Here is a 57671-nt window from a genome sequence, read left to right on the forward strand (position 1 = left end):
CGCAGGAGCTAGCGTTTTTTGCTTACTTTTTTTGGCGCTTGTAAAAAAGTAAGTCGCCGTCAGGCGAAACCGCCAGCAGCCGCTACCGAAGCAACGGATATTCACCCAATCTCAAGAGCCCGCGCAAGCGCCCCACCCACCCGCAAATAAACCTCCAGAACCCCAGGCACCACCGTCCCCAACCGCAACAAATCATGAGTCAACCCGGCACAAACCTCGACCTCGACCTCGACCCCCTGCCCGCGCAGCCTGTCGACATAAGCCTGCCCCTCATCCAGCAACGGATCAAACCCGGCAAGCAGCACAATAGCCGGCGCAACCCCGCGCAGATCCTCCGCCACCAACGGCGAAAAACGCCAATCCAGATAATCCTCCGGCCCTCGCGCATAGTGCTGATAAAACCACTCCAGCGTGTCGTTCTCGAGCAAATACCCCTCGCCAAACAACAGCCGCGAATCATGCACCCGCGAAGCATCCGTCACCGGATAACACAACAACTGCGCCTTCGGCGCGATAGCCACCGTGTGCGGCTGCCGCACAGCCTGAATCGCCAGCACCGTCGCCAACGTGGCACCCGCGCTATCACCGCCAAACGCAACGCGCGAACCATCCAGGCCGAGGCTCGCAGCCTGTTCCGCCAGCCAGGCCAAAGCGTCCTCGCCATCCTCCAGCGCCGTCGGAAAGCGATGCTCCGGCGCCAGTCGATAACCGACCGAGAGCACCGCACACGGCGTGCGCTGGCAAAACTCGCGGCAGACGCCGTCGTGGGAATCCAGACTGCCGACCACAAACCCGCCACCGTGGAAATACACCAGCACCGGCAGCGGCGATTCAACACCGTTGGGCCGATACAAACGTAACGCCAGCGCCGCACCGTCACGGGCCAGTGTCTCAATCTCGCTGACTTCAAGATCCTGCGGCGCCGGCCAGCGCAGTTGCGCGGTGGTCTGTTCGAAGGTGGCGCGGGCCTCGCTCGGGGTCAGTTGGTGCATGGCCGGCAGGCCGGCGTCCTGGCTGTCTTGCGCCAGGTCGAGGAAAGCTTCCAGATCAGGGTGTAACGACATCGTTAAAAATCCTTGTATCCGCAATAAGACGGGCGCGCCTGGGCAGCGCCCGCGCAAAAGACCGGGCGATCAACCCACCCGCGCCATGCAATGTTCGATCAACGCTTCAAGCTCGCGCTGGTAATCGCTCATCAGCGCATCCATGGTGCCGGCGCGGTAACGCTGGCTGCTGTAAATGCAGCGCAAGGCCATTTGGCCGTCATAGACCTGGCCGACGATTTCCAGCCAGTTGCCCAGATTCGCCTTGAGGCTGTAGTTGTCCCCGGTCTCTTCCAGTGCCGGCACCAGCAACGCCTGTTCATCGAAGCTCTGGTCGAACTGCCCGAGGTAATTGAACGTCACCCGTGCCTGCGGCAATGCAGCCAGTTGCGCGGAGATTTCCGGCCCGGCCAGATGACGCAGCACGCCATAGCCGATGCCCTTCTGCGGTACGCCCGCCAGTTGCGCCTGCACATCGATGATCGACTGGCCGATGTCGTCGCCGTCCGGGCGCAAACGCACCGGGAACATGCTGGTGAACCAGCCGAGGCTGCGGCTCAGGTCGATCGATTCGAAGAGGTCTTCGCGCCCGTGCCCTTCGAGCAGAATCAACGCCGACGGTTGCTCGCTCCAGCGGCACAGGGCGCGGCTGAGCGCTGACAACAGCAAGTCGTTGATCTGCGTGCCGTACACCGCCGGGGCCTGTTTGAGCAGTTGTTCGGTGTGCTCGCGGGACAGTTTGAGCCGTGCCTGCGCCTGTTGCCGCACGAGGTTCTTGCCGCGCGGGTTGTCGCACGGCAGATCAACGCCGGGCTGATCCAGTTGCTCCAGCCAATAGCTCAATTCCTGCTCGGCAATCACCGGCGCCTGCGCCTGCAATGCCTCGGCAAACGAACGATAACTGCTGGTGCGAATCGGCAGTTGCGGCGCCAGCCCCTGCACGCACGCCTCATAAGCGACTTTCAGATCGTCGAGCAGAATCCGCCACGACACGGTGTCGACCACCAGGTGATGAATCACCATCAGCAACCGCGCCTGACCATCCGGCAAGGCTACATGCATGACCCGCCAGACCGGCCCGTCGTCGAGTTTGAGGCTGCGCTGCGCGAGGTTGGCCAAGGCTCCGACCTCTTCGCTGCTTTGCGCTTCACGGCGCCACAGCACAGCCTCGTCGGATGCGCTGGTGCTGTAGCGCTGCAACCAGCGCCCGCCGTTGTTGGAAAAACGCAGGCGCAGCGAATCGTGATGTTGTTCGATCAAGCCCAGTGCCTGTTCCAGTGCATCAAGATCCAGCGGTTGACGTGCGCTGAGCAGCAACGACTGGTTGTAGTGATGCGCCTCGGCCATGCCTTCGGCGAAGAACCATTGCTGGATCGGCAGCAAATTGAACGCGCCCTCTGCGGCAACCTGAGTCAGGTCCGGCAGCGCTTGCCCAGCGCCCTCCTTCGCCACTTGCTGCTCGAGAATGCCGGCGATGGTTTGATAGCGCATCAGATCACGCAACTTCAGCTCCATCTGCAGCGTCGGGTGGTTTCTCACCCGCGAGATCACTTGCAGGCTGAGGATCGAATCGCCGCCCAGTTCAAAGAAGTTATCGCTGATACCGACCTGCTCGACCTGCAACACTTGCGCCCAGATTTCCGCCAACAGGCGTTCCTGCTCGGTGCGCGGGGCAACATATTCGTCGCTTTTGAACTCCGGCTCCGGCAGGGCCTTGCGATCGAGTTTGCCGTTGGGCGTAACCGGGAACGCGCTGAGGCAGACGATCTGCGCCGGCACCATGTATTCCGGCAGCGAAGCACGCAGCCCGGCCTTGAGTTCATCGCCGATATCATCACCCGTGGCGGTGACCACATAACCGATTAGTTGCTTGCCGGAGGCATTGTCGCGGGCAATCACCAGCGCATCGCTGACCGCCGGCAACTGACGCAGGCTGGCCTCGACTTCGCCCAGCTCGATGCGGAAGCCACGCACCTTGACCTGATGGTCGATGCGCCCGACGTAATCGACCACGCCGTCCGCGCGGCGGCGCACCAGATCGCCGCTGCGGTACAGGCGCTCGCCCGGGGCAAACGGGTTGGGCACGAAGCGCTCGCCGGTCAGATCGGGGCGGCCGTAGTAACCGCGAGCGACGCCGTAACCGCCGATGTACAACTCACCGGCAAAACCCGGCGGCAGCGGATTCAGATCGTCGTCGAGCACGTACAACGAACGCGCACCGACCGCGCGGCCGATCGGCGCATACGCCGCTTCGCAGTGCTGGCTGATGGCGACTTTCCAGAGCATCGGCGTGACCACGGTTTCGGTCGGGCCGTAGCCGTTGGTGAAGAACTGCGGACGCAACGCGGCTTTGACCTGTTCGAAGGTCTGCTCCGGCACCGCATCGCCACCGAAGCAGTAGATGCGCACTGGCGGTGGTGCGATGCCGCTGGCGGCGGCGTACTCGGCGAGTTGTTTGAGATAGGCCGGCGGGAAGCAGGCGATGGTCACGCCGTAATCGTGCAGGGCCTGATAGGTCTGCTCCGGGGTCCACAGGCATCCGTCGCGAATCACCAGACGACCGCCGCTGTACAAGGTACTCAGCCAGCGTTCGTGAGCGCCGTCGAAAGCGAACGACATAAAGTGCAATTCGCAACTGCTGGCGTCCATTTCGTACAACTCGGCGATCGCCTGGCAGTGCATGCTCAGCGGGCCTTGAGTAACGGCCACGCCTTTCGGCCGTCCGGTGGAACCGGAGGTGTAAACCAGATAGGCCAGGCTCTGCTCGTGAACATCGCAGACCGGGGCAGCATCGCTGTAGAGACTGCGATCGAGTTGATCGATTTCCAGACGCCGCACGCCGTTAGGCGCCGGCAACGTCGCGCGCAGGCTGGTTTGCGTCAGCAGCAGGGCCATGCGCGAATCTTCGATCATGTACGCCAAGCGCTCGGGCGGATAATCGATGTCCAACGGCACGTACGCCGCACCGCTCTTGAGCACGGCGAGGAAGCTCACCAGCATTTCCAGCGAACGCGGCAATGCCACGCCGATCACCACTTCCGGACCGGCGCCGTGGGCGATCAGGCACTGCGCGAGTCGATTGGCCTGCCGCTCCAGCTCTGCGTAGGTCAGGCTTTCGCCAGCGCATTGCACTGCGATCGCGTCGGGCTGCTGTTGCGCATGACGGCTGATCAGCTCCGGCAACAGGCGAGGCTCATGGCGGTGCGCCGGCTCGGCACTCCAGGTCTGCGCCGCTTGCCATTGTTCGGCGGACAGACGCTGCAAGTTGCCCAGCCGCTCATACGGCGCGGCCATCATCGCCGCGAGGGTGTTTTCCAGGGTCAGGCGAATGCCTTCTACCGCCTCGGCGCTGAAGTGGCTTCGCAGGTACAGGTACTCGATCGACAACTCATCGCCGAGCATCACCGCAAGGTCCATCGGCACGTTGGTCACGCCGTGGCCGATTGATTTGCCGAAGGTCAGCTCGGTGTCGGTTTCTTCCTGCAAGCGTTCGTCGATCGGGAAGTTTTCGAACACCACGATGCTGTCGAACAGCGCCTGACCACCGAGGTTCGACCAGCGCTGCACATCGGCCAGCGGTGCCTGGGAGTAATCGCGAATGTCGAGGTTGTAGGCCTGCACTTCACCCAGCCAGTCGGCCAGACGCTGATCGGCCTGTGGGGTCTGAATGATCGGCAAGGTGTTGATGAACAGGCCGAGCATGTTGCCGACGTTCGGCAGACTTTCCGGACGCCCCGATACGGTGGCGCCGAAGGTCACCGTTTGCTGGCCGGTGTAGCGTTGCAACAGCAGCAGCCACGCGCCCTGGATCAGCGTGTTGGGGGTGATGCGCAGGTCGCGGCAGAACTCCAGCAGGCGTGAGGTTTGCGCTTTGTCCCAGTTCGAATAGATAGCATCGTGACCGGTAACGTCGGCGCTGTGACGCGGGTGCATCGCCTGACTCAGCGCGGTCGGTTCGTTGACCACCGCCAGACGCGCCTTCCAGAACAGCTCCTGGGCATCCTGATCCTGCGCCTGCAACCAGGCAATGAAGTCGCGATAGCGGCCGTTTTCGCCAGTCACCTCGCCCGTGGAGTAGTACTGCAAGACCTCGCCGAACAACCGCGAACTGCTCCAGCCGTCCATCAGGATGTGGTGGCTGGTCCAGATCATCTGGTACTGCTCGTCGCCCAGCTGCAGCAGGGTCACCCGCTGCAATCGTGCTTCAGCCAAGTCGAAGCCCAGCGCACGATCAGCGCTGGCGAACTCGGCAATCGCCGCCTCGCTGCAGTCCTGCTCACGCCAATCGAGCACCTGCATCTGCAGCGGCGCCTGGCGATGGACGACCTGCAGCGGTTTGGCCAGGCCGTCCTGCCAATGGAAACTGGTGCGCAGGATCGCCTGACGCACAATGATGAACTCCCAGGCCCGGCGGAAACGCTCAACGTCGAGGCCCTTGATCGGCAGGCTGACCTGTTGCACGTAAAGGCTGCTGCCGTTATCCGACAGGGTGTGGAAAAGCATGCCTTCCTGCATCGGCGACAGCGGATAGACGTCTTCGATCAGCTCCGCCGGCACCGGCAAGGCATCGAGCTGCGCCTGATCCAGTTGCGCCAACGGGTAGTCGGCAGCGCTGGCGGATTGCGCGTCTGCAAGCGAAACCACTGCGGCCAGTTTCTGCACCGTCTGCTGCTGGAACAGGTCTTTGGGCGTGAAGCAAATGCCCTGCTGACGCGCGCGGCTGACCAGTTGAATCGAGATGATCGAATCACCGCCGAGGGCGAAGAAATTGTCGGTCACGCCGACCTGCTCGATCTTCAGAATGTCCTGCCAGACCTCGGCCAGCTGCTGCTCCAGCGGCGTCGACGGCGCGACGTAATCGCGTTGTGCCTGGCTGGCATCCGGTGCCGGCAAAGCCTTGCGATCAAGTTTGCCGTTGGGTGTCAGGGGCAATTGTTCGAGGAACAGCCACTGCGCCGGCACCATGTAGTCCGGCAGATGCGCCTTGAGCGCGGCTTGCAACTCAGCACTCAGCGCGTCCAGTTGCGCGGGGCTTTGATCGGCCTCGGCCGGTACCACATAAGCCAGCAGTTGCTGGCCGCCAACGCCGTCGACCGCCAGCACCACGCCTTCGCGCACGCTGGCCTGGGCCAGCAGACGCGCTTCGATTTCACCCAGTTCAATACGGAAGCCGCGCACCTTGACCTGATGGTCGATGCGGCCGACGTATTCGATTCGGCCGTCATCCAGCCAGCGCGTCAGGTCGCCAGTGCGGTACATGCGCTCGCCGTTACTCGCCAACGGGTTGGGCACGAAACGTTCTGCAGTCAGGCCCGGGCGCAACAGATAGCCACGGGTGATGCCCTCACCGGCCAGATACAGCTCCGCTGCGATGCCGACCGGCGCTTGCTGCAATTGCTCGTCGAGCAGGTACGCAGTGGTATTGCGCAATGGCCGGCCGATATTGGCCTGGCCACCGAGTTCGCGGCGGGTCCAGGTCGAATACGTGGTGTCTTCGGAAGGCCCGTACAGGTCGTAAACGTGGGCGACCGAAGTTTCGCGGTACAAGGTGTCGACCAGCGCCTGCTTGAGCGGCTCGCCGGCCAGATTGATGATGCGCACGCCCAGCGGGATCTGGCCGATGCGTTGCAACGCGGCAATCGCCGACGGCACGGTGTTGATCAGGCGCACCTGATCACGCTCGGGCAAGTCCGGCAGCTCCAGGGCATTGCGCGCCATGACCATGGATCCGCCGCGCGCCAGGGTGACGAAAATCTCCCACACCGACAAGTCGAAGCACACCGACGTCGAGGCCAGCACGCCTTGCAGATCGTCCTCGCTGTAGACCTCGGCGGACCAATCAATCAGCGCCTGTACGTTGCGATGGGCGATGGCCACGCCTTTCGGTTTGCCGGTGGAACCGGAGGTGTAAATCACGTAGGCAAGATTGGCCGAATCGGCGCGCGCCGGCAGGTTGTCCGGTGCCTGCGCGGCGAACGCCTCGCCACCGGCCTCGACCAGCACCACGTGTGCTTCGCTGGACGGCAGTTGCACCAGCAACGCATGCTGGGTCAGCAGGACTTTCGCCTGACTGTCATCGAGCATATAGGCCACGCGGTCGGCCGGGTAGTCCGGGTCCAGCGGCACGTAGGTGCCGCCGGCCTTGAGCACTGCCATCAGGGCGATCACCAGTTCCGCCGAACGCGGCAGCGCCACGCCAACGCGCACTTCGGCGGTGACACCCAGCGTCACCAGATGCCGGGCCAACTGGTTTGCCCGCCGGTTCAATTCGCCGTAGCTCAGGGCCACGCCGGCATGACTCAACGCCAGTGCCTGCGGATGTGCTGCGACCCTTGCTTCAAAGCTCTGCGAGATCAAGCGCTCGGCCGGATAAGCCGCGTGATTGTCGTTCCACTGCGCCAGCGTCTGCCGTTCGGCCAGCGGCAGCAGACCGATCTCGCCAAGTGCCCGCTGCGGCGCTGCGATAAATTGCTCGAGCACTTCACGCAAATGCGCCGCCAGAGCGAGCACGCAGCGCTCGGCAAAGTGCTCGGTGAGGTAGTTGAAATCGAGGTTGAGCACTTCGCTGGCGCCGGCAATCAGGGTCAGACCGTAGTTGGTCTGCTCGCGATGCTCCAGACCGGAAAAACGCAGCCCGCCCGGATTGGCCTCCAGCGCTTCGGACACCGGATAGTTCTCGAACACCAGCAAGGTGTCGAACAGCGCTTCGCCACTCAACGCCGCCAGACGCTGAATGTCCTGCAACGGCGTCTGTTCGTAGTCGCGCAACAGCAGGTTCTTGTCCTGCACGCTGCGCACCCAATCGCCAACGCTGAGGGTGGCCTGCGGGCTGGCGATCACCGGCAAGGTGTTGATGAACAGGCCCAGTTGCTCCTCGATGCCCGGCAAATCCACCGGACGCCCGGATACCGTGGCACCAAACGCAACGGTGGCCTGCCCGGTGTAGCGCTGCAACACCAGCAGCCACGCGGCCTGCACCAGACTGTTGAGGGTCACCTGTTGCTGACGGGAGAAGCTGTTCAGACGCTGGGTCAACGCTTCATCGAAATGCAGACGATGCATCCGTTTGCCCGGCCCCGGCACGGTGCGTCCGTGACAAGCCGACGCCAGTCGGGTCGGCTCGTCGAGTTCGGCCAGTTGCCCGCGCCAGAAGTCCTGCGCGGCTGCCTTGTCCTGGCCTTGCAGCCAGACCAGAAAATCGCGGTAGCGGCCCTGTGCGCTCGGCACCGGCTGGCCGGCGTAATCCTGCAGCACCTCGCCGAACATCCGCGAGTTGCTCCAGCCATCCATGAGAATGTGGTGACAGGTGAAAATCAGTCGATGGCGATCGTCGGCAGTGCGCAACAGGCACAGGCGCAGCAGCGGCGGATTCTGCAGATCGAAGCCGCGCTCGCGGTCGGCCTGCGCCCGCGCCTCAAGCACCGCCGGCAGATCAGCGGCATCGCGTACATCAACTTCCGGCATTTCCAGGGTCAGTTGGCGATTGATCACCTGCAACGGCGCGTCAAGGCCATCTCGGCCCCAGATGAAACCGGCGCGCAGCACTTCGTGGCGATCGACCACCCTCTGCCAGGCTTGCTGAAACCGCGCAACGTCGAGGCCGTCGATGTCCAGCAGCATCTGATAGACGTAGGCGCTGGCGTCGGCGTCGTACAGGCTGTGGAACAGAATGCCCTGCTGCATCGGCGCCAGCGGATAAATGTCCTCGATGCGCTGGGCGGCGATCGGCAGGCTGTCCAGATGCGCCTGGGACAAACCGGCCAGGGGCACATCGGACGGAGTCAGCCCCCCGGAATGACTAAGGCAGTGGTCGATCAATTCGCTCAGCGCCACTTCGTAGGCGCGGGCCAGCGCGGCGATGGTCGTCTCTTCGAAGACGTCACTGCTGTAGGTCCAGGTCAGGCTCAACTGGCCCTGATAAACCCGGCCATCGATGGTCAGCCAGTTGGCCATCGGCGCGTTTGCGTCCTGACCGGCGCCCTTGTCTTCGGTGGCAGGCCGCCACAAGGCGTCTTCATCGAAGTTGTTATCGAACTGGCCGAGGTAGTTGAACGTCACCTGCGGTTGCGCCAGTTCACGCAGTGCCGCTTGTGCTTCGGCGGTGCCGAGATAACGCAGCAAGCCATAGCCGATGCCCTTGTTGGGGATCGCGCGCAGTTGCTCCTTGATGCCTTTGATCGAGCTTTCCAGACTTGCATGTGGCGTCAGGCGCACCGGGAACATGCTGGTGAACCAACCCACGGTGCGGCTCAAATCGATGTCATCGAAGAGGTCTTCGCGGCCATGGCCTTCGAGCTGCACCAACGCGCTGTCGCTAGCGGTCCACTCGCAGAGCACCCGCGCCAGTGCGGTCAGCAGCAGGTCGTTGACTTGAGTGCGGTAGACCGCCGGGGCCTGTTGTAGCAGCTGGCGAGTGCGTTCGGCGTCCAGCCGCGTGTCGACGCTGCGTTCGAAGCGGTTGTTCAATTGGCCCTGCGGATTATCCAGCGGCAAACCGAGCGGCGCGTCGCGCAACTGCTCGCGCCAGTAGCTCAGTTCGCTGCCCAGCGCCGCGCTGCGCGCATGCTCTTCCAGGCGCAAACCCCAGCCCTTGAACGCGCTGGTCTTGGCCGGCAGGTGCACGCGCTGTCCGCTGCTGATCTGCTGATAGGCGCTTTGCAGGTCTTCGAGCAGGATTCGCCACGACACGCCATCGACCACCAAGTGATGAATCACCAGCAGCAGACGCTGACTGGCGTCCGGCAAATCGATCAGCGCCGCGCGGATCAGCGGGCCGTTGTGCAGGTCGAGGCTGCGTTGCAGGTCCAGGCACAGCGCTGGCAACGCCGCGCTGTCGTCCAGCGTGAAAGTGCGTAACAACGCTTGTGGCTGATTCGCCGCGCCGTGGCTTTGCTGCCAGCCCTGCTCGGTTTGGCGATAACGCAGACGCAAGGCGTCATGCTGCTTTTGCACCTGCGCCAGGGCCTGTTGCAGCGCCGCGGCTTGCAGGGTTTTCGCCGGGGTCAGGAGGATCGACTGGTTCCAGTGATGCCGCGCCGGGATGTCACTGTGGAAGAAATACTGCTGGATCGGCGTCAGCGGCGCGTCGCCAAGCACTTCGCCCTGCTCCGTCTGCACCGCGTCGCTCTGCTGCGCAACGGTGGCCAGACGCTGCACGGTCTGATGCTGAAAAATGTCCTTGGGCGTAAAGCGAATGCCGGCCTGCCGCGCGCGGCTGACCACCTGAATCGAGATGATCGAGTCGCCGCCCAGCTCGAAGAAATTGTCGTGAAGCCCGACCCGTTCGACCTTGAGCACGTCCTGCCAAATCTCCGCCAGACGCTGTTCCAGTTCGCTGCGCGGCGCGGCGTAGGCCTCTTGCACCTGCGCAACGTCCGGCTGCGGCAGTTGTTTGCGATCGAGCTTGCCGTTGGCGGTCAGCGGCAGTCGGTCGAGGAACGCCCAACTGACCGGGACCATATAATCCGGCAGGGTTTCGCGCAGGTGCGCCTTGATCGAATCGCGAAGCGCGCCCTGCTCGTCCGCGTTCAATGTCTCAACCGGCACGACCCAAGTCGCCAGTTGCTGGCCGCTGAGGCCGTCCACCGCCAGCACCACCGCTTCGCGCACCTGTATATGCTTGAGCAGTTGCGCTTCGATTTCACCGAGCTCGATGCGGAAACCACGGATCTTCACTTGGTGGTCGATACGGCCGATGTACTCGATCACTCCGTCGCCGCGCAGCCGTGCGAGGTCGCCGGTACGGTACAGACGCTGGCCGGCCTTGCGGTTGAACGGGTCGGGCACGAAGCGCGTGGCGCTCATGCCGGCCTGATTCAGATAACCACGGGCCAGACCGGCGCCAGCGATGTACAACTCACCGATGCAGCCTTGCGGCACCAGGTTGAGCGAGCTGTCGAGCAAGTACCACGACAGGTCGACAATCGGCGCGCCGATCGGGCTGCTGTGATTGCTCTGCAGATCCGCCAGCGACAACGGCCGGTAGGTCACGTGCACGGTGGTTTCGGTGATGCCGTACATGTTGATCAGCGTCGGCGTGCGGTCGCCAAAACGCTCGAACCACGGACGCAGATTCTGTACTTCCAGCGCCTCGCCGCCGAACACCACGTAACGCAGGGCATTGCTGCGCGCAGATTCACAGGCAACCTGCATCAACGGCTTGAATGCCGACGGCGTCTGGTTCAACACCGTGACGTTTTCATCGCACAGCAGCGTGTAGAAATCCTCCGGCGAACGGCTGACATCGTGCGGCACCACCACCAGTTTGCCGCCGTACAACAGTGCGCCGAAAATCTCCCACACCGAAAAGTCGAACGCGTAGGAATGGAACAGCGTCCAGCTGTCCTGCGGGCCAAAATCGAACCAGTGCTCGGTGGCGCTGAACAGGCGCATCACGTTGCCGTGCGGCAGTAGCGCGCCCTTGGGTTTGCCGGTGGAACCGGAGGTGTAGATGACGTAGGCCAGATTGTCCGGCGTGGTCAGGCATGGCGGGTTGCTTGCGATGCCGTGTTCCGGCGTTTGATCCAGATCGAGGCAGATCAGCCCCGGCGGCAGCGGCAATTGCCCGAGCAAATGCCCCTGGGTCAACAGCAATTGAATACCGCTGTCGTCGATCATGTAGCTCAAACGGTCATCCGGGTAGCTCGGGTCCAGCGGCACATAGCCGCCGCCCGCTTTCAGCACCGCGAGAATGGCGACAATCATCTCCAGCGAACGCTCCCCCGCCACGCCGACGCGCACATCCGGGCCGACGCCGTGCTCGAGCAGCGTATGCGCCCACAGGTTGGCGCGGCGATTGAGCTCGGCGTAAGTCAGGCGTTGCCCGGCACAGCTCACCGCCACCGCATCGGCATGCCGCTCGGCCTGGAGCTCGATGGCTTGCTGGATGCACTGGGTCAGCGGTTGTTCAATCAGCGGCGGATTCCATTGCGCCAACAGCTGTTGCTGCTGGCCGGCGTCGATCATCGACAATTGGCCGATGCGCTGGCTCGGCTCGGCGACGATCGCTTGCAACAGCGCGGTCCAGTGCTGCGCCAGGCGCTCGATGGTCGCTGCGTCGAACAGGTCAGTGGCGTACTTGAGCACCGCTTCGATGCCGTGCGCCTGTTCGGTGGTGTTGAGGGTCAGGTCGAATTGCGCAGTCTGGCTCTGCCACTCCAGCGGTTCGATGTTCAGGCCGTTCAGGCGCGTGGCGACGCTCGCACGGCGCTCGGCCTGGTGGTTGAACATCACCTGGAACAGCGGACTGTGGCTGAGGCTGCGGCCCGGTTCCAGCGCTTCGACCAGTTGCTCGAAGGGCAAATCCTGATGCGCCTGCGCCTCCTGCGCCGTCTGTTTGACCTGACGCAGCAGTTCGATAAACGGCAGCTCTGCGTCGATGTCCGCCTTGAGCACCTGGGTGTTGACGAAGAAGCCGATCAGGCGCTCGATTTCCACCCGGCCACGGTTGGCCACCGGCACGCCGACTCGGATGTCGCTTTGCCCGCTGTAGCGCTGCAGCAAGGCCTGAAACGAAGCCAGCAGCAACACGAACAGGGTGACGTTTTCCTGCCGGGCAAACGCCTTGAGGGCATTGCTCAGCGCCGGATCAAGAATCAGGTTATGGCTGGCGCCGGCAAAGCTTTGATCGACCGCGCGCGGGCGATCCAGCGGCAGTTCCAGCACCGGTTGTTCGCCGCCGAGCTTTTCCTGCCAGTAGGCCAGTTGGCGCTCCTGCTCACCGGCCTCCATCCACTGGCGCTGCCACAAGGCGTAATCGGCGTATTGAATCGGCAGGGCCGGCAGACCGGCGTCGTGACCGAGGTTGAACCCGGCATAGAGCTGCACCAGTTCCTCGATCATCACTTGCAGCGACCAGCCATCGGAAACGATGTGATGCAGGGTCAGCACCAACACATGCTCATCCGGGTTGACCTGCAGCAGCGCGGCACGCAGCAACGGTCCGTGCTGCAGGTCGAAAGTCTTTTGGCTCTGGGTCTGAACGAAAGCCTCGATCGAGTGCTCCGGGTCATGCGCCAGATCAGTGCTCAGGTGATGAATATCGAGGGTAAAAGGTCCTGCGGGCAGGACCACTTGCAAGGGTTGCGCGCTGTCTTGAGAGAACACCGTGCGCAAGGTTTCGTGGCGTTCGATCAGCGCCGCAATGCTGCGTTCCAGTGCCGGCACATCCAGCGGCCCTTGCAAGCGCAGGGCCGTCGGAATGTTGTAGGCCGCGCTGTGCGGTGCCCACTGCCAGAGGAACCACTGGCGCTGCTGAGCGTAGGACAGCAGCAACGGCTCTTCAGCCGTGCGCTTGAAAACCGGGGCAATGTCAAAGAGGTTGACGCCTTTCTGCTTGAGCAGAACCGCCAGAGCCTTTCTTTGCTTAGCCGAAAGTTGTCCTACCGACTCGATTAACTCTTGCACGCGTTTTTCCCTCTCAAGAAATCAGTTTTTCCAGATCATCGAGGGATAGACGTTTGAGGGCCTCCAGTGATTTAGCCAATTCATCCTGAACGGGCGACATTTCGACGCGCAGCGCTTCGATCCGCACGCAGAAATCCTTGAGCGTGTCGGTCTCGAACAACGCCTTGAGCGGCACCTTGTCGCCCAGACGTTCCTGCACCCGGGTCACCACCAGCGTCGCCAGTAACGAATGGCCGCCGAGCTGGAAGAAGTTGTCCGCCAGCCCTACCCGCTCGACTTCCAGCACCTCCTGCCAGATCGTCGCCACCTCCCATTGCAGATCGCTTTGCGGCGCCTGGTATTGCTCTTGCGTCGGGCTCTCGCCCAACGCCATCAGCGCCTTGCGATCGAGCTTGCCGTTGGGCGTCAGCGGGATCGCGTCGATCAGGTGCAGGTGCCCCGGCACCATGTGCGCCGGCAAGCGACTGGCCAAGGCATTGCGCACCCGCTCGGCCAGCGTCGACCGCTCGCTGTCCGGCGCGGCGACGAGGTAGGCATGCAGGTGTTTGCCTGCGGCGCCGTCCTGCGCCAGTACCACCGCCTCACGGATATCGTCGAGTTCCAGCAGGCGTGCTTCGATCTCGCTGAGTTCGATGCGGAAGCCGCGAATCTTCACCTGATGGTCGGCGCGACCGATGTACTCGATGTTGCCATCGTCGCCCTGGCGCACCAGATCGCCGGTGCGGTACAGGCGCTCGCCATTGCTCGCGTAAGGATTCGGCACAAAGCGTTCGGCGGTCAGCGCGGCACGACGCAGATAGCCGCGCGTCACCCCGGCACCCGCTAAGTACAGCTCGGCCGCCACGCCCTCGGGCAGCACCTGCAACTGACTGTCGAGCAGGTGCGCCACGGTGTTGTCCAGTGGCCGGCCAATGTTCGCCCGGCCCTTTGGCGTGCGCAGGGTGAAGGTCGAATAAGTGGTGTCTTCCGACGGCCCATACAGGTCGTAGACCTGCCGCACCTGGGTGCTGGCATAGAGGCTGTCGACCAGACTCTGTTTGAGCGGTTCGCCGGCCAGATTGATGGTGCCGACCGAAGCCGGAATCTGCCCGGCGCGCTGCAACGCGGCAATCGCCGACGGCACGGTATTGATCAGCGTAACCTGATTGCGCGCCGGCAAATCCGCCAGCGCCAGGGCGTTGTCGGCCAATACCAGACAGCCTCCGCAGGCCAGCGTGACGAAAATTTCCCACACCGACAGGTCGAAGCAGATCGAAGTCGAAGCCAGCACACCGCGTAATTGTTCTTCGCGATAGACCCCAGCCGACCATTGAATCAGCGCCGACAGATTGCCGTGGCTGATCGCTACGCCTTTCGGTTTGCCGGTGGAGCCGGAGGTATAGATCACGTACGCCAGATTTTCGGCCGCGAGGTTAACCAGTGGCGCAGTGGCCGGGCATTCGCTGGCGACGTTCTCGTCCACCAGCAGCACCTGCGCACTCAAGGTTTCGGGCAGCATCGCCAATGCCGCTGGCTCAGTGAGCAGCACCGCCGCGCGGCTGTCGTCGAGCATGTGCAGCAAACGTTCCTGCGGGTAATCCGGGTCGAGCGGTACGTAGGCGCCACCGGCCTTGAGGATCGCCAGCAAGCCGACCAGCATCTGCGGCGTGCGGCGCATGCACACGCCTACGCGCACTTCCGGCCCGACGCCCATGCCTTGCAGCTTGTGCGCCAGACGATTGGCCCGGGTATCGAGGTCTTGGTAAGCGATGGACTGCTCAGCGAACAGCACCGCGTTCGCCTGTGGCTGTCGCTGCACTTGCGCGGCGATGTGCGCCAGCACTGTGCGTTGATCCGGCGTGGTAACCGGCGCCTTGCCCCACTCGATCGCTTGTTGCCGTTGTGGCTCGGCGAGCAGTTGCAGCGCGCCCAGCGGCTGTGTGGCGTCGGCGAGGAACTGCTCGAGCAGACCTTGCAGTTGCCCGCTCAACGCGCGGATCGCTTGAGCGTCGAAACTCGCCTGATCGTAACTCACACCCAGACTCAGCTCGCGGCCGGTGACCGCCACCAGCGTCAGCGGATAGTTGGTCTGCTCCTGCCGGCGGATTGCCGAGAACTTCAGACCCGTCTGTGGACCCTGCGCCAGCGCTTGCGCCATCGGGTAGTTTTCGAACACCAGAATGCTGTCGAACAACGCCCCGGCGCCCGTACCGGCCCAGCGCTGAATGTCATACAGCGGCGTGTGTTCGTGCTCGCGCAAGGCCAGGTTGAGCGCCTGCACCTGTTGCAGCCATTGATTCACAGCGATCTCGGCCGACGGCGCTGCCACCACCGGCAAGGTGTTGATGAACAGGCCGATCTGCTGCTCGACACCCGGCAAATCCGTCGGCCGCCCGGCGACAGTCGCGCCGAACGTCACATGATCCTGGCCCGTATAACGCTGCAACAGCAGCAGCCACGCCGCTTGCACCAGCGTGTTGAGCGTGACTTTCTGCTCGCGGGCAAAGCGGTTCAGTTCGGCGGTCAGCGGTTCGCTGAACACATGCTCGTGATCGGCATAGCCGCTGGCCGCGTGCCTGACGGGTATGGCGCTGGCCAGTCGCGTCGGCTCTTCGAGATCCGCCAGCGCCGTGCTCCAGAACTGCCGACTGGCTTGCTGATCGCGCTGGCCGAGCCACTCGATGTAATCGCGATAACGCCCCTGCCCTGCGCTCGGCACGATGCCGGCGTAGCGCTGCAACACTTCGCCAAACAACTGTGAAGTGCTCCAGCCGTCCATCAGGATGTGATGGCAGGTGTAGATCAGGTGATGAGTGTGCTCATCGATGTGCACCAACGTCACGCGCAACAGCGGTGCGTCGAGCAGATCGAAGCCGTTATGCAGGTCTTCAGTGGCGAGATGATCAAGTGCTGAATCAAGGCCAGCGCGACCGCGCCAGTCCTGCACCTGCCACGGCATCTGCACACGGCTGCGTACCACCTGCACCGGCGCGGCGGCATCCTGCGGCCAGACGAACGCCGTACGCAGAATATCGTGAGCATCAACAGTCTGCTGCCAGGCCTGGCGGAAGCGCTCGGCGTCGAGCTGCTCGACGTCGACGCGCAGCTGATTGGTGTAGGCCGGGCTGTCCGGCTCGTTGCGGCTGTGGAACAGAATGCCTTGCTGCATCGGCGACAGCGGGTACAGATCGACGATGTCACGCGGCGCCATCGGCAGCGCCGACAGCTGCGCCTGGGTCAGGTTGGCGAGTTTGAAGTCCGACGGTGTCACGCCACCGGCCGCGCTGTCGCAGCAATGTTCGATCAAGCGTTGCAGTTCGCGGCGATAAGCCTCGGCCAGCGCCTCGATGGTCTCGGCGCGGTACATGCCGCTGCCGAAGGTCCAGGTCAGTTCCAGCTCTCCGCCGAGAACCTGTCCGTCGACGCTCAGCCAATTGCCCAGCGGCGCTTGCCCATCCTGATTGGCGCCGGTGCTGTCAGCGCTTGGCAGGAACAACGCGCCTTGCTCGGCGCTGAACGCGCCGTCGAACTGACCGAGGTAATTGAAGGTCACCCGTGGTTGCGCCAGCGTCTGCAACTCGGCTGCACGCGTGAGGTAACGCAGCACGCCATAACCGATGCCTTTGCCCGGCACGGCGCGCAGTTGCTCCTTGATCGCGCACAGCGACGCAGCGGGATTGGCCTGCGGAGTCAGGCGCACCGGGTACAGGCTGCTGAACCAGCCGACCGTGCGGCTCAGGTCGATGTCGTCGAACAGGTCTTCACGACCATGGCCTTCGAGCTGGATCAACACCGACGGTTGCTCGCTCCAGTCACACAACACCCGCGCCAATGCGGTCAGCAACAGGTCGTTGATTTGCGTGCGGTAGGCCGCCGGGGCGACTTTCAGCAGCTTGTCGGTCAATGTCTGGCTCAGGCGCGTACTGGCGCGAGCGGCCTGGGCGCGGGTCTGGCTGTCTACGGCGAAATCTTGTGGCAGTGCCGCGTCTTCAGCCGCCAGGGTCTGGCGCCAATAATCGCGTTCGCCGGCAAGCGCTTTACTCTGCGCATAACGATGCAACTGCTCGGCCCAGTTGTGCAGCGAACTGCTCTGGCTTGGCAACATCGGCGCCGTCCCCGCCGCCAATGCCTGGTAAGCCTGCTGCAAGTCTTCGAGCAGAATGCGCCACGACACGCCATCGACCACCAGGTGATGAATGACCAGCAACAAGCGCTGCTCGGCATTCGGCAGAGTGACCAGCACCGCGCGCAGCAACTGCCCGCGTTGCAGATCAAGGCTGCGCTGCGCCGCGTCGGCCACGGCCGGCAAGGCATCGAGACTGTCCAGTTCGCGCAGCCAAAGCAGTTCGGCATCGCGCTGAGTCTGCGGCAACGCCTGCCAGCTATCGCCCGACTGCACAAAGCTCAAGGCCAGCGCTTCGTGCTGCTCGACCAGCGCCGCCAGCGCCTTACGCAAATGTACGGTGTCCAGCGCCAGGGTCGGTTGCAGCATCACTGACTGGTTCCAGTGCTGGCGCTGGGCAATCGGCGTGTCGAAGAAGCGCATCTGGATCGGCAGCAACGGCAACGGCCCGCGCGCCACTGGTGCGGCGACGGCAGCCGGTTTGGCTTCGATCAGTTTGGCCACAGCGGCCAGTTGGCCGATGGTCTGTTTTTCGAACAACTGCTTGGGGCTGAGCTTGATGCCCTGGCGCTTGGCCCGGGCGATGATCTGCAAGCTGAGGATCGAATCGCCACCCAGTTCGAAGAAGTTATCGCTGCTGCCGACTCTTTCGAGCTTGAGCACCTCAGCCCATATCGCGGCCAGTTTTTCCTCGATCTCACCGACCGGCGCGACGAACTGCTGGCTGACCACGCCGGGCACTGGCAAGGCACGCTTGTCGAGTTTGCCGTTGGCGGTCAGCGGCAGCTTTTCCAGCAACAGCAACTGCGCCGGCACCATGTAATCCGGCAGCCGCGCCTGCAACTGCTCGCGCAGTTCCTGCGCCTGCACCTTCGCGCCCACCGCCGGCACGCACCATGCCAGCAGTTGCAGGCGCGCCGGGTCGTCATCCAGTGGCAGCGCGAGCACGGCGGCTTCGCTGACGCCATCGAGGCTGAGCAACACCCGCGCGACTTCCGCAGGCTCCACACGGTAGCCGCGCACTTTGACCTGATCGTCGGCACGACCGATGAATTCCAGCGCCTGCTCGCGATTGCGCCGGACCCGGTCGCCACTGCGGTACACCCGCGCGCCGGGGTTCCCAAACGGATCAGGCAGGAAACGCTCAGCGGTGAGCCCCGGCTGATTCAGGTAGCCTAGGGCAACGCTGTCGCCGCCGATGTACAGCTCACCGGCGACCTGATCGGCCACTGGGTTGAGCACATCGTCGAGCACATAGACATGAGCACCGACCAGCGCTGTGCCGATTGGAACACTGCGCGCCTGGGCGGCGAGTTCTTCGACCTCGTGGGTCAGCACGCCCACGGTGGTTTCGCTCGGGCCATAGTGGTTGATCAGACGACAGCCCGGTTTCAGTTGCTGCACACGCTCGACCAGCGCCGGCGAACAGGCTTCGCCGCCGACGATCAGTGCGTGTTCCGGCAGCACATCGGCAGGCTTGGCCGCCTGCAACAGTGCGGCGAGATGCCCGGGGACGATTTTCAGCACGCCAACGCGATGGCAGGCCATGTATTCGGCAAAGCGATCCGGGTCGAAGCCGAGTTCTTCCGGCAGCACATGCAGCAGTCGGCCCGAGCACAACGCACCGAACAGCACGGTGAAGCCAAGGTCGGCGGCGATGGTCGAGACCAGCGCCATGCTCGCCTCCGGCGCCGGCGCCAGACGCTCGAGTATGCCGCGCACGTAACTGCCCAGCGCGCCGTGGCTGACCAGCACGCCCTTGGGTTGCCCGGTGGAACCGGAGGTGTGAATCACGTAGACCGGCGACTGCGCATACAGCGTCAGTTCAGGCGCGGACGTCGGCAGTGACTGCCATTGCCCCGGTGCAAACTCCAGACCCTGACAGCCCTCACCCGCCAATTCGCTGAGCCGTGCGTCGCCTTCAGCACCGATCATCGCCCGCGCCTGCGCAGCGCCGAGCATCTGTTGCAGGCGCGCGCTTGGCGCCTTGACGTCGAGCGGCATGTACACAGCGCCAGCCTTGAGAATCGCCAACAGGCAAGTCAGCCAGTCCAGCGAACGTTCCAGCAGCACCGCCACCGGATCGCCGACATTGACGCCCTGCGCACGCAAATAATGGGCGAGACGATTGGCTTGTTCATCCAGCGCCTGGAACGTCATTGTCTTCTGCAAATCACGAGCCGCCAGCGCCTGCGGCTGCCGCGCCACTTCACGCGCCCAGTGTTGCAACACCGTCAACGCCGGTTCGCGGTGAATGGCAAGCGCAGCAGGCCGTGGTGTGGCAACTGTGTGCAATGGCGCCTGCGGCGAGTCGAGCAACTGGGTAAACAGATCCAGCAACATCGGCACAAAACCGGCGACCGTTTCCGCCCGATAGAGATCGCTGGCGTAGGTCATCTGGCCGTGGATCAGCGCGCCGTCGTCGGTGATATCCAAGGCCAGATCGAAATGCGTGCCGTCCTTGGCCAGCGGGTATTCACTGACGGTCAGGCCGGGCAAGGCCATCGAGCGTTGTTTCTGCATGCCGACGTTCTGGTTGAACTTGGCTTGAAACAGCGGGTTGTGGCCCAGGGTGCGTTCGGCGACCAATTCGTCGACGAGTTGCTCGAACGGCAATTCCTGATGCGCCTGCGCACCGAACGCCGCTTCACGCACCTGCGCGAGCAAATCGGCGAAACTGCCGCGCTCATCGACCTGGCAACGCAGCACCTGGGTGTTGACGAAGAAACCGATCAGTCCCTCGACTTCGGCGCGGCCACGGTTGGCATTCGGCACGCCGACACGAATGTCGCGCTCGCCGGCCAGACGCGAAAGGAACAGCGAGAACCCGGCCAGCACCAGCATGAACAGGCTGATGCCCTGGCTGCGCGCAAAAACGTTGAGCTGTTGCGACAGGTCGGTGCCGAAATCAAAGCTCAGGGTCTGTCCTGCAAAGCTTTGCGTCAGCGGTCGGGCAAAGTCCGGCGCCACTTCCAGCAGCGGATGTTCGTCGCCCAATTGCTGACGCCAGTAGTCGAGCTGGCGTTCACCCTCGCCGGCCTCCAGCCAGCGCCGCTGCCAGATCGCATAGTCGGCGTATTGCAACGGCAGCGCCGGCAATTGCGGCTCGCGCTGCAGGCTGAACGCCTGATAGCACTGGACGAATTCCTTGACCATGACGTCCATCGACCAGCCATCGGAGACGATGTGATGCATGCTCACCACCAGCACGAACTCATCGTCGGCCAAAGCAAACAGGCTGGCGCGCAACAGCGGGCCGTGGCGCAGATCGAACGGTTGCGCGGTCACGTCTTGCACGTGTTGCGCGAGCAGTTCTTCGCGCTCTTGCGCGGCGGTGCCGGTCAGATCGAAGCGTTGCAGCGCAATACTTTGCTGCTCGAGAATCAGCTGATGCGCTTGATCGCCGTCGGTGTGAAACACCGTGCGCAACACTTCATGGCGCGCCAGCAGATGATCGAACGAGCGGCTCAGGGCCGACTCATCCAGCCGGCCTTTCAGACGCAAGCCAGCGGCCATATTGTATGCGGCGCTGTGCGGTTCCAGTTGCCAGAGAAACAGCAGGCGCTGCTGGGCGAACGACAGGGGAATCTGCGCGCAGTCGTGGCGGCTGACCGGCAGCGGCAACAGGCTGAAATCCTTGCCCTCCTCGCGCAGCTTGGCGAGAAACAGCCGACGCTGTTCCAGCGGCAGGCCGACGAACCTTTTTGCAATACGTTCCGCCATCGTGCCGCTCATACTTCTTCTCCTTGCAAAGCATTCATGAACTGATCCAGGTCGGACCAGTCGTCGTCGCCGCTCGTCTCGGCCAGTTGCCCGAGCACCTCGGCGAGATCCGCCAGCAGCGGTTTTTCGAACAGGCTGCGCAGCGGCAGCACCACGCCCATCTGCTCCTTGACCCGGGCAATCACCTGCGCGGCCAGCAACGAATGGCCGCCCAGTTCAAAAAAGTGATCGTCCAGGCCCACACGCGGCACGTGCAGCACCTCGGCCCAGACCTGCGCCAGACACTGCTCGGCTGGCGATTGCGGGGCGCGGTAATCGCCCTGCAACTGCGCCGGATCCGGCGTCGGCAAGGCCTTGCGGTCGAGCTTGCCACTCGGTGTCAGCGGCAGATTCGCCAGCAACAGCAGATGCCCCGGCACCATGTAATCCGGCAGGCTGGCTTGCAGCGCGGCGCGGGTCTGCTGACGGAACGCCGTTTGCGTTGCCGCGCTGGCAAGCACCGCAGGTTCTGTCACAACGTAGGCGACCAGTTGCGCACCGCCGGCGAACGGCACCGCCATCACCACTGCTTCGCGAACGCCCGAACATTGCTGCAAGCGCGATTCGATCTCGCCCAGTTCGATGCGAAAGCCACGAATCTTCACTTGATGATCGGCCCGGCCGACATACTCCAGCGCGCCATCGCCGCGCAGCCGCGCACGGTCGCCGGTGCGGTACAGGCGCTGGCCGTCGGCGAACGGGTCGGCAATGAAACGCTCGGCGCTGAGGCTCGGTTGGCGCTGATAACCGCGCGCCAGACCTGGCCCACCGATGTACAACTCGCCCACCGCGCCTTGCGGCAGCAGGTTCAGATCATCGTCGAGCACGTACAGACGCCGTGCTGCCAGTCCTTTGCCGATCGGCATCCCACGCCACGACACGTCCTGTGCGGTCAGCGCGGTGCAGTCATGAATCGTCGAGACCACCGTGGCCTCGGTCGGGCCGTAGGTATTGAGCAGGCGCACATGGCCGAGCCCGGCCTGCTTCCACAGACGCAAGCCGTCCACCGCCATGGCTTCACCGCCGACGTGAATCTGCCGCAGCGCGCCGAAACTGGCCGGCGGTTTCGCCGCATATTCCTGCACCAGCCAATACCAGTAGGCCGCTGGCAGATCAGCCAGGGTAATGCCGTGATCGATGATGACCTGATGCAGCGTCGCGCTGTCCCACAACGGCGCATCGCGCATGACCACGCTGGCGCCGTGGCACAGCGGCGGGAAAAACTGCTCGACGAAACCGTCGAAGCTGCTGGTGGCGAATTGCAGAACCCGGTCGCCTTCGCGCAGATCGCTGTAGTCGATGGCGCGGGCGATGAACTCGCTCAGCGCGCCATGACTGACCGCCACGCCTTTCGGCCGCCCGGTGGAGCCAGAGGTGTAGATCACGTACGCGAGGTTGTCAGCCTCGACAGTGACCGGCAGGTTGTCGCTCTGCCCGCTGGTGGGCAATTGCTCCAGACACAGGCACTCGATGCCGTCGAGCGGCGGCAGGCTGGCGAGGCTTTGTTGGTCGCTGAGCAATAGTTTCAAACCACTGTCAGCGAGCACATGGCGCAAGCGTTCGGCCGGGGTCTGCGGATCCAGCGGCACATAGGCACCACCGGCCTTGAGCACGGCAAGCAGCGCCACCGCCAGTTCCAGTGAACGTCCCAGCGCGACGCCGACCAGCACGTCCGGGCCGACACCCTGTGCGCGCAACTGATGGGCCAAGCGATTGCTGCGGCTGTTGAGCTCCTCGTAGCTGAATGCCCGTGAAGGCGCGGTGGCCAACAGCACCGCCGGCATTTGCGCAGTGCGAGCGACCTGCGCTTCGAACAAGCTTTGCACGCTGATAAAGCGAGGCGCTGGCGCTGTGGCCTGGATCAACCCGTGGCGTTCGCTGTCGGCGAGCATCGCCACTTCGCCGATCAACTGCTGCGGATCACGGCACACCGACTGGAGAATGTTGCGCCAATGTCCGGCCAGCGCGGCGATGGTGGCGGCGTCGAAAATATCCGTGGCGTAAGTGAAGGCGGCAAACAGTTGCTCGCCCTCCTCGCGGGTGTCGAGCATCAGATCACTGGTGGCCGCGTGTTGCCGGCCGCTGCCGGCCAGTTGTTCCTCGCTCAGATAGCCCACGCGCAAGCCTGAAGCGAGTTGCGCCTGATGCAAATCGGTAACCAGCGGCTGATGGTTGAACATCACTTGAAACAGCGGATTGTGGCTCTGGCTGCGCGCCGGTTGCAGGGCTTCGATCAAGGCGTCGAACGGCAGATCCTGATGGGCTTGGGCCCCGAGGGCGGCCTGGCGCAGGTTCTGCAGCAACTCGGTGAAGGGCGTTTGTGCGGTGACCACGCTGCGCAGAATCTGCGTGTTGACGAAGAAGCCGATCAGGCCCTCGGTTTCACTGCGGGTGCGGTTGGCGATCAGCCCGCCGACACGAATATCGGTCTGGCCGCTGTAGCGATGCAACAGGGTCTTGAACGTTGCCAGCAACACCACGAACAAGGTCACGCCCTGACGCTGGGCAAGGCTTTTCAGTTCTTCGCGCAGGGCTGCGTCGATCACCGCTTCCAGGCGTGCGCCTTGATGGCTGGCTTGCGCCGGATAAGCGCGGTCGGTGGGCAATTCCAGCACAGGATGTTCGTCGCCCAGTTGCGTGCGCCAGTAGTCCAGTTGCCGCTCGCGCTCACCGGCCTCCAGCCAGCTGCGTTGCCACAGTGCGTAGTCGCGGTAATGCACGGTCAAGGGCGCCAGCGTCGGTTCACGCCCGGCCACCAACGCGTCGTAAGTGCGCATGAATTCGTCGATCAGAATGTTCATCGACCAGCCGTCGGCGATGATGTGGTGCAGGGTCAGCAGCAGCACGTGTTCCTGCGCGGCCAGGCGCAACAGCCGCAGACTCAGCAGCGGGCCGTTCTGCAGGTCGAAGGCCTGGGTCGCCTCGGCCATCATGTGCTGCTGCGCCAGCGGCCAGCGCTGGGTTTCGGGTAACGCGCTCAGGTCAGTCACGGGCAACTTCAGTGGCTTTGGTTCGGCCACACGCTGGAAGGCACGCTCGCCGTCCTGGCCGAAGGTGGTGCGCAAACATTCGTGGCGCGCCGCCAGACGGCTGAAGGCCTGTTCCAGTGCCTCGACTTGCAATTCACCATCCAGACGCACCGCCATCGGCAGGTTGTAGGCGGCGCTGGTCGGCTCCAGTTGCCAGAGAAACCACATGCGCTGCTGCGCGTAAGACAGGCCATCACGCTCGGCGATGCCGTCGCAGGCGGTCATTGGAAGCTGCGCAAAATCGATGCCCTCGCGGGCCATGCCGGCGAGGAACAGACGGCGTTTGTCCTGGGGCAATTCGATAAAGCGGCGGGCTAGTTTCTGTGCGTCTGCGGCATTCATGCGTGAAGTCCTTGCTGATCGGCGGCGTGACCTGGAGACCCGGTCGTATCAACAAGAACGAATGGCCCGCGCGATGATTTAGCGCGCCAGCGGCAATCACGGCCCGACGGTACAAAGGCCAGACAGACAAATGCCGAAGCCGGTACAGGCCCGGATTCGGCATTTGAGTTGAAGAGTGGCGAAGCGCCTAACGCACGTCCTGCAAATGCCCCTCGGCCATCGCCACGATGACTTTGCGCGGCCCTTCGAACGGTGAGCGCGCGTGAGCCGAGAGCATGTTGTCGAGCATCAGCACATCGCCCTCCTGCCAGGGGAAACTGATCGCACAGTCGTCGAGCACCGCACGAATCTGCGCCAGCACTTCGTCTTCGATCGGCGAGCCGTCGCCGTAGTAGACATTACGTGGCAGGTCTTCTTCTTCGTCGACGATGTCGAGCAAGCTTTCGCGCACGTCCGCTGGCAGGTTGGAGATGTGAAACAGGTGCGCCTGATTGAACCAGACGTGGTCGCCGGTCACCGGGTGCACCGCCACCGCCTGACAGGTCTGCCGCGTGCGCAGCTCACCGTCGTCCTTCCATTCGCAGACAATGCCGTGTGCCTTGCAGTAGGCCTCGACGACTTCGCGGTCTTCGGTGTTGAACACATCTTCCCAAGCGACATCTAGGCCATTGCCGAAGTTGCGCACATACATCAGGCCTTTACTGACGAAACGCTCGCGGATCGCCACGGGGATGCGCCGGTAGACTTCGCGGCTGTCGGCAATCGGCGTCTCGCCTCCGGACCTGGCAGCGATCATGCTGTAGAACCAGATCTTCATCGGCCAGTCGCGGGAATAGGCCTGCTCGTTGTGCAGCGGAATGCTTTGGTGCGCCGGGTATTCGGTGGAGGTGTACACGCCTTGAGTGACGTTGGTACGCGGCGTCGAGCCGAACTCGTAGTTGAGCAGCGGATGGCCGAAACTCGCGGCAAACTGGCGAAACTGCTCGGCGCCGTCGAGGCGGAAGCCGCGAAACAGCACGCCACCGTCGCGCAGCAGATGCTCGTCGACCAAGGCCTTCAATTCATCGAATACCGCCAACAGATCGGTGTCGGCATCGCCCGCCTCGACCAGCAGCGGCAAACGTCCGCGCTGCGGCAGCAACGGCCGCACGGAAAACCCCAGAGCAACAGCCATGACCGGCCTCCTGAAAATGATAGATGAGTCGCGTCTCAAAACGCCGGTTGTGCGGCCTGCGCAAGGCGCCGGTGATGCACTTCCAGATGGGTCTTGATCGTGCGAATGACCCGCGCTTCATGTTCATGAATGAAGAAATGCCCGCCGGTCATCATGTCCACCGAGAAACTGCCCAGGGTCTCTTTGCTCCAGCCGATCAGTTGTTCGGTGGTGGCGCGGTCTTCCTTGCCACCGAGCACGTGCACCGGGCAATTGAGCAAGGGCCGCTCGGCAGGCGTGAAGCGCCCGCACATCATGAAGTCGGCGCGCAGCACCGGCAGGGTCAGGCTCATCAGCTCTTTATTGGCGAGGACTTCTTCGCTGGTGCCCTGAAAGGTGCGCAACTGTTCGATGAGTTCTTCATCACTGCGCGGTTCGGCAAAGCCACGGTCGTAGTCGCTGCGCATGGTCGGTGCGGCGGTGCCGGAGGCGAACAGCGCCAGCGGCTCCGGCACACCCAGTTCGCGAAAGGCATGGGCCATTTCGCAGGCGAGCAATGCACCGAGGCTATGCCCGAACAACGCATACGGGCCTTGCAGCCCCGCTTTGTGCTCGCGCGCCAGTTGCCGCGCCAGTGCGCGCATGTCGGTTTGCAGCGGTTCATCGAACCGCGCGCCACGTCCCGGCAGTTCCACCGGTTGCAATTGCAGCCACGTCGGCAGTTGACGCCGCCAGCGGCTGTAAACCATGGCGCTGGCGCCCGAATAGGGCAGGCACAGCAATGTCAGCTTGGTCACCGCGCTTTCCTTGAAAAATGTGTCTGCAAGAAAGACGGATCACTGGCCGGACAAATTAGTCGCCCGGTCGCTAAATTCCCCCGCCAGCCGCTCGTTGCCTGTTCAGGAAAAAAACAACAATCGCGAGGGAATCACCGTGGACCTGCAGAGCATTCTGGGCAAGTTGTTCGCCAACGCCGGCGCGGTCGGCATCGAGGGGGTTTTCCAGTTCATCTTCAGTGGGCAACAGGCGTACTGGTATGACATCAAGACCAGCCAGCGCACGGCAGCCGGGCGCCACCCCAGCCCGGACGTGACCATCGAAGTCGCGGAAAAGGACTTTTTGGGGATCATGGCCGGCGTGGTCAATGTCGAGGAACTGTTCGCCAGCGGTCGCCTGAAGATCGGTGGCAACATGGGCCTGGCGACGATGTTGCCGCAGATCATCGACCACGCTCGCCAGGGTGGCGGCACGGTGGAAAAGGTCGATATGAACAAGCGCTACCCGACGCCGCCACGCTTCAGCGAAAAGCTCACTGCCGCGCTGCCTCGCCAGACCAGCGTCGAACGCCGTACGCGCGCCGAGTTCAGCCGGCACGAATTCGAAACCCGTTATTTGCCCAACGGCATTCCGTTGGTGATCAGCAATGCCCTGCACGACTGGCCATTGTTCAGCCTGAGCCGCGAGGAATCGCTGGTGCATTTCGCTGAACTGCAGGGCATTACCCGCCATGGCGATTATGTGAAGAAGACCTTTTCCACCGAGCGTGATTTTCGCTCCACTTCGATGGCCGAGTTCATCGCCTCGCTGGACAGCCCGGCGGTCAAAGGCGCGGATGGCGAGCCGCCGGCGTACATGGGCAACAACATCCTGCCGGCGCAATTGTTGCAGCAGATCCAGTACCCGCCCTACTTCGACACGTCGCTGTTCATCCCGCCACGGATCTGGATCGGCCCCAAGGGCACGTTGACGCCGTTGCACCGCGATGACACCGACAACCTCTTCGCCCAGGTCTGGGGGCAGAAGAAATTCACCCTCGCCGCGCCGCATCACCGCGAAGCGCTGGGCACTTGGTCGACCGCGCCCAAGGGAGGCCTGGATGGCTGCGATTTCAACCCGGACGCGCCGGACTATGAACGTTTCCCGGCAGCGCGGGAGGTGACGTTTTTGCGGGTGACGCTGGAGGCTGGCGATCTGCTGTTTTTGCCAGAGGGCTGGTTCCATCAGGTGGAGTCGGTGTCGACGTCGCTGTCAGTCAACTTCTGGGTCGACTCAGGACGCGGCTGGTAACCCCATTTCCTGTAGGAGCGTAGGAGCTGACGAGTGCAACGAGGCTGCGATCTTTTGATCTTGATCTTGATCTTCAAAATCCAAAGCCAAAGTCAAAGTCAAAAGATCGCAGCCTCGTTGCACTCGTCAGCTCCTACCATTTCAAGTGACGGAAACTTTGAAACGCTGAAATCAGCACCACTGCCCCCGCCGCAATCGCCAGCCAGAATCCGCTACGCGCGCCAAACGCATCCACCAGCGCGCCGGAGCCAGCAGCGCCGATCGCCACGCCGATGCTCAGCCCGGTCACCAGCCAGGTCAGGCCCTCGGTCAGTTTGGCCGGTGGCACGATGCGTTCGATCAACGCCATCGCCACAATCAACGTCGGTGAAAAGAACAACCCGGCGATGAATACCGCGATCGACAAGCCGAGAATATTGCTCGCCAATAACAGCGGCAGCGTGGTCACCGCCGTCGCCACGCCGCCGTAGAGAAACAGGCGCGGCAACGGCAGCTTCGAACGCATCGCACCGAAGGCGATGCCGGCCAGGCATGAGCCAATCGCGTATACCGACAAGACTATACTCGCCGCTGCGGGCTGGCCCTGATGTTGAGCGAAAGCGACGCTGACCACATCGATGACCCCGACGATCACGCCCATCGCCAGCATCAACGCCAGCAGCCATTGCACGTCGGTCGAGCGAATGATCGAGCCCTGATGCTGCGACTCCTGCGCGTGCACCGCTGGCTCGGTGCTGCGCTGAGCGACAAACGCCGTCACGCCGATGGCCAGGGCCAACAGCGCCGCCAGCGGCCCGGCCTCGGGAAACACCGCAACGGATAGCCCCACCGACAGCGGCGGCCCGACGATAAAACACACTTCGTCGAGCACCGACTCCAGCGCATACGCCGTCTGCAATTGCGGCTGGCCACGGTAGATCTCGGTCCAGCGCGCCCGCACCATCGCCGACATGCTCGGCATGCACCCGGCCAGCGCGGCGAAGACGAACAACGTCCAGTCCGGCGCCTGCACACGCGTGCACAGCAGCAACATCAATAACCCGCCGCCACCGGTCAGCGCTGCAATTGGCAGCACCCGCCCCTGCCCATAACGGTCCACCAACCGCGATACCTGCGGCGCGCAAAACGCCGTGGCCAAGGCAAACATCGCCGCCACCGCACCCGCCAGCGCATAACCACCGTTCAACTGCGCGAGCATGGTGATCAGGCCGATGCCGGTCATGGAAATCGGCATGCGCGCCAGCATCCCGGCCAGCACAAACGCACGGGCACCGGGGGCGGTGAACAATTCGCGGTAGGGATTTGCCATTGATTGCAGCCTCATCAGGGGCGGCCAAGTTGCCATAGCGACGGGTGACGTGGAAGCGACGAATTGTTGGTGGAATGTGAAGGTGTACAACTCTGCACTCTGCGCTTCAATCCTCCAATTGAGCATCCCGCCAACCCCTGAAATCACATAACCATCTGTCGGAAATCGCGCTGACCTGTCAGATCTGACAGGTGCCTTTTCTTGTCCCTGGAGTTCTCATAACGCCTTCGCTCAACTGCGGGGTTCTCCCGGACGAACAGGCAACTGCTCTTGGGCACCATCCGCTAGCGCACACGCTCGGGAGCCCCGCCATGGAAGAACAGCTGATTCTCGTCTCACCAACGGATCGCCAGATCGGCGTAGCCCCCAAGATGCAGGTGCATCACCAAGGGCTGCGTCATCGTGCGTTTTCGATTCTGCTGTTTGATCCACAAGGACGGCTGCTGATGCAGCAACGCGCGTTCGGCAAATATCATTCCGGCGGATTATGGACCAACACCTGCTGCGGGCATCCACGCAAAGGCGAACAAACGGCGGTGGCTGCCAACCGCCGATTGCAGGAAGAAATGGGCATGACCTGCAAACTGCAGAAAGTTGCCTCGATGCTCTACCACGAACACGTCTCCGATCAACTTATCGAGCATGAATTCGACCATGTGTTTGCCGGCATCAGTCACACCGATCCGGTAGCCAATCCCGAGGAAGCCGAAAGTTGGCAGTGGCTGTCGCTGGAGGAGGTCGCCGAGCAGATCGAACACACACCCGACATGTTCACGATCTGGTTTCGCCTGATGGTCGAGCAGTTCGGGATAGAAGGTGTCCGGCAGTGGTTCGAGTCCGTCCGCAAAGCTTCAGCGGCACGATCAATGCCAAGCCTTTCTGGTGCGAAGACAGGATCATCCTGGGCCGTCCCGCCGCTGAATTGTCCGGCGCCGTTTCGGGTCGACGGGGCGCTGGCCAGGGGGGTGGATGATCTGCTCATGCCATGGATCGAGAAGGTCGGGATATTTCCGGGCCAACTCGACAAAGTCCGCGCCATGGGTTTCGGTCGCTTCGCCATGCTCTGTCATACCGACACCGATGAGCCCGATCGGCTGTTGCTCGCGGCGCAATGTTTCGCCGCGTTGTTCGCCGTGGACGACTACTACTGCGACGATGAGCGAACCGGGTCCGAACCCAGAATGGTCGGGCCGCGCCTTTCCCTGGCGCTGGCGGCGCTGGAACCGGTTTACCTGAGCGCACGGTTCCGCCCGGGGCTCGAGCAGGCCTTGAGCGTCGATCCGGTGCTGGTCGCGCTGCGTGCCTATCTGAGGCGGGTCGAGACTTTCGCGACCGCGGCGCAGGTTGCTCGCGTACGCCATGAAATCATCGCCATGTTCGTCACCATGACCGCCGAAGCGGCCTGGCGGATCGAAGGGCTCACGCCCGCGCTCTGGGAATATCTGGCTCAGCGTCAGATCAACAGTTTCCTGCCGTGTCTGTCGCTGATCGACATCATCGGTGGGTATGAATTGCCCGCCAATGTCTACAGCGCACCCGAGGTGCGCAAGGTCACGACGCTGGCCGCCAGCGCCACGATCATTGCCAATGATCTTTTTTCCGCGCTGAAGGAACAGCAGGCCGGTATCGGCGATTTCAATCTGCCTATGTTGCTGATCCAAGAACAGGGCTGCTCCCCCGCGCAGGCCATGGCGCAAAGTGCTGCCGTTCACGATGACATCATGCATCTGTACGAGGCGGCGGAACGGGCGGTATTGCCGCACGCCTCGCCGCTGCTCAAACGCTATCTGCGCGGAATCAAGAGCTGGCTGGCCGGCAACGTCGAATGGCATCGCAGCAGTGGCCGCTATCAGGTCTGAAGCGGCGAACTTTTCATGGTTGCAGATGAACTCTCGCCGCAGGCCATCAGTCAGCTACTTAAGTCTCTTGAACCAAGGCGCGAATCGTCATGCAGATTTCCCTCGCTCATCAGGTGGCGCTGGTCACGGGTGCCAGCTCCGGCATAGGCCATGCCGCCGCCAAAGCACTGGCCGCCGCCGGCGCTGCGGTCGTAATCAACTACAACAGCAGCGCTGAACCTGCGGAAGAACTGGCCGCGCAAATTAACGCCGAAGGCGGTAAGGCGATCGCCATCGGCGCGGATGTTTCAAAAGAAGAAGATGTCGAGCGGCTGTTCGCCGAGACCGTCGAAGCCTTCGGCTCGCTGGACATTCTGGTGGCCAATTCCGGCCTGCAAAAAGACGCTGCCGCCGTGGACATGACCCTCGACGACTGGAACACGGTGATCGGCGTCAACCTCACCGGGCAGTTCCTCTGCGCGCGGGCGGCGTTGCGGATTTTCCAGCGTCAGGGCGTGCGCGAAGGCGTGTCGCGCGCGGCGGGCAAGATCATTCACATGAGCTCGGTGCACCAGCGCATTCCATGGGCCGGGCATGTCAATTACGCGGCGTCCAAGGGCGGCGTCGATCAGTTGATGCAGAGCCTCGCTCAGGAAGTCAGCCACCAGCGCATCCGTATCAACAGCATCGCGCCCGGTGCGATCAGCACGGCCATCAACACAGAAGCCACTGAAGGCGCGGCCGGCGACAAACTTCTTGAGCTGATTCCCTACGGACGCATTGGCGATGTCGAGGACGTTGCCAACGCAGTGGTTTTCCTCGCTTCCGATGTGTCTGACTACATCGTCGGCACCACCCTGTTCATCGATGGCGGGATGAGCCTCTATCCGGAGTTTCGCGGCAATGGCTGAGCCTGAAGTGGAACAACAAAGTCCCATCGGTGCCCACGGCATCATCGGCGACATGCGCAGCGCCGCACTGGTCAACGACAAGGGCAGCGTGGATTTTTTCTGCTGGCCGGAGTTCGACAGCCCGACGATTTTCTGCTCGCTGCTCGACACCCCTGAAGCAGGGATTTTCCAGCTCGCGCCGGACTTGCCGGATGCGCGCCGGGAACAGATTTATCTGCCCGACACCAACGTCTTGCAGACCCGTTGGCTGAGCGAACACGCGGTGGTGGAAATCACCGATCTGTTGCCCATCGGTGACGATGTCGACGCCCTGCCCCTGCTGATGCGCCGGGTGCGCGTGGTCAGCGGCTCGGCGACGTTCAACCTGCGTTGCGCGGTGCGCCACGACTATGGTCGCGCCGACACCCGGGCAGAGATGGACGCACAGGACGTGACGTTCCACGCCGCTGGCCAGCCGTCGATACGCCTGGCTTCAGATCAGGCACTGCAGATCGACGCGCAAGCGGCCGTCGCGCAATTCACCCTCGAGCACAATGAAACCGCCGCCTTCATGCTCGGCGGCAGCGATGATCCGCGCTTTGCCGAAGGCGCCGCCGAATTGTGCATGGAGCGCACCTTGAAGTACTGGCGCGGTTGGATCGGCCAATCCAACTATCGCGGACGCTGGCGAGAAATCGTCAACCGCTCCGCCCTCGCCCTGAAACTGCTGACCTCACGCCGCCACGGTGCAATCCTCGCCGCTGCCACTTTCGGCCTGCCGGAAACTCCCGGCGGCGAGCGCAATTGGGATTACCGCTACACGTGGATCCGCGATGCTTCGTTCACCGTGTATGCGTTTATGCGCCTGGGCTTCGTCGATGAGGCCAACCACTACATGCAGTGGCTGCGCGGACGGGTCAGCGATTGCTGTGGCAAACCGATGAAACTCAACATCCTCTATGCCATCGACGGCCAGCAGGAATTGCCGGAAACCGAACTCGCGCACCTGTCCGGCCACGGCGGCGCGCAACCGGTGCGCATTGGCAACGGCGCTTATGATCAGATCCAGCTGGATATCTTCGGTGAGCTGATGGATGCGGTGTATCTGGTCAACAAATACGGTGACGCGATTTCCCACGAAGGCTGGCGGCACGTCGGCGAAGTGGTCGATCAGGTCTGCGAGACGTGGCAGAGCGAAGATGTCGGCATCTGGGAGATGCGCGGTGAAACCCATCATTTCCTGCACTCGCGGCTGATGTGCTGGGTGGCGCTGGACCGCGCCATCCGTCTGGCTTCCAAGCGTTCGCTGCCGGCGCCGTTCGCCCGTTGGGATAACACCCGGCAAGCGATCTACACCGACATCTGGGACAACTTCTGGAACGAAGAACGCGGGCATTTCGTCCAGTACAAGGGCGGCACCGCACTGGATGGCTCGATGCTGCTGATGCCGCTGGTGCGCTTCGTCAGCGCCAAGGATCCGCGCTGGCTGTCGACCCTCGAAGCGATCGAAAAAACCCTGGTGCGCGACGGCATGGTCTATCGCTATCGCAACGAAGACGCCAACATCGATGGCCTCAGCGGCACCGAAGGCGCGTTCGCCGCGTGCTCGTTCTGGTATGTCGAATGCCTGGCCCGCGCCGGCCAGGTGGAAAAAGCCCACCTGGAGTTCGAGCAATTGCTGCGATATGCCAATCCGCTTGGGCTGTACGCCGAAGAGTTCGACAGCCATGGGCGGCACCTGGGCAACACACCGCAAGCGCTGACGCATCTGGCGCTGATCAGTGCAGCGAGTTTTCTTGATCGCAAGTTGAGTGGCGAGAAGAGTTCCTGGCAGCCGTAGGGCTGTTTTTTCGTCAGCGCATGTCAGACCGATCCCTGACTGGACGGGATTTTTCCACAACGGGCCTGCCCGCCAGCCAACGGGAACAGGCCCATACCCAACGTGAAACCTGCACGGCGGTTACGTCTGGCGACAGTCTGTGTAAAAACCGCACCTGCAAAAACCACTCACGTCACGTTGAAACGCCTCCCGCAACGTACGCTTACACCCCGAAATACCTTGTTGCCAGCCGAAACATCCACACCTACCATCCAAAGCAACGGGCACAGCGGAGCTGTCCAACCACACCCGAATTCAAGGAAGCGGAATGCCTCATCACGTCCAGCGCACCATCGACTCCCCTCCTCGCACCGGGCTGAGCCGCACCCAGCTCTGGGAAGCCGCCGACAAGGGCTTGATCAAATGCTGGGAAATCGGCCGCCAGCGCGCCGAACGCTTTCCCGAACTGGCCCAGCGCTGCCTGGCCGGTGAATTGCCGGTGCTGGGCTGGAAGGGTGGCGTGAGTCGCAGCCTGAAGAAAAACGAGAAGTACGGCTCACTGAAATATCTGGCGCAGTGGCAGGGTCTGCGCGGTGAGGATCTGGATATTGATCTGGCGCAGGAGCGTTCGCTGATGTGTTCGCGGACGAAGATGAAGGTGACGTTTACGCCGGATCGGACGAAGTATTTCAATCAGATTGCGGAGCTTGAGGCTTAGCCGTGCGGAAGTCCGGGTGGTAGCAATCCGGATACAGGGCACAGACGCCATACTGGGCGTCCAGATCGGCCATGTGCTGGTAGAACTGCTCGATTTCCCAAAACGTTTCATCCGCAACGGTCATCAGGTAGAAGTAACTGAGCTGATGATCATTGGGCAGCACCAATGGAAACTCTGCCAGCGCGTCCATCCTCGGGGCATTGGCCAGCGCCGCGAGCATTGGCGTCGGTGCCAGGGATAATTGCTCGAAGTACTTTTGCTTGTATGCCGCCAGACCGATGGCTTCACCTTTTGCTCTGGCATCGATAAGTTGCGCAAGGTTTGCCCGGCGCTGCTCCCAGTACGCCGCCGGCAGGTCTACATTCATTTGTTGCTTATGGCTGGCCAATGCCTCATCGGCGCTGAGCTGGCGTTGCGGTTCGCCCGGCACGGTGGCGGATCGTGCGTCCAACTCCTTGAAGGACAGCATGATCGTCGACTTGGCAAACATGCGCTCCATCAGTTCACGGCGCTGCGGGGTGTCCGGCAATGCCGGTGGCGGCGATGCGCAACCGGTCAGCATCACGACAAGTGCCAACATAACAAGCAGCGTTTTGAGTGACATGTATCGTCCTTGAAGCCAGTCGACAGAATGAGCTGCGCAGTCTATCCGATGGTCTAGGGTTTGGAAGACGTTTGCACGGAGTTGACAGTCATGATTCAGTCAGTCCTTACGCCTTTTCTGACCATTGCCTACGAACAGCACGGTCCGAACAACGGCGCCCCGGTGATTCTGCTCCACGGCTTCCCCTATTCCCCGCGCGCCTTCGACGAAGTCGCCCCGGCGCTGGCCGCGCGAGGCTACCGCGTCATCGTGCCGTACTTGCGCGGTTACGGGCCGACCCGGTTCAACAGTGCGCAAACCCTGCGCTCCGGCCAGCAAGCTGCGATGGCGCAGGACTTGCTCGATCTGATGGATGCGCTGGGTATCGAACAGGCCATGCTTTGCGGGTATGACTGGGGCGGTCGGGCGGCGTGTATTGTCGCGGCGTTGTTTCCGGCGCGAGTGCGCGGGCTGGTCAGCGGCGACGGCTACCTCGTGCAGGACATCGCCCATGCGAACCAGCCGTTGGACCCGGAAGACGAGCATCGGCTCTGGTATCAGTACTACTTCCACACGCCCCGTGGCGTCGAGGGCCTTAAGCAGAATCGCCGGGAGTTGTGTCAGTTGCTTTGGCGGCTGTGGTCGCCGACATGGGCGCGAAAGGATGAACGCTATCCGCTGACCGCTGGCGCTTTTGATAATCCTGATTTTGTCGACGTGGTGATTCATTCCTATCGGCATCGCTTCGGCTACGCCCCGGGCGATCCAGCCTTGGAGTGGATGGAGGAAGCGCTGGCCACACAGCCGGTGATCAGCGTGCCGAGCATTTCGCTGTGCGGTGGCGATGATGGCGTCGGCCCGCCTTCGCTGATTGATGAAGATGCCGAACATTTCAGCGGCTTCTATGAGCGGCGCGTGCTGGCGGGTGTCGGCCACAACATTCCCGAAGAAGCGCCGCAGGAAACCCTCAAGGCGATACTGGATCTGTTGCAACGCTAACCGAAAACCGCTCGCGATAAGCCTGCGGTGTCACGCCAATGGCACGGAGAAAACTGCGCCGCAGCGTTTCTTCGCTGCCAAACCCGCAATTGGCGGCGATGCGTTTCACCGGCAGGCCGGTATCGCTGAGCAGTCGTCGAGCGGTTTCCACGCGGATCAATTCGATCGCCCGCGCCGGGGTCTGGCCGGTGTCGGCACGGTAGTGGCGGATAAAACTGCGTTCGCTCATGCCGGCCTGTTCGGCGAGGGTCGGGACGCCGAGGTCGCAGGTCAGGTTCTCGGCGATCCAGGCGTGCAGTTCATCGAAGCGGTTGCCCTGTTGTTGCAGCGCCAGCGTCACGCTGAACTGCGACTGCCCGCCCGGGCGTTTCAGGAAGACGACCAGGTGCCGGGCGACGTCGAGGGCGATGTCGCGGCCGAGGTCTTCTTCGACCATGGCCAGCGCCAGATCGATGCCGGCCGTGACCCCGGCCGAGGTCCACACCGGGCCGTCGTTGATGAAAATCGGATTGGCTTCCACGTGCAGATTCGGATGCTGCGCGGCCAGTTGCTCGCAGCGCGTCCAGTGGGTGACCACGCGGCGACCATCGAGCCAGCCGCTGGCCGCGAGCAGAAAGGCCCCGGTGCACACCGAAGCCACGCGCCGGCAATGAGTGCCGTGCTCGCGCACCCAGTCGACCAGTTGCGAGTCTTCGGCGGCGGGATAAATGCCCCAGCCACCGGCGATGATCAAGGTATCGCTGGGCGTTTGCGGCAACGGTTCGGCCAGCACCGCCAGGCCAGCCGACGACATCACCGCCCCGCCGCCGCTGGCGATCACGCTCGGCGCATAGGGCACCGACATGCCGCGCTGGCGGGCCAGATCGTTGGCCGAGGCGAACACCTGCAACGGCCCGGTGACATCGAGAATCTGCATGTTGGCGAACGCGAGGACGTGAATGGCTTTAGGCATTTGGCGTAATTCGTGGGGTGATTGGCGTATGCGCCAGAACCTACGCGCCTACAGTGAAGTCGTCCACTTCTTTCAACGGAGTAAGAACGATGACGCTGCAGATCGGTTTTCTGTTATTCCCGCAGGTCCAGCAACTCGACCTCACCGGCCCTTACGACGTCCTCGCCTCGTTGCCCGGCGTGCAGGTCCACCTGATCTGGAAGGACCTGATGCCGGTGACGTCCAGCACCGGCCTGCTGCTGAAACCGACTACGACCTTTGAGGATTGCCCGGATCTGGATGTGATCTGCGTGCCCGGCGGCAGTGGCGTCGGGCCGCTGATGGAAGATCAGCAGACGCTGGATTTCATCAAACGCCAGGCCGCCCAGGCGCGTTATGTGAGCTCGGTGTGCACCGGCTCGCTGGTGCTCGGCGCTGCTGGGCTACTGAAGGGCAAGCGCGCGACTACGCACTGGGCCTATCACCAGTTGCTGCCGACGCTGGGCGCGATTGCGGTGAAAGATCGGGTGGTGCGCGACGGCAATCTGTTTACCGGCGGAGGGATCACCGCCGGGATTGATTTTGCCTTGGTGCTGGCGGCGGAACTGGTCGATGCCGACACGGCGCAACTGGTGCAGTTGCAACTGGAATATGCCCCGGCGCCGCCGTTCAATGCCGGCAGCCCGGACGTGGCACCGAGTGAAGTTGTCGATGAAGCGCGGTTACGCGCGGCGCCTTCGTTGAAGCTGCGCACCGAGATTACTGAACGCGCAGCGGCCAAACTGGGCCTGCGCTGATCTTCAGCCGAATGCAAAACCTGTGGGAGCGAGCCTGCTCGCGAAAGCGGAGTGTCAGTCGCCAGTGACGTCATCTGGAAAACCGCTTTCGCGAGCAGGCTCGCTCCCACATTTGATTTGTGTCTGGCATCACTGCCACACCTTCACTTGTCCCACCTCCCTCGCCCGTGTAGAAAGCCCCTTCCAGAATTTCGCACAAGGACTTTCGATGAAGGCGCTGCCCTGGCTCTATCTCGCGCTGCTCGGCCTCGGTTACGGATTGGCCCTGAGCTACGGCCAGCTCGGTTGGCTGGCATTGATCTCCGTGGGGCTTTTGCTGTTCGCCGCATTCGCCGTGCGTCAGCAACAAGTACCGTTTGCGCGCTGGCTTGGCCATGGCCTGTTCATCGTTTTGGCGGTGGCACTGGCGCTGCACTGGCTGCCGGGCTTCGCCAACGGCCGGGTGATCAATCCGCAACGTTTGACTGACAACGCCGTGCCGTTCGCGATGTACCTCAATCTCGACAAACCGCTGGTGGGCTTCTGGTTGCTGCTGGTTTGTCCGTGGATTGTCGCGCGGCGTTCGTTGCGCCTGACGGTCTATGCCACCGCCCTCGCCCTGACGCTGTGCGCGATTCTCGCCCTCGGCGGCGCATTGTTGCTCGGCGTAATCGCCTGGGCGCCGAAGTGGCCGGATCAGGCCTGGCTGTGGGTGCTGAACAATCTGCTGCTGGTGACGCTGGTCGAGGAAGCCCTGTTTCGCGGCTATATACAGGGCGGACTCAGCCGTCGCCTCAAGCACCTGCCCTACGGCGACAACCTCGCGCTGCTGTTGGCCTCGCTGTTGTTTGGTCTGGTGCATGCCGGCGCTGGCTGGACCTGGGTGTTGCTGGCGGGACTGGCCGGGGTCGGCTATGGTCTGGCCTACCGTTTCGGCGGCCTGGGCGCGGCGATCGCCACCCATTTCGGCCTGAACCTGTTGCACTTCGGCCTGTTCACTTATCCGATGCTGGCCAGTTGACGCAAGCGCGGTTTTGCGACGGCGTACTTAAATCTGAAAAAAAACTTCAATAAAAACCTGTCGGCGCCGACAACCATTCAAAGCCTTGCGGATTGAAAAACCATGCGTAACAACCAGCCCATTACACAACGCGAGCGGACCTTTCCAGCTCAGCAACGGTTGATTTCCACCACCGATGCCAAGGGCGTGATCACCTACTGCAACGACGACTTTGTCGAGATCAGCGGGTTTTCGCGGGAGGAACTGATCCGTGCACCGCACAATCTGGTCCGTCACCCTGACGTGCCGTCGGCGGTGTTCTCGCACATGTGGGGCACATTGAAACAAGGCTTGCCATGGATGGGCATCGTCAAGAATCGCTGCAAGTCCGGTGACCACTATTGGGTTAACGCCTATGTCACACCGGTGTTCGACGGCAATCAGGTGATCGGTTACGAGTCGGTGCGCGTCAAGCCCACCGCCGAACAGATCCGCCGCGCCGAAGCGCTCTACCAACGCATCAACCAGGGCAAGTCGGCGATTCCTTCGACGGACAAATGGCTGCCGCTCCTGCAGGACTGGCTGCCGTTCATTCTGGTCAGCCAACTGAGCTTCATGATCGGCGCGACGCTGAACTCGCAGTGGGGCTTTGCCCTCGCCGCCGGTTTGTCGGTGCCGCTGGGCCTGATGGGCCTGCAATGGCAGCAACGCGGGCTCAAGCGCCTGCTGCGCCTGGCCGAACAGACCACCTCCGACCCGCTGATCGCGCAGATGTACACCGACAGCCGTGGCGCCCAGGCGCGTCTGGAAATGTCGATCCTCAGCCAGGAAGCACGCCTGAAAACCTGCCTGACCCGCCTGCAGGACACCGCCGAACACTTGACTGATCAGGCCAAGCAGTCCGACGCCTTGGCGCACAACAGCTCGACCGGCCTGGAACGCCAGCGCGTGGAAACCGAACAGGTCGCCACCGCCGTCAACCAGATGGCCGCCACCACCCAGGAAGTCGCCAGCCACGTACAGCGCACTGCTGACGCCACCCAGGAAGCCAACCGCCTGACCGGGCGTGGCCGCGACATCGCCGGGGAAACCCGCGAAGCGATCCAGCGCCTGTCGGTGGTCGTCGGCGAAACCGGCGTGACCGTGACGCAACTGGCCAAGGACAGCGACGAAATCGGCGGTGTGGTCGACGTGATCAAAGGCATCGCCGACCAGACCAACCTCCTCGCCCTCAACGCTGCCATCGAGGCTGCACGTGCCGGTGAAATGGGCCGTGGTTTTGCGGTCGTGGCTGACGAAGTCCGTCAACTGGCGCAACGCACCAGCGAATCCACCGGGCAGATTCACGCCCTGATCGCCAAGTTGCAGCAGACTGCCTCCAGCGCCGTGCAAACCATGGAAGCCGGGCATCGCCAGGCTGAAGAAGGCGTGGCGCGGGTCCTGGAAGCGGATCAAGCACTGGTCGGCATCAGCGAAGCGGTGGCCAACATCACCGACATGACAACGCAGATCGCCGCCGCGACCGAAGAGCAAAGTGCCGTGGCTGAAGAGATCAGCCGTAACATCAGCAATATCTCGGAACTGGCGGATCAGACGTCCGAGCAAGCGCATAACTCGGCGTTGCTGAGTGAAGAGCTGACGAAGACGGCCAACACGCAGTATTCGTTGGTGGCGCGGTTTAACCGCTGATTGCTCTAGCAGGATAAAAAAACCGGACAGCTAAAGCTTCCGGTTTTTTTATTACCTGAAACAAAAAAATAAGCAAAAAGCACATTCTGCGAACTATGTCTAGCTGACAACTCTGACAGTAGACAACATTTTAGAAACTGAATATCTATGAATTACCGTCCGATCAATCGACGGGATCCCCCTACGAGACAGAAGGATTTCATCGTGAACTTCAGAGATTTTTATAACAAAAATAACATCCCGCAGATAAATAACTTCGAAACAGAGGACAACGAATTTCAGTGGCAGATCGATTCTTTATCAACCGAAGCCCAAAGAACATTATTCTATAACTCAAGCACGACAACTGATAACTCATGGATATTTTACGGCTCCGTAGGCACCGTTGATTCAGAGGATCTTTTTGGTTTTATGCTCGCAGTGCCGTATATCAACGAGGACATCCTGGAAGGCACTTATACGCTTGCAGCGGGCTTGTACTGTGACCACAGACATTCAATAAAGAAGGGCGAACTTAAAGGCTGGCGAGTTATCGCGGCGGGTGATGCGACACTGAGCATTAAGCTGGATCCTGTAAAAGGGACTGTTGAAGGCGAATTCGAAGCGACATTTGCAAAAACAAAACCCGACGAAACCCCCGAACAAATAAGACCCAAAGGTACTTTCAATTTAAAAAGAGATGATCTGAAAGCCAAACAATATTTTGAGGCATTGCCGGATACTGTTTGATATACCGCAAAGAAATAGCGGGAAGTTGGCCTGTGATTTTGGTGTTGTCTGGGATGCCGCTTTCGCGAGCAAGCTCGCCCCCCCCCATTTGGACCGGGTGCATCAGTAAGAGGCCGGTTGGTCGTCAGGCCAACATCGCGAGCAGGCTCACCCTACATCCGATATGCGGTGACCACAGATATGTGCCCGACGACGATCCCCTGTGGGAGCGAGCCTGCTCGCGAAGAGGCCATAAAAGCCAGCGAACTTATTGAGGCAGCTTCAGTTTGTCCAGTAACCGATTGACCAACAGTTCGTTCAGCATGATCACCTGTTGCAGCGCCAGCAGCGGTTTGCGCTCCGGGCCGCCTATCGAGTTGGCGATGTTACCGGCCATGGCATGGGCGTATGAAAGCGACTCGCAGGCCTCGACCAACAGGGTTTCGTCATCCAGCGTGGGGTCGACAACGTAGATCGGGCGATATTTCGGTGAACTTGGCGGGGCTGCCAGGTCTTCAGGTTTGAGGTAGTAATCGAGGGCGCGGTCGGTGGCTTCCTGGATTTTTTGCGGGTCTAGTGCGCGGTCGTGGGAGGGTGGCGGGTTGGGGGTTACTTTGAACATAGATGAAGCTCCTACTTAGAAAAATAAGGAGTCATCACTCTCGCTACCAAACGAGGGTGGCGACCATACGCAGGTTGGTAGACCGGTCTAAGCAGGAAACCCGGCGCTCCCGAAGGAGCCCCACGCATGGCCACCATAAATCGAGTCTCTACAGAGACTGCATATGGCGTCATGACGCTTAGAGACGGGCTACCAAACCCGATCACTGCCTTTTGTCAGTGACCGAGAAACGATATAGCCAACCTCATAGCCGCGTAAGCCGGCGGATTCTGGCGTAGGCGTAGGCAATAGCGCAAGAAGTTGTAGCCGGGATGGCGTAACGGATCGTGTAGTTTAAACGTGGCTATTTGATGATGTTTAAGTGCAGGGATTGCCTCTGACAGGCAGGTGGTTTGAGGTCGTCTGGAAGGGAGCTTTCGCGAGCAGGCTCGCTCCCACATTTGGATCGGGTACATCAGTGGGGGATTGGTCGACTTGGAGGCTGCCATCGCTGGCAAGCCAGCTCCCACAGGGATTGAGTCCGGCCGGTAGATAGTGGTCGGCTGTCAGGCCGCCTTCGCGAGCAAGCTCGCTCCCACAGAAAAGCAAAACAGCGCAGCTGCCCGCGGCAAAGCCGCACCACTCAACAATGAGCGTTAGCTCGAGTGCTCTCCCACAGGGATTGAGCCCGGCCGGTGGATAATGGTCGGCTGTCAGGCCGCCTTCGCGAGCAGGCTCGCTCCCACAAAAAGCAGAAAAGCAAAGCAGCGCAGCTGCCCGCGGCGAAGCCGCCCCACTCAACAATGAGCGCAAGCTCGAGTGCTCTTGATCTTGATCCACCGGCGACGTCGGAAGGCTGAGTGGAGGGATTGATCCGGGGGTGGGAGCGTAGCGACCGTCTGGCGCAGCCAGACACAGCGGAAGGAGGTGCAGCGAAGCAAACCGGAGCCGCTGCGCCCGGATCGATCCCGGAGCGAAGGAACCCGAGCTTGCGAGGGCCGAACGTAGGAGCTAGCGTTTTTTGCTTACTTTTTTCGGCGCTTGTAAAAAAGTAAGTCGCCGTCAGGCGAAACCGCCAGCCGCAGCTCCCGAAGCAACGGATATGCCCCCAAGAGCAAGATCAAAAGCTACCCCCCCCCAGATCAAACCCTCTTCCCCAAGGGGGCGAGGGGGAAAGGGAGCTGATCTTCATGCAACGCAAAATCCGGCCCGACTCAAAATCAGTCACGGAGAAATTCAGCCACCCTCTGCGCAGCACCCGCCAAATGATCGGAGTGCGTAAACCCAGAAACCTTCAGCGGCTTCAAATCATGATCCCCCGCCACCAACCAAAACACCTCAATCCCCGGCGCTAACGAATACCCCTCAACCGCCTCGCGATTCCCCAGAGCATCCCGCTCCCCCTGCACAATCAACGCTCGCGTGCGCAACGAAGCCAAATGCTCAACCCGAGGCTTCTCCGGCTTCCCCACCGCATAAAACGGATACCCCAGACACACCAACGCATCCACCCCCAACTCATCCGCCACCAGACTCGCCATCCGCCCGCCCATCGACTTGCCGCCAACAGCCAAAACCCCAGCGACATGACGCCGCACAAGCGCAAACACCTCCCGCCAACATTCCTGCAACTTGCCAGCAGGATTCGGCGGCCGCTTCACCCCATCCACCCGCCGCTGCGCCATATACGGAAACTCAAACCGCAACACGTTGACCCCAAGCCCGGCAAGGCGCCCAGCCATGTCGTTCATCCACTCGCTATCCATCGGCGCCCCCGCCCCGTGGGCCAGAATCAGCGTTGCCGAAGCCTCACCAACAGCGGCATCCCAAAGCCACCCATGATCGAGCACACACTGCGCCCATTGATCCCCGTCAATACTGGCCTTGTGCTGTTTGTCCATGCTTGCCTCGCTTTTAGTCTGCCTATAACTCCAGGCGAAGGATTCGCGTCGTTTGCGCGCGCTCACTTCGGCTGAACCGTGGATGGGGAACCATGAACACTTCTATCAGTACCGCCTACAACTACAAGGTGGTCCGCCAATTCGCCATTATGACGGTGGTGTGGGGCATCGTCGGCATGGGCCTCGGGGTTTTTCTCGCGGCGCAATTGGTCTGGCCGGAACTCAACTTCAATCTGCCCTGGACCAGTTTCGGCCGTCTGCGCCCGCTGCACACCAACGCGGTGATCTTCGCCTTCGGTGGCTGCGCGCTGTTCGCCAGCTCTTTTTATTCGGTGCAACGCACCTGCCAGACGCAACTGTTCGCGCCGCAAATCGCCGCGTTCTGCTTCTGGGGCTGGCAGCTGGTGATCCTGTTGGCGGCGATCAGCCTGCCGCTGGGTTACACCAGCTCCAAGGAATACGCGGAACTGGAATGGCCGATCGACATCCTGATCACCATCGTCTGGGTCGCCTACGCGATCGTGTTCTTCGGCACGATCATGCAGCGCAAGACCAAGCACATCTATGTGGGCAACTGGTTCTTCGGCGCGTTCATCATCACCGTGGCGATCCTGCACATCGTCAACAACCTTGAATTGCCGGTGAGTTTCACCAAGTCCTACTCGGTGTACGCAGGTGCAACCGACGCCATGGTGCAGTGGTGGTACGGCCACAACGCTGTGGGCTTTTTCCTCACCGCCGGCTTCCTCGGCATGATGTATTACTTCGTGCCGAAACAGGCCGAGCGTCCGGTGTATTCATATCGCCTGTCGATCGTGCACTTCTGGGCCTTGATCACCCTGTACATCTGGGCCGGCCCGCACCACTTGCACTACACCGCGCTGCCGGACTGGGCACAGTCGCTGGGGATGGTGATGTCGCTGATCCTGCTGGCACCGAGCTGGGGCGGCATGATCAACGGCATGATGACCCTCTCGGGCGCGTGGCATAAGTTGCGCAGCGACCCGATCCTGCGCTTCCTCGTGGTGTCGCTGGCGTTCTACGGCATGTCGACCTTCGAAGGGCCGATGATGGCGATCAAGACGGTAAACGCCCTCTCCCACTACACCGACTGGACCATCGGCCACGTTCACGCCGGCGCCCTCGGCTGGGTGGCGATGATTTCGATCGGCGCGCTGTACCACATGATCCCGAAAATCTTCGGCAAGGCGCAGATGCACAGCGTCGGCCTGATCAATGCGCATTTCTGGCTGGCGACCATCGGCACCGTGCTCTACATCGCCTCGATGTGGGTCAACGGTATCGCCCAGGGCCTGATGTGGCGCGCAGTCAACGAGGACGGCACGCTGACCTATTCCTTCGTCGAAACCCTGGTGGCCAGTCATCCGGGCTTTGTCGTGCGACTGATCGGCGGGGCGATTTTCTTAAGCGGCATGTTGCTGATGGCCTACAACACCTGGCGCACCGTGCGGGCCTCGCAGCCTGCTGATGTCGTTGCTGCCGCGCAGATGGCCTGAGGAGTCCGCCATGAAACACGAAACGATTGAAAAGAACGTCGGCCTGCTGATGCTGCTGATGGTGTTCGCCGTGAGCATCGGCGGCCTGACCCAGATCGTCCCGCTGTTCTTCCAGGACGTCACCAACAAACCGGTGGAGGGCATGAAGCCCTATACCGCGCTGCAACTGGAAGGTCGCGATATCTATATCCGCGAAGGCTGCGTCGGTTGCCACTCGCAGATGATCCGTCCGTTCCGCGCCGAAACCGAACGCTACGGGCACTACTCGGTTGCGGGCGAAAGCGTTTGGGATCACCCGTTCCTGTGGGGCTCGAAACGTACCGGTCCGGACCTCGCCCGGGTCGGCGCGCGTTACTCGGATGACTGGCACCGCGCGCACTTGTACAACCCGCGCAACGTCGTGCCGGAGTCGAAGATGCCGGCCTACCCGTGGCTGGTCACCCAAGCGGTCGACAGCAGCCATACCGAAACCAAGCTGAAAACCATGCGTACCCTCGGCGTGCCGTATACCGATGACGACATCAGCGGCGCAGTCGCCAGCCTCAAGGGCAAGACCGAAATGGACGCCCTCGTTTCCTATCTGCAAGTGCTCGGCACTGCAATCAAGAGCAAGAGGTGAGCCATGGTCATTGAGATGAGCACTGGCCTGATCCGCGGTTTGGGCACGGTTGTCGTGTTTGTAGCGTTCGTCGGCCTGACCTTGTGGGTGTTCAATCGCAAGCGCACCCCGGAATTCGCCGAAGCACGCCTGCTGCCGTTCGCCGACGAGCCACTACCCGAAACAATTTCAGCCCCTGAAACAAGGAGTACCCGGCCATGACCACCTTCTGGAGTACGTGGATCTGCGTACTGACCATTGGCAGCCTGATCGGCCTGACCTGGCTGCTGATCGGCACCCGTCGGGGCGAGACCAAGGGCAGCGTCGACCAGACCATGGGCCACAGCTTCGACGGCATCGAGGAGTACGACAACCCGCTGCCGCAGTGGTGGTTCATGCTGTTCGCCGGCACGTTGGTGTTCTCGGTGGGTTATCTGATTCTCTATCCGGGCCTGGGCAACTGGAAAGGCATCCTGCCCGGCTATGAGGATGGCTGGACCGGCGTGCACGAATGGGAAAAGGAAATGAACAAGGCGGACGCCCGGTTCGGGCCGATCTTCGCCAAATTCGCCGCCATGCCCCTGGAAGAAGTGGCCAAGGATCCGCAGGCGCTGAAAATGGGCGGTCGTCTGTTCGCCTCCAATTGCTCGGTGTGCCACGGCTCGGATGCCAAGGGTGCGTTCGGCTTCCCTAACCTCGCCGACAGCGACTGGCGCTGGGGCGGCGATGCCGAGACGATCAAGACCACCATCATGGGCGGCCGCATGGCGGCCATGCCGGCCTGGGGCGAAGTGCTCGGTGAGGCCGGGGTGAAAAACGTTGCCGCCTACGTGCGCCACGAACTCGCCGGCCTGCCGCTACCTGCCGACAGCAAGGCAGACCTGCAAGCCGGGCAGCAGGCGTTCAGCACCACGTGCGTGGCTTGCCACGGCGCAACTGGCCAAGGCACCCCTGCCATGGGCGCACCGAATCTTACCCACCCGGCCGGCTTCATTTATGGCACCAGCCTGACCCAACTGGAGCAGACCATTCGCCATGGTCGTCAGGGGCATATGCCGGCGCAGAATGAATTGCTGGGCAACGATAAAGTGCAATTGCTAGCCGCTTATGTGTACAGCCTTAGCCACGGATTGAACACAGCAAAACTGATAACTGAAGACAACAAAAAATAGCAATTGCGTACACCACTGCCGCAGCTTTCTCGCTGCGGCAGTTTCCCGCCCCTTTGCGACGCATTGTCGCACCCCTTGGATCCTCTCCTTTCGGAACCCCGGATTCGGGTCTACGCTTCATCGAAGCGGACCGGCTGAAGTCGGTTTCCAGATCAATCCCGAACGATGCGCGCCCTGAACCGGTTGATGGATTCGCCGCAAACGCAGGTAGATAACGGCCGTTACGCCGATCGCCCGCAATTTCCCGATCACGACCTGTGAACGGGCACCGTTGACGGCGATTCGGATTGCGGGCTTTTTACGCGCACTGCGACATTTTGTCAGAGGCCATTTTTGACCCTACGCGGCGCATGGAAAGGCCGCAGAATCAGCGTTGGAAAGCATTGACCCAGGTCATGGCGCGTTGCAATGACCCCCTGCTTTATACATACTTGCGGCCGATTTTATCCCTATAAAAATACCCAAACCGTGGAACCTTAGAATGAGCACAGCAATCAGTCCGACTGCTTATAACTATAAGGTAGTCCGCCAGTTCGCCATCATGACGGTGGTCTGGGGGATCCTTGGCATGGGGCTCGGTGTCTTCATCGCCTCGCAACTGGTCTGGCCGGAACTGAACTTCGGTCTGCCGTGGACGAGCTTTGGACGCTTGCGCCCGTTGCACACAAACCTGGTGATTTTCGCCTTCGGCGGTTGTGCACTGTTTGCCACTTCCTACTATGTCGTGCAGCGAACCTGCCAGACGCGACTGATTTCCGACAGCCTCGCGGCCTTCACCTTCTGGGGCTGGCAAGCGGTCATCGTCGGCGCCATCATCACCTTGCCGCTGGGTTACACCACTACCAAGGAATACGCCGAGCTGGAATGGCCGATCGCGATTCTGCTGGCGATTGTCTGGGTCACTTACGGTCTGGTGTTCTTCGGCACCATCACCAAGCGCAAAACCAAGCACATCTACGTTGGTAACTGGTTCTACGGCGCGTTCATCGTGGTCACCGCGATGCTGCACATCGTCAACCACATGTCGCTGCCAGTCAGCCTGTTCAAGTCGTATTCGGCCTACTCCGGTGCCACTGACGCGATGATCCAGTGGTGGTACGGCCACAACGCGGTGGGTTTCTTCCTGACCACCGGTTTCCTCGGGATGATGTACTACTTCGTGCCGAAACAGGCCGAACGCCCGATCTACTCCTATCGTCTGTCGATCGTGCACTTCTGGGCGCTGATCACCCTGTACATCTGGGCCGGCCCGCACCACCTGCACTACACCGCCCTGCCGGACTGGGCACAATCGCTGGGCATGGCGATGTCGATCATCCTCTTGGCGCCAAGCTGGGGCGGCATGATCAACGGCATGATGACCTTGTCGGGCGCCTGGCATAAGTTGCGCACCGACCCGATCCTGCGCTTCCTCGTGGTGTCGCTGGCGTTCTACGGCATGTCGACCTTCGAAGGGCCGATGATGGCGATCAAGACCGTCAACTCGCTCTCGCATTACACCGACTGGACCATCGGCCACGTACACGCCGGCGCCCTCGGTTGGGTAGCGATGATCTCGATCGGCGCGATCTACCACATGATCCCGAAACTGTTCGGCCGGGCGCAGATGCACAGCACTGGGCTGATCAATGCGCACTTCTGGCTTGCGACCATCGGTACCGTGCTCTACATCGCGTCGATGTGGGTCAACGGCATCACCCAGGGCCTGATGTGGCGTGCAATCAACGATGACGGCACCCTCACCTACTCGTTCGTCGAAGCGCTGCAGGCCAGCCACCCGGGCTTCATCGTCCGTGCGCTGGGCGGTGCTTTCTTTGCCAGCGGCATGCTGCTGATGGCTTACAACGTTTACCGCACCGTTCGTGCGTCGGATCCGGTTGAAGCCGAAGCCGCCGCCAAGATTGCCGTCGTTGGAGCTCACTGATGAAGCATGAAGCTGTCGAGAAGAATATTGGCCTGCTGGCCTTCTTCATGGTCATCGCCGTCAGCGTCGGTGGCCTGACCCAAATCGTTCCGCTGTTCTTCCAGGACGTCACCAACAAGCCGGTCGAGGGCATGAAGCCGCGCTCGGCGCTGGAACTGGAAGGCCGCGACGTGTACATCGCCAACGGTTGTGTCGGCTGCCACTCGCAGATGATCCGCCCGTTCCGCGCTGAAACCGAACGCTATGGCCACTATTCGGTTGCCGGTGAAAGCGTCTGGGACCACCCGTTCCTGTGGGGTTCCAAACGCACCGGTCCGGACCTGGCCCGCGTGGGCGGTCGTTACTCCGATGACTGGCAACGTGCGCACTTGTACAACCCGCGCAACGTGGTCCCCGAGTCGAAAATGCCGGCTTACCCGTTCCTCGTGGAAAACAAGCTCGACGGCAAGGAAACCGCGAAAAAAATGGAAGTCTTGCGCACCCTCGGCGTGCCTTACACCGACGAAGACATCGCCGGTGCACAGGATGCCGTGAAGGGCAAAACCGAAATGGACGCGCTGGTGGCCTATCTGCAAGGCCTGGGCACCATCATCAAAAGCAAACGGTGAATCTGATGGATATCGGGATGATTCGAGGCCTGGGCACCGTGGTCGTGATGGTGGCCTTCATCGGTCTGGCCTTGTGGGTGTTCAGCCCCAAGCGCAAGTCGGAATTCGACGACGCGACCATGCTGCCTTTTGCCGATGATCCCGAAGCCATCAAGCACGTCGAGCAAGCTTCTAGGAGTAACAAAGAATGACTACATTCTGGAGTCTGTACGTCACAGTCCTCAGTCTCGGTACGATCTTCGCTCTGACCTGGCTGCTGCTGTCGACCCGCAAGGGCCAGCGCAGCGAACAGACGGACGAGACGGTCGGCCACTCCTTCGACGGGATCGAGGAGTACGACAACCCGCTGCCGAAATGGTGGTTCATGCTGTTCGTCGGCACCATCATTTTTGCCCTGGGTTATCTGGTGCTGTACCCGGGTCTGGGCAACTGGAAAGGTCTGCTGCCGGGCTACAACTATCTGGATACCGAGAAGCAGACCGCGTTCGCCAACGGCCAGACCGGCTGGACCGGCGTCCACGAGTGGGAAAAGGAAATGGCCCGCTCGGACGCTCGCTTCGGTCCGATTTTCGCCAAGTTCGCAGCGATGCCGATCGAAGAAGTCGCCAAGGATCCGCAAGCACTGAAGATGGGCGGCCGTCTGTTCGCGTCCAACTGCTCGGTGTGCCATGGTTCCGACGCCAAGGGCGCCTATGGCTTCCCCAACCTGACCGACGCCGACTGGCGCTGGGGCGGTGAGCCGGAAACCATCAAGACCACCATCATGGGCGGCCGTCATGCGGTGATGCCGGCCTGGGCGGAAGTGATCGGCGAGCAAGGCGTGGCTGACGTAGCGGCCTTCGTGGTGACCAACCTCGACGGGCGCAAACTGCCGGAAGGCACCAAGGCCGACCCGGCCAACGGCCAGAAACTCTTCGCCGCCAACTGCGTGGCTTGCCACGGCCCTGCCGGTAAAGGCACGCCGGCCATGGGCGCGCCTGACCTGACCCATCCGGGCGCATTCATCTACGGCTCGAGTTTCGCGCAACTGCAGCAGACCATCCGCTACGGCCGTCAGGGCCAGATGCCTGCGCAGGAACAACTGCAGGGCAATGACAAGGTGCACCTGCTGGCGGCGTATGTTTACAGCCTGTCTCACGGTGAAAAAGCACCGGAGGCGAAGGCTGAGTAAGGCCAACGCTTGAAGCAAAAAAGGCCCCGCCAATGGGAATTGGCGGGGCCTTTTTTCATGCTGGCATTCACGATTCGAAACGCTTGCTCGATGGACCTGAGCTGAGATGCACGGTAGGTTTTTTTTCGCCCCGCTAAGCCATATCGGCTCCACTTCAAGGATGAAGCCCCAATGTCGAAAGATGACCAAAGCACACTGCAAAATCAGCCTCAACCCGGCTCTACCCATTGGGCAGGGTTCGAACGAACTGTGAAACCGTTACTCGAGGTATCGCAGCAAACCATGAACAGCCCCGGTAACGGTGGCGGACTCGACGGCCTCGGCGGCGGTAGGTTGCTCTGACAAGGGCAGCAAAAAACACCGAATTTACGCCCCATATCCAGCGCCTCACGCCTTGGCGGGAGGCGCCTTCGCCGGTGCCCTTATGAAAGTGACAAACCGATTGTCCTCGAACTGACTGATGAATACCCCGCCCTATCAGCGGCGGGGCTTTTGTCAGGGGCGTTGGGCGAAGATTGAATGCACCACAGTGGTGTCGATCAACGTTCGATTGCGCCATTGGTTGTTCTTCACTAGGTACACCTGGAGTTGCTTGCGATCCTCAGTGAAACTGGCAATCAGATAGGTTTGCTGAGAGGTACTGCCACTCAGGTACATGGGCACGTTACCTTGCTGATAGGCATCACCTCCGTCCTCGTGCAAATGGCCGGCAAAAATCGCTGTCACTCGATATTTGTTAACCATGTCGTAGAAGCGTTTCTGTTGCGCCTGGGTTCCCATGTGGTTCAACGGTTTATGCATGTTGATGATGATGGCGTAGCCCGACGCTCGCGCCAGCCTGAGATCCGTCTCGAGCCAGTCCAGTGCATCGTTGATTTCGAACGTCGTCGGGTTCAATGGATGAGCAATGCGGGCGGTATAGGTCGGTTCGTTGTTGAGCTGAACCATATGCACTTCGCCGATATTTTTCGAATAGGCGAGACTGCCGGAATAGGTCTTGCTCAGAAAGCCACTGGTAATCTTCAGATCAAAGTTATCGACCTTACCTTCATGATGCTCTTTGAACTCGACGATACTTCCTGCCGCACAGCTATTGCTAAAGCAATCATCGACATTGTTTTCATAGTCGTGATTACCAAGGCCGTAGAGATATTCGCCCTTGAAATGTTTATCCAGCAGATCCTTCATGAACGAGCGCTGCCAGCCATGCCCAAATGCGGTTATATCACCATTGATCATCAAGGGAACCTGCGCTTGAGAGCCGTGTTGATTTCTGAATTCGGCAATGCTCGCAAGTTGGGTTTCCACCAGCCATTTCGAGCGCTCTTTGAATTCGGAATCGGATTCGGGTATGCGGCGATCGGTCTTGTCCGTCCACGGATATTGAGTATCCGAAGCAAACACCATGTGTTTCGGCATGTCAGTGGTGGCCTGAGCGGTAATAGCCGAAGCTAACATCCAGGCACCCACAAAGATGCTCTTGAGATTATTAAAATTCATGCTTTTAAATTCCATTTAAGTTAACTATCAATACGCAAAAGAATTTCGCGAGAGCAAAACTTATGCGAACACAGCTAAAACTTCAAAGCATTCATAAACAACAATCAAGTTTATATGTTTCAGACCCAACAACTTGCAACAGGCAGCCAATTCAATCTATGGCTCTTGTAGCCGAAGTGGCAACGACGGACGATTTGTCGTTCAACTTGCGACATCGACGGTTGTTGCTTGGACAAGCGATTGAAAAGATGAACTAGCCGCTTCGGCAAAACCGTCCATACTCAACAAGTCAATTGATCTGCGTCAGGCTTTTGCGCAATCGCTACACCATCCGCATTTTTTACCCAACGCGACCAAAGGTCGCACCCTTGAGCCAGAGCGGCAGGCGTATCATCACGCTACTGCAACAGCCCTTTTTGACTTCGGTTGGCACGTATCGACCGAGGCATTTTTCCACTGCCGTGGGATGCAATGATGAGCAATCAGATTCCGGTACACGACGTCACGCCGCCGAGCAAGAACGCGAACAACAGCGTCGATCTTTATGCCTCACGAGAAAAAATCTACACCCGTGCCTTCACCGGCCTGTTCCGCAATCTGCGGATGCTCGGCGGTGCGGCGTTGTTTCTGCTGTATTTCGGCACGGTGTGGCTGAACTGGGGCGGTCACCAGGCGGTGTGGTGGAACCTGCCGGAGCGCAAGTTCTTCATCTTCGGCGCGACATTCTGGCCACAGGATTTCATCCTGCTCTCGGGGCTGTTGATCATTGCCGCGTTCGGCCTGTTCTTCATCACTGTCTATGCCGGGCGCGTCTGGTGTGGTTATACCTGCCCGCAGAGTGTGTGGACGTGGATTTTCATGTGGTGCGAAAAGGTCACCGAAGGCGACCGCAACCAGCGGATCAAGCTCGACAAGGCGCCGATGAGCGCCAACAAATTCCTGCGCAAGCTGGCCAAGCACTCGCTGTGGCTGCTGATCGGTTTTGTCACCGGCATGACCTTTGTCGGTTACTTCTCGCCGATCCGCGAACTGGTCATCGAATTCTTCACCGGTCAGGCCGATGGCTGGTCGTATTTCTGGGTCGGTTTTTTCACCCTCGCCACGTACGGCAATGCCGGCTGGTTGCGTGAGCAGGTGTGCATCTACATGTGCCCGTATGCGCGCTTCCAGAGCGTGATGTTCGACAAGGACACGCTGATCGTTTCCTACGACCCGCGCCGTGGTGAAAGCCGTGGGCCGCGCAAGAAAGGCATCGATTACAAGGCGCTGGGGCTGGGCGATTGCATTGACTGCACGATGTGCGTGCAGGTCTGCCCGACCGGCATCGACATCCGCGATGGCCTGCAGATCGAGTGCATCGGCTGCGCTGCGTGCATCGATGCCTGCGACAGCATCATGGACAAGATGGATTACCCGCGCGGGCTGATCAGCTACACCACCGAACACAACCTCTCCGGGCAGAAAACCCATAAACTGCGACCGCGCCTGATCGGCTATGCCGTGGTGCTGCTGGCGATGATCAGCCTGTTGGTCGCTGCGTTCTTCATGCGTTCGCTGGTCGGTTTCGACGTCAGCAAAGACCGCGTGCTGTACCGCGAAAACGCTGAAGGCCGGATCGAAAACGTCTACAGCCTGAAGATCATGAACAAGGATCAGCGCGACCACACTTACCTGCTGCAAGCCGAGGGCCTGCCGGACCTGCGCCTGCAAGGCAAGCGCGAGATCAAGGTGGCCGCCGGCGATATCGTCAGCATGCCGGTCGAGTTGTCCAGCGCACCGGAACAACTGCCATCGAGCACCAACGAGGTGAAATTCATCCTCAAGGACGCCGATGACAACAGCGTCCACGTTGAAGCCAAGAGCCGATTCATCGGCCCACAAATCCGTTGAGAGAATTTTGAACATGCCCGCTGCAAACGCCGCAAGTCCCTGGTACAAGCACCTCTGGCCGTGGATCATCATCGCGATTCTGGCCTGCTCGGTGGCCTTGACCCTGTCGATGGTGACCATCGCGGTGAACAACCCGGACAACCTGGTCAACGACAACTATTACGAAGCGGGCAAAGGCATCAACCGTTCACTGGATCGCGAGCTGCTGGCGCAAACCCTGAAGCTGCGTGCGGCGGTGCATCTGGATGACGTGACCGGTGAAGTCGATCTGCGCTTGAACGGTGACAGCCAGCCGCAGACCCTGGAACTGAACCTGATCTCGCCGACCCAGCCGGAAAAGGATCGCAAGATTGTTTTGACCCGCAGTGGCAGCGAGAGCGGGCGCTACATCGGCCAGTTGAGCGACAAGGTTGAAGGGCGACGGTTTGTCGAGTTGCTTGGCAGCCAGGATGAGCACGTGTGGCGCATGTTTGAAGAAGAACTGGTCAGCCATGACAAGGAGCTGCTGCTGGGTGATGAGCCATTGCAGGGTGCGGAAGACCTGAAAAAATAAGCCTTTTACTCTGATCGTTCCCACGCTCTGCGTGGGAACGCAGCCAGGGACGCTCCGCGTCCCAGCCGAAGCGGACGCGGAGCGTCCGGGGAGGCATTCCCACGCGGAGCGTGGGAACGATCATCGGAACGCGCACCATGACCAGCCCAACCCCCTGCTACCACTGCGCCCTGCCCGTCCCGTCCGGCAGCCGCTTCACCGCCGTCGTCCTCGGGCAGGCCCGCGAGTTCTGCTGCCCGGGCTGTCAGGCGGTGGCCGAAGCCATCGTCGCCGGTGGTCTGGAAAGCTATTACCAGCACCGCAGCGAAGCCTCGGCCAATCCCGAAGCGCTGCCGGTGCAACTGAGCGATGAACTGGCGCTGTACGACCGCGCCGACGTGCAGCAACCGTTCGTGCGCCACGAAGGCGATCTGGCCGAAACCACCCTGTTGATGGAAGGCATCAGTTGCGCCGCTTGCGGCTGGCTGATCGAGAAACACCTGCGGACCCTGCCCGCCGTCGCCGAAGCGCGGTTGAACCTGTCCAACCATCGCTTGCACGTACGTTGGGCCGACTCACAATTGCCGCTGAGCCAGATCCTCGCCGAGCTGCGCCACATTGGTTACGCTGCACACCCGTACCAGGCCGACCGCGCCAGCGAACAACTGGTCAGCGAGAATCGTCTGGCCCTGCGCCAACTCGGCGTCGCCGGTCTGCTGTGGTTTCAGGCGATGATGGCGACCATGGCCACTTGGCCGGAATTCAACATCGATCTGAGCCCGGAGCTGCACACAATCCTGCGCTGGGTCGCGCTGTTTCTCACCACACCCATCGTGTTCTACAGCTGCGCGCCGTTCTTCAAAGGCGCGATGCGCGATTTGCGCACCCGACACCTGACCATGGACGTTTCAGTTTCACTGGCGATCGGCAGTGCTTACATCGCCGGAATCTGGACGTCGATCACCGGGGTCGGCGAGCTGTACTTCGATGCGGTCGGCATGTTCGCGCTGTTTTTGCTCGCCGGGCGTTATCTGGAACGCCGCGCCCGCGAACGCACCGCTGCCGCCACTGCGCAACTGGTCAACCTGTTGCCGGCCTCGTGCCTGCGCCTGGATAGCGATGGCCAGAGCGAACGCATCCTGCTCAGCGAGTTGCGCGTGGGCGAGCGGATTCTGGTGCAGCCGGGCTCGATTCTGCCGGCTGACGGCAAGATCATCGACGGCCAGTCGAGCATCGACGAATCGCTGCTGACCGGCGAATACCTGCCACAGCCACGCACGCTCGGTGATGCGGTCACTGCGGGCACGCTCAACGTCGAAGGCGCATTGACCGTCGAAGTGCAGGCGCTGGGACAGGACACGCGTCTCTCCGCGATCGTGCGCCTTCTCGATCGCGCTCAGGCGGAGAAACCGCGTCTGGCGGAAATCGCCGACCGCGCCGCGCAATGGTTTTTGCTGCTGTCGCTGATTGCTGCGGCAGTGATCGGCCTGCTGTGGTGGCAGCTGGACCCAGCGCGGGCGTTCTGGATCGTCCTCGCCATGTTGGTGGCGACCTGCCCCTGCGCGCTGTCGCTGGCGACGCCGACCGCCCTCACCGCCGCCACCGGCACCCTGCACAAACTCGGCCTGCTGCTGACCCGCGGTCATGTGCTGGAAGGCTTGAACCAGATCGACACGGTGATCTTCGACAAGACCGGCACGCTCACTGAAGGTCGCTTGGTGCTGCGCTCGATTCGCCCGCTCGGCAGGCTCGACAGCGAGCAATGCCTGAGCCTCGCCGCTGCGCTGGAAAACCGTTCGGAACACCCGATCGCTCGCGCTTTCGGCCGTGCGCCGCTGGCCGCCGAGGACGTACACAGCACACCGGGGCTGGGCCTGGAAGGCGTGGTCGGTGAGCAACGCTTGCGCATCGGTCAGGCCGAATTTGCCTGCGCCCTGAGCGGCGCGGCACTGCCGTCAATGCCTGATGAAGCCGGACAATGGTTGCTGCTCGCTGACACCCACGGGCCGCTGGCGTGGCTGGTGCTCGATGATCGTCTGCGTGACGACGCTCCCGCTCTGCTCGCGGCCTGCAAGGCGCGGGGCTGGCGCACCTTGTTGTTGTCCGGCGACAGTTCGCCGATGGTCGCCAGTGTCGCCGCCGAACTGGGCATCGACGAGGCCCGTGGCGGCTTGCGCCCCGATGACAAACTGCAAGTGCTGCAACAACTGCACAAGGAAGGACGCAAAGTGTTGATGCTTGGTGACGGCGTCAACGACGTGCCGGTACTGGCTGCGGCCGATATCAGCGTGGCCATGGGCTCGGCCACCGATCTGGCGAAAACCAGCGCCGATGCGGTGTTGCTGTCCAACCGCCTCGACGCCCTGGTGCAAGCATTTACACTGGCGCGACGCACGCGCCGGGTAATCATCGAAAACCTGCTGTGGGCAGCGCTGTACAATGGCCTCATGTTGCCGTTCGCCGCCCTCGGCTGGATCACTCCGGTGTGGGCGGCGGTCGGCATGTCGATCAGTTCGCTGACCGTGGTGCTCAACGCCCTGCGCCTGACTCGCCTGCCGAGCGCGCCGGCCGCCGGCAGCACGCCCCAAACCCGTCCGCTGCCGGCCTGAGCCGCGCGGGCCTGGAGTTACCGATGCCAGCTCTCTATGTGATGATTCCCGCTGCCTTGCTGATCGTCGCCATCGCCGTGTACATCTTCTTCTGGGCGGTGGACAGCGGTCAGTACGATGACCTCGACGGCCCGGCGCACAGCATCCTTTTTGACGATCAGGATCCGAACCACACCGCTGCGGTGGACGAAGCCAACGCCGGCAAACCGGACGACAAGGCGCCGCCCCATGCTTGAACTGGCGCCCCTGCTGGTCTCGGCGCTGATTCTCGGCCTGCTTGGTGGCGGCCATTGTCTGGGCATGTGCGGCGGCCTGATGGGCGCGCTGACCCTGGCGATTCCCAAAGAGCAGCGCAGCCGGCGCTTTCGTCTGTTGCTGGCGTATAACCTCGGGCGGATTCTCAGTTATGCCACGGCGGGATTGCTCATCGGCCTCGCCGGCTGGGCCGTCGCCAACAGCCCGGCGGCGCTGTTCATGCGCGTACT

General features: G+C 61.7%; 35 protein-coding genes (1 of these 35 running past the window's edge). 23 read left to right on the forward strand and 12 right to left on the reverse strand.

Annotation, left to right across the window (positions count from 1 at the left end; translation table 11 throughout):
• Positions 1–101: 101 nt before the first annotated feature.
• From AC0IXA_RS24795 to AC0IXA_RS24820, 6 genes are all read right to left on the reverse strand, one after another.
• Positions 102–1064: an alpha/beta hydrolase gene (locus tag AC0IXA_RS24795; protein ID WP_471814676.1), complete on the reverse strand. Its 963-nt coding sequence runs from the start codon at positions 1062–1064 to the stop codon at positions 102–104.
• A 69-nt stretch (positions 1065–1133) separates the two neighbouring features.
• Positions 1134–13448: a non-ribosomal peptide synthase/polyketide synthase gene (locus AC0IXA_RS24800; protein ID WP_471814677.1), complete on the reverse strand. Its 12315-nt coding sequence runs from the start codon at positions 13446–13448 to the stop codon at positions 1134–1136.
• Positions 13449–13461: 13 nt separating this feature from the next.
• A complete protein-coding gene (locus AC0IXA_RS24805; protein WP_471814678.1) occupies positions 13462–21285 on the reverse strand; it encodes an amino acid adenylation domain-containing protein in 7824 nt (2607 codons plus the stop codon).
• Positions 21282–24683, reverse strand: coding sequence for an amino acid adenylation domain-containing protein (locus AC0IXA_RS24810; protein WP_471814679.1), 3402 nt, complete (start codon positions 24681–24683; stop codon positions 21282–21284). Before AC0IXA_RS24810 ends, AC0IXA_RS24805 begins: the two co-directional genes overlap by 4 nt.
• A gap of 187 nt (positions 24684–24870) precedes the next feature.
• Entirely contained in the window at positions 24871–25857 is a 987-nt protein-coding gene (locus AC0IXA_RS24815) for a TauD/TfdA family dioxygenase (protein ID WP_471814680.1), read from the reverse strand.
• A gap of 35 nt (positions 25858–25892) precedes the next feature.
• Complete coding sequence (locus tag AC0IXA_RS24820) at positions 25893–26633, reverse strand: thioesterase II family protein (RefSeq protein ID WP_471814681.1); 741 nt, start codon at positions 26631–26633, stop codon at positions 25893–25895.
• Positions 26634–26769: 136 nt separating this feature from the next.
• On the opposite strand from AC0IXA_RS24820, the gene AC0IXA_RS24825 reads away from it, so the two are divergent.
• Positions 26770–27903, forward strand: a complete 1134-nt coding sequence (locus tag AC0IXA_RS24825; protein WP_471814682.1) for a cupin-like domain-containing protein — start codon at positions 26770–26772, stop codon at positions 27901–27903.
• Between the two features lie 133 nt (positions 27904–28036).
• Here the strand turns inward: AC0IXA_RS24825 and AC0IXA_RS24830 are convergent, their stop codons facing one another.
• Positions 28037–29212, reverse strand: coding sequence for an MFS transporter (locus AC0IXA_RS24830; protein WP_471814683.1), 1176 nt, complete (start codon positions 29210–29212; stop codon positions 28037–28039).
• Positions 29213–29403: 191 nt separating this feature from the next.
• Between AC0IXA_RS24830 and AC0IXA_RS24835 the strand changes: the two genes are divergently transcribed.
• From AC0IXA_RS24835 to AC0IXA_RS24850, 4 genes are all read left to right on the forward strand, one after another.
• Positions 29404–31071, forward strand: a complete 1668-nt coding sequence (locus AC0IXA_RS24835; RefSeq protein WP_471814684.1) for a family 2 encapsulin nanocompartment cargo protein terpene cyclase — start codon at positions 29404–29406, stop codon at positions 31069–31071.
• 89 nt (positions 31072–31160) lie between these two features.
• The gene (locus AC0IXA_RS24840) at positions 31161–31961 is read left to right on the forward strand and encodes a glucose 1-dehydrogenase (protein ID WP_471814685.1); all 801 of its coding nucleotides are present in this window, start codon (positions 31161–31163) and stop codon (positions 31959–31961) included.
• On the forward strand, positions 31954–33780 hold the full coding sequence (locus AC0IXA_RS24845; RefSeq protein WP_471814686.1) for a glycoside hydrolase family 15 protein: 1827 nt from the start codon (positions 31954–31956) through the stop codon (positions 33778–33780). The genes AC0IXA_RS24840 and AC0IXA_RS24845 overlap by 8 nt, the downstream gene beginning before the upstream one ends.
• Positions 33781–34087: 307 nt before the next feature.
• Positions 34088–34477 carry a hypothetical protein gene (locus AC0IXA_RS24850; RefSeq protein ID WP_471814687.1) on the forward strand — a complete coding sequence of 130 codons (390 nt, stop codon included), beginning with the start codon at positions 34088–34090 and terminating at the stop codon, positions 34475–34477.
• Here AC0IXA_RS24850 and AC0IXA_RS24855 read toward each other — a convergent pair.
• The gene (locus AC0IXA_RS24855; RefSeq protein WP_471814688.1) at positions 34449–35057 is read right to left on the reverse strand and encodes a hypothetical protein; all 609 of its coding nucleotides are present in this window, start codon (positions 35055–35057) and stop codon (positions 34449–34451) included. The two genes, AC0IXA_RS24850 and AC0IXA_RS24855, sit on opposite strands and share 29 nt — an antisense overlap.
• Positions 35058–35171: 114 nt before the next feature.
• Here AC0IXA_RS24855 and AC0IXA_RS24860 point away from each other — a divergent pair, with 114 nt between their 5' ends.
• A complete protein-coding gene (locus AC0IXA_RS24860; protein WP_281892098.1) occupies positions 35172–36059 on the forward strand; it encodes an alpha/beta fold hydrolase in 888 nt (295 codons plus the stop codon).
• Here the strand turns inward: AC0IXA_RS24860 and AC0IXA_RS24865 are convergent.
• Entirely contained in the window at positions 36028–37011 is a 984-nt protein-coding gene (locus tag AC0IXA_RS24865; protein WP_471814689.1) for a GlxA family transcriptional regulator, read from the reverse strand. The genes AC0IXA_RS24860 and AC0IXA_RS24865 overlap by 32 nt on opposite strands.
• A gap of 89 nt (positions 37012–37100) precedes the next feature.
• Between AC0IXA_RS24865 and inhA the strand changes: the two genes are divergently transcribed.
• From inhA to AC0IXA_RS24885, 4 genes are all read left to right on the forward strand, one after another.
• Positions 37101–37787 carry an isonitrile hydratase gene (inhA, locus tag AC0IXA_RS24870; protein WP_471814690.1) on the forward strand — a complete coding sequence of 229 codons (687 nt, stop codon included), beginning with the start codon at positions 37101–37103 and terminating at the stop codon, positions 37785–37787.
• Between the two features lie 208 nt (positions 37788–37995).
• Complete coding sequence (locus AC0IXA_RS24875) at positions 37996–38787, forward strand: lysostaphin resistance A-like protein (RefSeq protein WP_471814691.1); 792 nt, start codon at positions 37996–37998, stop codon at positions 38785–38787.
• Positions 38788–38889: 102 nt separating this feature from the next.
• A complete protein-coding gene (locus AC0IXA_RS24880) occupies positions 38890–40455 on the forward strand; it encodes a methyl-accepting chemotaxis protein (protein WP_471814692.1) in 1566 nt (521 codons plus the stop codon).
• 204 nt (positions 40456–40659) lie between these two features.
• Positions 40660–41184 carry a hypothetical protein gene (locus AC0IXA_RS24885; RefSeq protein ID WP_341637973.1) on the forward strand — a complete coding sequence of 175 codons (525 nt, stop codon included), beginning with the start codon at positions 40660–40662 and terminating at the stop codon, positions 41182–41184.
• Positions 41185–41431: 247 nt separating this feature from the next.
• Here the strand turns inward: AC0IXA_RS24885 and AC0IXA_RS24890 are convergent, their stop codons facing one another.
• Together AC0IXA_RS24890 and AC0IXA_RS24895 are read right to left on the reverse strand one after the other, a co-directional pair.
• A complete protein-coding gene (locus tag AC0IXA_RS24890) occupies positions 41432–41785 on the reverse strand; it encodes a DUF6124 family protein (protein WP_016773880.1) in 354 nt (117 codons plus the stop codon).
• A 1199-nt stretch (positions 41786–42984) separates the two neighbouring features.
• Complete coding sequence (locus AC0IXA_RS24895; protein WP_471814693.1) at positions 42985–43665, reverse strand: alpha/beta family hydrolase; 681 nt, start codon at positions 43663–43665, stop codon at positions 42985–42987.
• A gap of 92 nt (positions 43666–43757) precedes the next feature.
• Here AC0IXA_RS24895 and ccoN (AC0IXA_RS24900) point away from each other — a divergent pair, with 92 nt between their 5' ends.
• The 8 genes from ccoN (AC0IXA_RS24900) to ccoP (AC0IXA_RS24935) all read left to right on the forward strand — a co-directional run bounded on the left by ccoN (AC0IXA_RS24900) (position 43758) and on the right by ccoP (AC0IXA_RS24935) (position 50655).
• A complete protein-coding gene (ccoN, locus tag AC0IXA_RS24900) occupies positions 43758–45182 on the forward strand; it encodes a cytochrome-c oxidase, cbb3-type subunit I (RefSeq protein ID WP_024012337.1) in 1425 nt (474 codons plus the stop codon).
• A 10-nt stretch (positions 45183–45192) separates the two neighbouring features.
• On the forward strand, positions 45193–45801 hold the full coding sequence (ccoO, locus tag AC0IXA_RS24905) for a cytochrome-c oxidase, cbb3-type subunit II (RefSeq protein WP_003223389.1): 609 nt from the start codon (positions 45193–45195) through the stop codon (positions 45799–45801).
• Between the two features lie 3 nt (positions 45802–45804).
• Positions 45805–46002 carry a cbb3-type cytochrome oxidase subunit 3 gene (locus AC0IXA_RS24910; protein WP_041479081.1) on the forward strand — a complete coding sequence of 66 codons (198 nt, stop codon included), beginning with the start codon at positions 45805–45807 and terminating at the stop codon, positions 46000–46002.
• On the forward strand, positions 45999–46952 hold the full coding sequence (ccoP, locus tag AC0IXA_RS24915; RefSeq protein ID WP_341637975.1) for a cytochrome-c oxidase, cbb3-type subunit III: 954 nt from the start codon (positions 45999–46001) through the stop codon (positions 46950–46952). The genes AC0IXA_RS24910 and ccoP (AC0IXA_RS24915) overlap by 4 nt, the downstream gene beginning before the upstream one ends.
• 481 nt (positions 46953–47433) lie before the next feature.
• A complete protein-coding gene (gene ccoN, locus AC0IXA_RS24920; protein ID WP_024012334.1) occupies positions 47434–48876 on the forward strand; it encodes a cytochrome-c oxidase, cbb3-type subunit I in 1443 nt (480 codons plus the stop codon).
• Complete coding sequence (ccoO, locus tag AC0IXA_RS24925; protein ID WP_007917161.1) at positions 48876–49484, forward strand: cytochrome-c oxidase, cbb3-type subunit II; 609 nt, start codon at positions 48876–48878, stop codon at positions 49482–49484. Before ccoN (AC0IXA_RS24920) ends, ccoO (AC0IXA_RS24925) begins: the two co-directional genes overlap by 1 nt.
• Positions 49485–49489: 5 nt before the next feature.
• Positions 49490–49675, forward strand: coding sequence for a CcoQ/FixQ family Cbb3-type cytochrome c oxidase assembly chaperone (locus AC0IXA_RS24930; RefSeq protein WP_016775513.1), 186 nt, complete (start codon positions 49490–49492; stop codon positions 49673–49675).
• Positions 49672–50655, forward strand: coding sequence for a cytochrome-c oxidase, cbb3-type subunit III (gene ccoP, locus AC0IXA_RS24935; RefSeq protein WP_024012333.1), 984 nt, complete (start codon positions 49672–49674; stop codon positions 50653–50655). The genes AC0IXA_RS24930 and ccoP (AC0IXA_RS24935) overlap by 4 nt, the downstream gene beginning before the upstream one ends.
• A gap of 495 nt (positions 50656–51150) precedes the next feature.
• On the opposite strand, the gene AC0IXA_RS24940 is transcribed toward ccoP (AC0IXA_RS24935), so the two are convergent.
• Complete coding sequence (locus AC0IXA_RS24940; RefSeq protein WP_471814694.1) at positions 51151–52155, reverse strand: metallophosphoesterase family protein; 1005 nt, start codon at positions 52153–52155, stop codon at positions 51151–51153.
• A 474-nt stretch (positions 52156–52629) separates the two neighbouring features.
• On the opposite strand from AC0IXA_RS24940, the gene ccoG reads away from it, so the two are divergent.
• From ccoG to AC0IXA_RS24965, 5 genes are all read left to right on the forward strand, one after another.
• Positions 52630–54045 (forward strand): cytochrome c oxidase accessory protein CcoG, encoded by a 1416-nt coding sequence (ccoG, locus tag AC0IXA_RS24945; RefSeq protein WP_041479087.1) that lies wholly within the window; start codon positions 52630–52632, stop codon positions 54043–54045.
• Positions 54046–54058: 13 nt separating this feature from the next.
• The gene (locus AC0IXA_RS24950; protein ID WP_056784237.1) at positions 54059–54598 is read left to right on the forward strand and encodes a FixH family protein; all 540 of its coding nucleotides are present in this window, start codon (positions 54059–54061) and stop codon (positions 54596–54598) included.
• 137 nt (positions 54599–54735) lie between these two features.
• Positions 54736–57186 carry a heavy metal translocating P-type ATPase gene (locus AC0IXA_RS24955; RefSeq protein ID WP_471814695.1) on the forward strand — a complete coding sequence of 817 codons (2451 nt, stop codon included), beginning with the start codon at positions 54736–54738 and terminating at the stop codon, positions 57184–57186.
• A 23-nt stretch (positions 57187–57209) separates the two neighbouring features.
• Entirely contained in the window at positions 57210–57422 is a 213-nt protein-coding gene (ccoS, locus tag AC0IXA_RS24960) for a cbb3-type cytochrome oxidase assembly protein CcoS (protein ID WP_039763029.1), read from the forward strand.
• Positions 57415–57671, forward strand: partial view of a sulfite exporter TauE/SafE family protein gene (locus tag AC0IXA_RS24965; RefSeq protein WP_041479091.1) — the start only. The gene runs 427 nt beyond the window's last position; the window shows 257 of its 684 coding nt (coding positions 1–257); the start codon lies at positions 57415–57417; its stop codon lies beyond the right edge, outside the window. The genes ccoS and AC0IXA_RS24965 overlap by 8 nt, the downstream gene beginning before the upstream one ends.

This window comes from Pseudomonas sp. AC083 (genome assembly GCF_979253165.1).

What these genes read in the sequence shown, in the direction of transcription:
- AC0IXA_RS24795 (WP_471814676.1), bottom strand. Translation starts at nt 1,064, where the DNA reads ATGTCGTTACACCCTGATCTGGAAGCTTTCCTCGACCTGGCGCAAGAC.
- AC0IXA_RS24805 (WP_471814678.1), bottom strand. Translation starts at nt 21,285, where the DNA reads ATGAGCGGCACGATGGCGGAACGTATTGCAAAAAGGTTCGTCGGCCTG.
- AC0IXA_RS24810 (WP_471814679.1), bottom strand. Translation starts at nt 24,683, where the DNA reads ATGAATGCCGCAGACGCACAGAAACTAGCCCGCCGCTTTATCGAATTG.
- AC0IXA_RS24815 (WP_471814680.1), bottom strand. Translation starts at nt 25,857, where the DNA reads ATGGCTGTTGCTCTGGGGTTTTCCGTGCGGCCGTTGCTGCCGCAGCGC.
- AC0IXA_RS24830 (WP_471814683.1), bottom strand. Translation starts at nt 29,212, where the DNA reads ATGGCAAATCCCTACCGCGAATTGTTCACCGCCCCCGGTGCCCGTGCG.
- AC0IXA_RS24840 (WP_471814685.1), top strand. Translation starts at nt 31,161, where the DNA reads ATGCAGATTTCCCTCGCTCATCAGGTGGCGCTGGTCACGGGTGCCAGC.
- AC0IXA_RS24845 (WP_471814686.1), top strand. Translation starts at nt 31,954, where the DNA reads ATGGCTGAGCCTGAAGTGGAACAACAAAGTCCCATCGGTGCCCACGGC.
- AC0IXA_RS24850 (WP_471814687.1), top strand. Translation starts at nt 34,088, where the DNA reads ATGCCTCATCACGTCCAGCGCACCATCGACTCCCCTCCTCGCACCGGG.
- AC0IXA_RS24855 (WP_471814688.1), bottom strand. Translation starts at nt 35,057, where the DNA reads ATGTTGGCACTTGTCGTGATGCTGACCGGTTGCGCATCGCCGCCACCG.
- AC0IXA_RS24860 (WP_281892098.1), top strand. Translation starts at nt 35,172, where the DNA reads ATGATTCAGTCAGTCCTTACGCCTTTTCTGACCATTGCCTACGAACAG.
- AC0IXA_RS24865 (WP_471814689.1), bottom strand. Translation starts at nt 37,011, where the DNA reads ATGCCTAAAGCCATTCACGTCCTCGCGTTCGCCAACATGCAGATTCTC.
- inhA (WP_471814690.1), top strand. Translation starts at nt 37,101, where the DNA reads ATGACGCTGCAGATCGGTTTTCTGTTATTCCCGCAGGTCCAGCAACTC.
- AC0IXA_RS24875 (WP_471814691.1), top strand. Translation starts at nt 37,996, where the DNA reads ATGAAGGCGCTGCCCTGGCTCTATCTCGCGCTGCTCGGCCTCGGTTAC.
- AC0IXA_RS24880 (WP_471814692.1), top strand. Translation starts at nt 38,890, where the DNA reads ATGCGTAACAACCAGCCCATTACACAACGCGAGCGGACCTTTCCAGCT.
- AC0IXA_RS24890 (WP_016773880.1), bottom strand. Translation starts at nt 41,785, where the DNA reads ATGTTCAAAGTAACCCCCAACCCGCCACCCTCCCACGACCGCGCACTA.
- AC0IXA_RS24895 (WP_471814693.1), bottom strand. Translation starts at nt 43,665, where the DNA reads ATGGACAAACAGCACAAGGCCAGTATTGACGGGGATCAATGGGCGCAG.
- ccoN (WP_024012337.1), top strand. Translation starts at nt 43,758, where the DNA reads ATGAACACTTCTATCAGTACCGCCTACAACTACAAGGTGGTCCGCCAA.
- ccoO (WP_003223389.1), top strand. Translation starts at nt 45,193, where the DNA reads ATGAAACACGAAACGATTGAAAAGAACGTCGGCCTGCTGATGCTGCTG.
- AC0IXA_RS24910 (WP_041479081.1), top strand. Translation starts at nt 45,805, where the DNA reads ATGGTCATTGAGATGAGCACTGGCCTGATCCGCGGTTTGGGCACGGTT.
- ccoP (WP_341637975.1), top strand. Translation starts at nt 45,999, where the DNA reads ATGACCACCTTCTGGAGTACGTGGATCTGCGTACTGACCATTGGCAGC.
- ccoN (WP_024012334.1), top strand. Translation starts at nt 47,434, where the DNA reads ATGAGCACAGCAATCAGTCCGACTGCTTATAACTATAAGGTAGTCCGC.
- ccoO (WP_007917161.1), top strand. Translation starts at nt 48,876, where the DNA reads ATGAAGCATGAAGCTGTCGAGAAGAATATTGGCCTGCTGGCCTTCTTC.
- AC0IXA_RS24930 (WP_016775513.1), top strand. Translation starts at nt 49,490, where the DNA reads ATGGATATCGGGATGATTCGAGGCCTGGGCACCGTGGTCGTGATGGTG.
- ccoP (WP_024012333.1), top strand. Translation starts at nt 49,672, where the DNA reads ATGACTACATTCTGGAGTCTGTACGTCACAGTCCTCAGTCTCGGTACG.
- AC0IXA_RS24940 (WP_471814694.1), bottom strand. Translation starts at nt 52,155, where the DNA reads ATGAATTTTAATAATCTCAAGAGCATCTTTGTGGGTGCCTGGATGTTA.
- ccoG (WP_041479087.1), top strand. Translation starts at nt 52,630, where the DNA reads ATGAGCAATCAGATTCCGGTACACGACGTCACGCCGCCGAGCAAGAAC.
- AC0IXA_RS24950 (WP_056784237.1), top strand. Translation starts at nt 54,059, where the DNA reads ATGCCCGCTGCAAACGCCGCAAGTCCCTGGTACAAGCACCTCTGGCCG.
- AC0IXA_RS24955 (WP_471814695.1), top strand. Translation starts at nt 54,736, where the DNA reads ATGACCAGCCCAACCCCCTGCTACCACTGCGCCCTGCCCGTCCCGTCC.
- ccoS (WP_039763029.1), top strand. Translation starts at nt 57,210, where the DNA reads ATGCCAGCTCTCTATGTGATGATTCCCGCTGCCTTGCTGATCGTCGCC.